Below are 56,661 nucleotides of genomic sequence, written 5' to 3'. Positions count from 1 at the left end.
GTGAGCGAGGCGGGCTTCGACTTCCTGCGCGACCAGATGGTGCTGCGCGCCGAGGACGCCGTCATGCCCGGCCTCTACACCGTGATCATCGACGAGGCGGACTCGATCCTCATCGACGAGGCGCGGGTGCCGCTGGTCCTGGCGGGCAGCCTCGCCGACGCGACCTCCGACGCGAGCGCGGCGGCGACGCTGGTGGCGACGATGCGGCCGGGCCGCGACTACGAGGTCGTCGACGACGGCCGCAACGTGCAGCTCACCGACCACGGCGCGGCGCTGGTCGAGCGCGCCTGGGGCGGCATCCACCTCTACGCGCCGGACAACCTGTCCAAGCTCACCGCCGTGAACCTGGCCCTGCACGCGCGGGCGCTGCTGGCCGTTGACGTGGACTACATCGTCAAGGACGGCCGGATCGCGCTGGTCGACGAGTTCCGGGGCCGGGTCGCGCGCCGCCGCCGCTGGCCCGACGGGCTGCAGGCCGCGGTCGAGGCCAAGGAGGGCCTGGCGGCCACCGACGAGGGCGAGATCCTGGCCTCGATCACCGTGCAGGCGTTCATCGCGCTGTACCCCACGGTCGCGGGCATGACCGGCACCGCGTCCACGATCGGCGACGAGCTGCGCGAGTTCTACCGCCTGGAGGTCGCGGTCATCCCGCCGAACACGCCCAACGTCCGGGTCGACGAGCCCGACCGGGTGTACGCGACGATCGAGGAGAAGGAAGAGGCGCTGATGGCCGAGGTGGCCGCGGCGCACGAGACGGGGCGGCCGGTGCTGGTCGGCACCCTCGACGTGGCCGAGTCGGAGCGGCTGGCCGCGGCCCTGCGCGAGCACGGCATCACCTGCACGGTGCTGAACGCCAAGAACGACGCGCACGAGGCGGCGGTCATCGCCGAGGCCGGCGGGCGGGGCGCGGTCACCGTGTCCACCCAGATGGCCGGCCGCGGCACCGACATCCGGCTCGGCGGCAGCGACGAGCAGGACCGGGCGTCGATCGCCGAGCTGGGCGGCCTGTACGTGGTCGGCGCGGGCCGGCACGACAGCCGCCGCGTCGACGACCAGCTGCGCGGTCGGGCTGGCCGGCAGGGCGACCCGGGCGGCTCGGTGTTCTTCGTCAGCCGCGAGGACGAGCTGATCGTGCGGCACGGCGACGGCATCGGCGGCACGACCGCCGGCGACGGGCGGGTCAGCGGCCCGCACGTGCACTGGGCGGTCGGGCACGCGCAGCGCGTCGCCGAGGGCGTCGACTTCGAGATCCACCGCAACACCTGGCGGTACGGCGTGCTCGTCGAGCGGCAGCGGCAGGTGCTCGCGCTGCGCCGCAAGGCGCTGCTGACCACCGACGCGGCCGCGGAGCTGCTGCGCGGCGACACGACCCGGTTCCCGGCCGACCTCGACGCGGTCGCCGAGGCCGACCTGCCCGCCGGCTACGACGCCGACGACCTGGCCCACGCGGGGCTGGAGCTGGTCACGGTCGCGGACCGCTTCGCCGAGGTCGAGAAGGCGATCGGCAAGGAGGCGGCCGAGGAGGTCGCGCGGCAGATCGCGCTGTACCACCTGGATCGGGGCTGGGCCGACCACCTGGGCATGCTGGCCGACGCCCGCGACGGCGTGCACCTGCGCGCGCTGGGGCGGCAGGACCCGCTGGACGAGTTCCACCGGCTGGCGGTGCCCGCGTTCAACAAGCTGCTGACCGGCGTCGACACCGACACGGCGGACACGTTCATGGCCGCGCGGATCGACAGCCCGGACTGGACGCCCGCCGACGCGGGGCTGGAACGGCCGAGCGCCACGTGGACGTACATGGTGCACGACAACCCGTTCGGGTCGGAGATGGAGCGCATGTTCGCCAACCTGGCCAAGATGGTGCTGGGCCGCCGCTGACGCCACGGCCGTGCTCCCGGTGCGACGACCGCGCCGGGAGCACGGTTCTCGGCTCGTTTCCCAAGGTCGACTTGTTCGTTCCTCCTGGCAGACGTCACCCGCTGGGGTGACGGGCGGCGCGCGTGAGCAGCTCCGCCACCGTTCCGGGAGCGCCGCGGCCGCGGCGGAAGGTGTGGACATGGTCGACCGCAGGCGGGTTCTTCAGGCGACGGCGGCCATCGGCGCCGCCACGGTGCTGTCCCAGCAGGGCGGCTGGGCCTGGGCGGCGAGAGAGGGCCGCGCGGGCACGCTGAATCCGAAGAGGATCCGCAAGTACGTCACGCCGCTCACGGTGCCGCAGGCGATGTCGCCCGCGCGCGACGAGGCGGGCGGCCCGGCCCACTACCGGATCGGCGTACGCCAGTTCCGCCAGCAGATCCTGCCCCAGGGCCTGCCCCGCACGACCGTGTGGGGCTACGGGGACGTGTCGAAGCCACGCGCCTTCCGCAGCCCGTCGGGCACCATCGAGGCGAGTGTGGACCGCCCGGTGCGGGTGACCTGGGTCAACGAGCTCGTCGACGCCGCCGGTGACTTCCGTCCGCACCTGCTGGCGGTGGACCCGACGCTGCACTGGGCCAACCCGCCGGGCGGCCGCTCCGGCCGCGACACCCGGCCCACGTTCGCCTCGACGCCGGGCCCCTACCGGGGGCCGGTGCCGATCGTCACGCACCTGCACGGCGGACGCTCGCTGCAGGACAGCTGCGGCTACCCGGAAGCCTGGTACCTGCCCATGGCGCGGAACATCCCCCGCGGCCACGCCACCGTCGGCACCTACTACGACGAGTTCGGCGCGGAGTTCGCCCAGCGCCACGGTGACACCTGGCAGCCGGGCTCGGCGACGTTCCACTACGGCAACGACCAGCGCGCGGCGACGCTCTGGTATCACGACCACGCCCTCGGCATGACCCGCGTCAACGTGTACGCCGGCCTGTCCGGCTTCTACCTGCTGCGCGGCGGCTCCGCCGACCTGCCGCCGGGCGTGCTTCCGGGGCCCGCGCCCAGGCCGGGCGACCGGCCCGGCACCCGCTACTACGAGATCCCGCTCATGGTGCAGGACCGCTCCTTCGACAAGGACGGCTCCCTGTTCTACCCGGACAGCCGCGCCTTCACCGACGGCGCTGGACCGTACATCCCGGACGGCCCGTTCCCGCCGATCTGGAACCCGGCGTTCCTCGCCGACACCATGACGGTCAACGGCAGCACCTGGCCGGTGCTGGAGGTCGAACCGCGCCGCTACCGGCTGCGCCTGCTCAACGGCTGCAACAGCCGGGTACTGATCATGAAGATCGTCACCGATCCACTGGCGCACCGGCCCGTCTCACCGGCACTGCCCCTCTGGCAGATCGGCAACGACGGCGGTTTCCTGCCCGAGCCGGTGTCGCAGCGGCAACTGCTGCTCGGCCCGGCCGAACGCGCCGACGTCATCGTCGACTTCACGGGGCTTCGCGAGGGCACCGAGCTGTATCTGATCAACGAGGGTCCGGACAAGCTCTGCGGTGACGACTTCGATCCGTCGAACACGGCCACCACCGGCCAGATCATGAAGTTCACGGTCGGGCGGCTGACCGGCAAGGACCGCAGCGTGCCGCCCGAGCAGCTGGACCTGCCCCGGATCAGGCCGCTCGGCCGGGCGTCCAGGACCCGCCGGCTGGCCCTGGACGAGCAGCTGGGGCACGACCACTCGGTCAAGATGATGCTCTGCACCATCGACGAGCACGGGCAGGCGGTCCCGAAGCACTGGCACGACCCGATCACCGAGCAGCCCGCCCTGCACGCCACGGAGGTCTGGGAGCTGCACAACTGGAGCGCCCACGCCCACCCCGTGCACCTGCACGTGGTGCAGTTCGAGGTCCTCGGCCGGGGCAAGGACGGCAACCAGCCGCCGCGGGCGGGCGACCGCGGCCTGAAGGACACCGTGCTCACCTTCCCGGGCGAGATCACCCGTGTGAAGGCGACATTCGACCTCGCCGGCCGTTACGTCTGGCACTGCCACCTGCTCGAACACGAGGACAACGACATGATGCGCCCGTTCCGGGTGGGCTGATCGCCCACCCGGTGGCCATGTCGACCGTCGGCGCGCGCCTGGACGCGGGCGCCGACGGTCGCCGCAGCGTACGTGCCACCTGACCACCGCACACACGGCCGTCAGCCACATAGCAGATAACCACCTACCAGGCATTATTCACTCATGTGACTGCCCTACCTTTGACAGACACATCGGGCCTACGGTGGAGTGACGGAAGGTAATCAGACCTGCCCGTAGCGCTGGAGGTCGTCATGCGTCGCCTGCTCACCACCGCCGCCCTGACCACGGGGCTGGTACTCCTCGCCTCGCCCGCCTACGCGTTCGCCCACAACAGAGTCGTCAACCCGTGGGCGCACACCATCCTGGACGTACTCACCCTGGCCGTCGTGCTGTCACCCATCGCGACCGCGTTCACGTGGGGCACCCAGCACCGCGGCCGGATGCTCGCCCTGATCGCGCTCGTACAGCTGCCGGTCGCGATCATCGCGTTCGTCCCGATCCTCAACCCGGCTCTGCACGCGGCCCTGCTGGTGGCCGCGCTGGCACTGACCGGCACATCACTGTGGCTGGTCCGCCGCCACGCCGCGGCCCCCGCGGTCGCAGCGGCCACGGTCACCGAGTAGCCCGCCGGCTACTCGCCCGCGCTGCTCTCCTTCCCCCGGGCAGCGCCCCGCGGCCCGCCGGCCTTCACGGCCTGCGGGCCGCAGTCGTGTGGTCCGTCCACGACCCGTCGGCGGCCCGCACCCGCAGCCCGACGACCCGGTCGGCGTCGCGTACGAAGTCGACGTCGGGGCAGCCGTCCACGACCGGACCCCAGCCCTCGTCGTCGGCCGACACGGTGTGCGAGCGGCAGTGCTTCTCGTCGACGTAGCCCCAGGCCATCAGCAGGTCCCGGCCCGCCAGCGTGTAGTGGCCGACGCTGGCCAGCCGCCCGTCCGGCAGGCTGCACCGGTAGAAGCGGGCGGCCAGGTCCGGCACGGCGACGCCGTCCAGCTCGGCCTCCTCGGCGGTGCGGTGCAGCCGGTACTGGTCGAGGTCGGGCAGCCGCTGCGCGGCGATCGCCTGCGTGATGGTCATGCCGTGCTCAACGACGCGACCACCCGGACGCTGCGACCCGGGCGGTGTTTCGGCTGTTCGCAGGGGCTATGCGGAGGCGGGTACCGGCTCGGCGCGCTGCTGCGGGCTTTGGCGGGCGCGCCGGCGAAGCACCACCTTGATCAGCTCCTCCACGATGAGCAGGGTCAGCGCGAGCCCGATGCAGACCAGCCACTGGTTGAGGCTGAGCCCGGTGGTGCCGAAGATGCGCTCCAGCGGGTCGAGCAGGGTGACCGCGAGGATCGCCAGCAGGGCGAAGCCGTACCGGCGCAGTTGGGCGATCCCGGGGATCGCGTCCCGGTCGAAGATCGTGCCGACCTGGTCACGCGACAGCAGCCCGCCGACCAGATGGAACAGCGACAACGTGGTCAGCAGCATGGTCGCCCCGAGCACCGATCCGCCATGGGCATCGCCGACCTGGTATGCCGCCAGCGACCCGACGGTCATCACCGCGCCCTGCACGCACAGCCGCACCCAGTTGGCCCTGGACAGCACCGGGGCGCCGACCGGCCGCGGCGCGTGCCGCATCAGGCCCGACCTCGGCTGGTCGAACCCCAGCGCGATCGCGATCGGGACGTCGATGACCATGTTCAGCCACAGGATCTGCAGCGGGTTCAGCGGCTGCCCGGCGGCGATGTTCAGGATGCCCGCACAGAGGAAGATCGCGATGTACGCGACCAGGGTCGACATCTGGAACCGCAGGTACTTGAGCAGGTTGTCGTAGAGGCCACGGCCGTACTCGACGGCCTTGACGATGGTGGCGAAGTTGTCGTCGGTGAGGATCATGACGGCGGCCTCCTTGGAGACCTCCGTGCCGGTGATGCCCATCGCCACGCCGATGTCGGCGGCCTTGAGGGCCGGGGCGTCGTTGACCCCGTCGCCGGTCATCGCCACGATGTTGCCGCTGGTTTTGAGCAGCCGCACCAGCCGCAGCTTGTCCTCCGGCGCGACCCGGGCGATCACCCCGATGTCGGGCAGCTGGGCGAGCAGTTCGTCGTCGCTCAGATTGGCGAACTCGGTGCCGGTGACCGCGCGGCCTTCGATACCCAGTTCCTTGGCGATCGCGGCGGCGGTCGTCGCGTGGTCGCCAGTGATCATCCGGACCCGGATGCCCGCGGCGCGACACTCCGCGATCGCTGCCTTCGCCTCCGCCCGGGGCGGGTCGACGATGCCGACCATCGCCAGCAGCGTCAGGTCCCGGACCTGCTCGATCAGGTTCGCCGACGGGTCGAACCCGGCCGGGTCGAAGTCGCGCTGGGCGACCACCATGACCCGTTCTCCGGCGGCGGCGATGCGGTCGTTGGCGTCGGAGGCCAGCTGCCGGTTGTCGTCGGTGACCGCGACGATCGTGCCGTCGGGCTCACGATACGAGGTCGCCCGGCTGATCAGCACGTCCGGGGCGCCCTTGACGTAGCAGCGGACCACCGGCCTGCCGCCGTCCCCGGTCATCCGGTGGAACGTGGCCATGAACTTGTAGTCGGAGTCGAACGGCACCTCCGCGATTCGCGGGTACGCCGCGCGGGTCTGCGCGATGTCCAGCCCGCCCTTGGCGCCCAGCACGATCAGCGCGCCCTCGGTCGGGTCGCCGATCAGGCTGTCGCCGTCGAGCACCGCGTCGGCGCACAGCACCATCGGCAGCAGGTACGGGTCCAGGTCGAAGCGCTCGCCGCCGACGTGCTTGATCTCGCCGTCGGTGCGGTAGCCCTCGCCGGTGACCGTGAACCGGTTGCGGCCGGGGATCGCCAGCTCGCGGGCCGTCATCTTGTTCAAAGTCAGCGTGCCCGTCTTGTCGGAGCAGATCACCGAGGTCGAGCCGAGGGTCTCCACCGCGGGCAGGCGCTTGACGATGGCGTTGCGCTGGGCGATCTCCCGGGTGCCGATGGACAGCAGCGCCGTGACCACGGCGGGCAGGCCGGTCGGGATCGCCGCCACGGCCAGCGCCACACCGGTGATGAACAGGGTGTTGAACGACTCGCCCCGGGCCAGGCCCAGCAGGACGACCAGCACCAGGGCGATGCCCGCGATCGTCGCGATGATCTTCGAGAGGCTGTCCAGCTGCTTCTGCAGCGGCGTCTTGTCGGCTTCCGTGCCGGCCAGCAGGTGCGCGATGTGGCCGATCTCGGTGCCCATCCCGGTATCGGTCACGATCATCTCGCCGCGGCCGCGGGTCACCGAGGTGTTCATGTACGCGACGCTGACCCGGTCGCCCAGCGGCACGTCGGTCCCGGGGACCGGGTCGGCGGTCTTGGCGACCGGCAGGCTCTCGCCGGTCAGCGCGGCCTCCTCGATCTCCAGCGTCGCCGCGACCGCGATCCGGCCGTCGGCGGGCACCCGGTTGCCGGCCTCCATCAGCACGATGTCACCGGGGACCAGCTGCTCCGCGTCGATCTCGACGGCCTGACCGTCCCGGCGCACCCGGGCCACGGTCTTGAGCATCTGCGCCAGCGCCCGCACGCTCTCCTCGGCCTTGGCCTCCTGGCGCAGGCCGACGACGGCGTTGAACACGGTCAGGCCGACCAGCACCAGGGTGGTGCCCCACTCGCGGGTGACGAGCTGGTTCACCACGGCGGCGGTCAGCAGCACGATCTGCATGAAGTCGCGGTACTGGCGCACGAACGCCGCCAGCGCCGACTCCTTCTTACCGGCGGCGAGCCGGTTCGGGCCGTGTTTCGCGAGCCGCTCGGCGGCCTGCGCGGCGGTCAGCCCGCGTTCGGGCTGCACCTCGAACGCCTGGGCGACGTCGGCGGCGGTGCGGCCGTACCACGGTGTCGTGTTGCCTGGTCCGGCCCCGTCCATGGTCGCTCGCTTCCTAACGACCTGGCCGCACAGGCTCCGCAAGCGCCGGAACACCGCGCTGGGACACCATAGGCGGCCTACTGATGCAAAACACTATATTTCCGGCGTCCACAGCGAGTGCCCGATATGCGAAAACCGCGGCTCGCGGCTCGATCAGGTCGGCGGCTCGTTGCAGTTCGATGACTATCGATGTCATTCTGTACCCCCCCCCCGTCCACAGACCCCGGAGACGCCATGAGAAGCACCTTCCGCCTCGCCGTCGCGGCCGTCGCGCTGCTGGCGGCGACAGCCACTGCCACCCCCGCAGTCGCCGCACCCGGAGCAGGGACCCCGCTCCAGTCGGCCGTGGCACAGACCCCCGGCACCGCCTGGACCGTCGACCCGGTCACCGGGCGGACGACCGTGACGCTCGACGACACGGTCACCGAGCAGCAGGCCACGCGGCTGCGCGACGGCCTGCGCGGCGCGAACGTCGACGTGCGCCGCGAGCCCGGCCGTCTGCGCACCCTGCTGGCCGGCGGCGACGCGATCTACGGCAGCACGTCGCGCTGCTCGCTGGGCGCGAACGCGCGCCGCGGCACCACCTACTACCTGATCACGGCCGGGCACTGCACGAACAGCTCCGCCAACTGGTGGACCAACAGTGCCCGCACCATCGCGATCGGCGTGCGGACGGCGAGCAGCTTCCCGACCAACGACTACGGCCTGGTCCGGTACACGAGCACGCTGAGCCATCCCAGCGCCGTCAACACCTATCCCGGCCTGCTGCAGCTGTACGGGACCGGCAGCGCGTACGTCGGCCAGGCGGTCTGCCGCAGCGGTGCGACCACCGGCGTACGCTGCGGCACGGTGACCGCCCTGAACGCCACGGTCAACTACGCCGAGGGCACCGTGACGGGCCTGATCAGGACGAACATCTGCGCCGAGCCCGGGGACAGCGGCGGCCCGCTCTACACCTCCGGCGGGATCATCCTGGGCATCCTGTCCGGCGGCACCGGCAACTGCACCACCGGCGGCACGACCTACTACCAGCCCATCGGCGAGATCCTCGCGGCATACGGCCTGACCATCCCCTGATCCGGCGCGGAATCCCTGCCCCGGCCGGACGAGCCGGGGCAGGTCCGTTTCGCCGCCCGCGAAAAGGTGCCAGGATCACATCCACAGATTGAAGTATTTCACTCGATGCGCCAAGGTGTGCGCATGAGATCTCACCTCGCGCGGATCGCCGCGGCCACCCTCGCCGCCCTCGCGATCACCGTGTCCAGCCAGCTTCTCGGCAGCTCCGCCGCCACCGCGGCCCCCGCACCCGCCGCCGTACGCGTGCTCTACTACGACGCGAGCCAGGCCGCCGAGTTCGTCAACGTCGTGCACCAGGGCGCGGCCAACTGGAACGCCCGGGTCACCAACGTACGCCTGGAGCGCTGGACCTCCGGCCGCCCGCTCAACATCCGCGTCTACGCCGACAACAACTGGCCGCGCGCCTACGTCAACTCCCTGGGCAACGGCACCGTCTACATGGGCCGCCAGGCCACCGCCGAGGGCCACAACCCCACCCGCATCGCCGCCCATGAACTGGGCCACATCCTCGGCCTGCCCGACCGGCGCACCGGCGTCTGCTCCGAGCTGATGTCCGGCAGCAGCGCCGGCACCTCCTGCACCAGCGCCTTCCCCAACGCGCAGGAGATCACCAAGGTCAACAACCTGTTCGCGAGCGGCGCGCTGGTCACCGCCGGCTGGCGCGAAGACCGCGCCTGACGGAGCATCGCCTTCGGTCGCCGTCAGCGGGGACGACAGAGCTTCGAACGCGCTCCGCCGTCCCCGCGCACGGTTTCGTTCACGGAGCCGCGTGCCGGTCGCGAGCCGGCAGGAGACGGCACAGCAGCGCCGCCACCGCTCCCACCAGCACGCCCACGACCACACCAGTGGCGAGGCTCGACACGGCCGCGGCAGCCCTGAGCAGGACTTCCTGCACGGCCGGAGCGACGTCGGCGAGGTTGCCGCCCAGCGACGGAGCAGCCCCGCCGAACGCGGCGTCCCACAGCAGCTGGTGCCCGGCCGCGAGGAACACTCCGTAGAACGCGCCGATCACCACGACGGTCAGGAACGGGCGCGGCGGGCGCCGCCACAGCACGGCCGCGATCCAGATGGCGAGCGGCCCGAACACGAGCAGCGCGTTCACCGGCGTCCCTTCCTGGATCAGGTCCAGGTCGTGCAGGACGACCCGCGGCGCGGCCAGGGCGGCCAACCCGACCAGCACCGGCCACGGGAACCCGAGCTGGCGCACCCCACCGGTCATCGCGCACCGCCGGCGGCGGTCGGCGGGGCGGTGCGGGCCCAGCGCAGCAGCGCGGTGAACGCGAGCACCGCGGTCACGGCCCCGCCCGCCACGCGTACCCAGTGGCCGGCGACGAATTCCGCGGCGACCTTGCGCAGCTCGTCGGCGCTGTGCGTGCCGAGCGGGTCGACGAACATGATCTCGTTGCGGGGCCAGAAGAACACGGCGGAGAACACGAACTCGCAGAGGAAGAACGTCGCCGCGGCGGCCGCGATCCACCAGCGCAGCCGCGGATTCCTCCAGGTCAGCAGGAGTGCGGCGACACTGCAGACGACCACCCCGGCCCCCAGCGGCGGGAAGTAGTCGCTCGGGCCGCCCGCGATGACGAACTCGCGGGCGCGCTCCAGCGAGGCGGGCGGGTCGACGAAGATGTTCGGGTACAGCATCACCGTCTCGGCGGCGACACCGCCGAACGACAGCATCGACGTCCAGACCAGCGCGATCAGCGCGACCCAGGTCAGCCGGGTCAGGTTCATAGGGGTTTCTCCTCCGGGGTTCACCGCGCCGGCCCGGCGCGGTGGTCAAGGTCGCCGACGACGCTAGGCCGCGCGCCGGGCCGCGTCTGCCGCCTGCGAGCGCGATCCGGGGTCGCTTCCGGCCGTACGCCGCCCCGCGCCCGGCCCACCTGACCAGCGCGTCGGCTCCGGGGGGCGACGCAGGCCCGATCGCTTTCCGGCGTACACCCGTGCCCGCAGGTGTCGCCTCCGGGAGACAGCGCCGGGGCCTGCGGCGATCTAGGCTCGGAAGGTGCCCGGCCACCGACCGACCCGTATCGACACGCTCCTGGCCATCGGCACGTTCGCACTGGTCGCGGCTGCCGTGGCCACCCACGGCGGCACGCCCGCGCAACTGGCCGCGGGCTACCTGGCCGCCGCCGGGTTCGGGGCGCTGCCGCTGCTCGCCCGCCGCCACCCGGTGCCGGTGCTCGCCGCCACGGCGGCCGGGGTCGTCGTCTACTACATGCTCGACCTGGCACCGGTCGGCCTGGCCGTGCACACCGGCGCGGTGCTGTACGTCGCCGCCGACGCCGGACGGGTCCGGGCCGGGTCCGTCATGGCGGCCGCGCTGCTGGCCGCGTCGATCGCGGCGCGGCTGGCCGAGGGCGACGACCCGTCGATCGTGCTCGGCGTCGACCTCGGCTCGCAGGGCGCGCTGATGGCGGCCGTGCTCGCGCTCGGCGACGCGGTGCGCAGCAGGCGGGCGCTGCGCGCCGAACTGGCCCGGCAGGCCGCGGCCGCCGCCGACGAGCGCCACGCCGAGGCGGCCCGGCAGGTGGAGGCCGAACGGCTGCGTATCGCCCGCGAGGTCCACGACACCCTCGGCCACGCCGTCTCCGTGGTGACCCTGCAGTCGGCGGTGGCGCAGGAGGCGCTGGCCGACGACGCGAAGGACGACGCCCTCACGGCCCTGGCCGCGATCCGCGCCGCGGGCGGCAGCGCCATGTCCGAACTGCGCGCCACCCTCGGCACGCTGCGCCGGGACACCGGTCCACGGCACCCCGACCCGGGCGTCGGCGACCTGCCTGCCCTCGTCGACGGCGTCCGCGGCGGCGGCCTGCCCGTGGAGCTGCACGTCGACGGGGACCTGCGGGCCTTGCCCGCGGTGGTCGGCACGACCGCGTACCGGGTGGTCCAGGAGGCGCTGACCAATGTGCTGCGCCACGCGCGAGCCACGAAAGCACAGGTCCGCGTCATCGTGAGCCGTACCGTGCTGTCCGTGGACGTCCTCGACGACGGTCGCGGCCCCGACCCGCACGGCCGCCACGACGAGCACGGCTACGGCCTGCGCGGCATGTCCGAACGCGTCACGCTGCTCGGCGGCACCCTCGACGCCGGCCCGGCGGAGGCGGGCGGTTTCCGGGTCCACGCCGAGCTGCCGCTGCCGGGAGGCCCGCGATGAGCGAACTGCGGGTAGTGCTCGTGGACGACCAGCACCTCATCCGCACCGGGCTGCGGGCCGTGCTGGAACGCGCACCCGACATCACCGTCGTCGGCGAGGCGGGCGACGGCGCCGCGGCGGTGGACGTGGTGCGCGACCGGCAGCCCGACGTGGTGCTCATGGACGTGCGGATGCCCGGCCTCGACGGGATCGAGGCCACCCGCCGCATCCTGGCCGATCCGCGCCTGTCCCGGGTCCACGTCGTCATGCTGACCACGTTCGACGACGACGAGTACCTGTTCGAGGCGATCCGCGCGGGGGCGGCCGGGTTCCTGCTCAAGGACACCACGCCCGACGCGCTGCGGGACGCGGTGCGCACCGTCGCCGGCGGGGACGCGCTACTGTCGCCCGCGGTCACCCGCCGGGTGCTCGACGCCGCCGCACGCACCCCGGTCCAGGACGAGGCCCGGCTGGCCAAGCTCACCGAACGCGAACGCGACGTGCTCGCACAGGTCGGCACCGGCCGCTCGAACGCCGAGATCGGTGCGGCGCTGCACCTGAGCCCCGACACCGCCCGCACCTACGTCAGCCGCCTGCTCGCCAAGCTCGACGCCCGCGACCGGGCGCAGCTCGTCGTCATCGCGTACGAGACCGGCCTGGTCCGCCCCGGCGCGCGCTGAGCCGGTCAGGCCGCGCGGACGGCGTCCACGACCCGGCGCACCTCGTCGGCGTCGGTGGCCTCGCGGCCGTCGCGAACCACAGGTGCGCGCAGGTGCAGTTCCCGCGCCCCGGTCGCGGCGAGCACCTGCCGGACGTTGTGCGAGCGGATGCCGCCCGCGGCGATGACGCGCAGCCGGTCGCCGGCCCGTTCCCGCAGCGCGGCGATGCGCGCGGAGCCCTCGACGGCGGTGGGTGCCGCACCGGAGGTGAGGACCGCGTCGGCGCCGAGTTCGATGATCTCGTCGAGCGCCCTGAGCTGGTCGTCGATCTCGTCGAAGGCCTTGTGCACGGTCACCGGCAGCGGCCCGGCCGCTTCGATCAGGCGACGCAGGACGGGCAGGTCGAGGCCGCCGCCGTCGGTGAGGGCCCCGACGACCACGCCGAGCGCCAGCCCGTGCGGGTTGGGCAGGGCGCGCAGTGCCGCGATGTCGGCGAGCATGACCTGCTCCTCGACCTCGCTCACCCGGAAGTCGCCGCCCCGGGGCCGGACCATGACCCGCAGCCCCGCGTGCCGCAGCGTGCGCAGAGCGATCTCGACAGCGCCCAGGCTCGGGGTGGTGCCGCCCTGGCCGAGATCGGCACACAGTTCCAGCCGGTCCGCTCCGGCGGCCTCCGCCACCAGCGCGGTCGGCACGTCGCTCACGCAGATCTCCACCGTGGTCACGCGGAAGAACCTACCGCCGGTGCCGGAAGCGGGCGGAAGGGTGCCCTTGCCATTTCGACTGCTTTCAGCAGCTATGATCAAAAACCATGTTCCACCCCCTGCGTATCGCCATCGGCGGCATCCACATCGAGTCCAGCACGTTCTCCCCGCACCTGAGCACCGCTGCCGACTTCGAGGTCACCCGCGGCGACGCGCTGCTGGCGCGATACGACTGGCTCGCACAGCCGTGGGCCGCCGACGTCGAGTGGATCCCGCTCGTGCACGCCCGCGCCCTGCCCGGCGGCGCGGTGGAGCCGGCGGCGTACGAGGCCTGGGCTGCCGAGATCGCCGAGCGGCTCACCGCGGCGGGCCCGCTGGACGGCATGCTGCTCGACTTCCACGGCGCGATGAGCGTCGTCGGCCGCGACGACGCCGAAGGCGACCTGATCACCACCATCCGCTCGGTGCTCGGCCCGCAGCCGTACGTGTCGGCGGCGATGGACCTGCACGGCAACGTCTCCCCGGTGCTGTTCGACGGCTGCGACCTGCTCACCTGCTACCGGACCGCCCCGCACGTCGACGTGTGGGAGACCCGCGAGCGCGCCGCGCGCAACCTGGTGCAGGCGCTGCGCAGCGGGCAGCGGCCGCACAAGGCACTGGTGCACGTGCCGATCCTGCTGCCCGGCGAGATGACCAGCACCCGTGAGGAGCCGGCGCGCGGGCTCTACGCGAGGATCCCGGAGATCGAGTCCCGCGACGGCGTCATCGACGCGGCGATCTGGATCGGGTACGCCTGGGCCGACCAGGCCCGCTGCCAGGGCGCGGTCGTGGTCACCGGCACCGACGCCACGGCGGCCGCCGACGCGGCCCGCGAACTCGGCGGGCACTTCTGGGCCGCGCGCGACGACTTCGCGTTCGTCGCCCCGACCGGCACCATGGACGAGTGCCTCGACGTCGGGCTGGCCGCCGGCCCGGCCCGGCGGCCGTTCTTCATCAGCGACTCCGGCGACAACCCGGGGGCCGGTGGCGCGGACGACGTGACCTTCGCGCTGGAGCGGATGCTGGCCCGGCCGGAGATCCGCGACGGCGCACGCCGGGCCGTGTTCGCGTCGCTGGTGGATCCGCGGGCTGTCGCGCAGGTCGCGGACCTGCCGGTCGGCTCGGCGGTGCGGGTGACGGCCGGCGGGCGCATCGATGCCCGCGAGCCGGGTCCGCTCCTGCTGGACGGGGTCCTGGAGGCGGTCGCCGACGATCCCGACGGCGGGCGGTGCGTCAGCGTGCGCGTGGGCGGGCTCAGCGTCTTCGTCACGTCGCGGCGGATGCAGTACCGGTTGCTGGAGTCGTACGCCCGGCTGGGGGTCGCGGTCGACGCCGTGGACGTGGTCGTCGTGAAGATCGGCTATCTGGAGCCCGAGCTGTTCGACGCGGCGGGCGACTGGCTGCTCGCGCTGACCCCGGGCGGCGTGGACCAGGATCTCGCCCGGCTGCCGTACCGCAATGTGGTCCGGCCGATGTTCCCCCTGGACCGCGACTTCACCGCCGACCTCACCGTCGTGACCGGCTGACCTGCCCGGCGAGGCGTCACACTTGCTGGTCGATTACCGCCGCGACCAGGACCGACGGGGTGGCGAAGGCCTTCAGCTGGTCCTCGGCCAGGTGGAATCGCTCGGCGACGAACCCGGGTTCCTGCCAGGAGACCACCGACCCCGCGCCGCCGTCGGACCGCACCAGGATCCGCAGCGGCAGGTCGATGGCCAGGTCCGGAACCGCGAGCATGAGCGGTGTTCCGGCTTTCGGGCTCCCCAGGATCACGACCTGGGTGTCCGGCATCTCCAGGCCCGCCTGTCGGGCGGCTTCGGCATGGTCGACGACGGCGAACACGGTCGCGCCGCGCGATTCGGCCTCCTGGCGAATGGCCGCGACGGTCCGCTCAACCCCCTCGGCACTGCGTCGGGACGTCAGGCCCGTGGTCATGCGGCTCCCCCGTTCAGCTGGGCTTTCCGCAGTCTACGTGTCCTATCGATTCTGAAATGGCAGCAATGTCCGTTCGTTGCTGCCGCCGGCTTGACCTGTACCCGTAGGTACAGGTTTACCGTCGTGACGTGCGAGTCGGTGAACTGGCGCACCGCACCGGGACCACGGTCCGGGCGCTGCGCTACTACGAAGCGGCGGGGCTGGTCGTGCCCCGGCGGCTGGGCAACGGCTACCGGGAGTACGACCCGATCTCCGTGCGCCTGGTCGAGCAGATCCGGACGCTGACCGCGCTCGGCTTCAGCGTCGAGGAGACCAGGCCGTTCGTCGAGTCGCTGAGCGACGGCGACGGGGCCCACCCGGCGGCCCTGGGCACGTACCGGCGGGCGATAGCCGGGCTGGAGCAGCGGATCGAGCGGTTGACCGGCCAGCGTGACGCGCTGCTGTCGCTGGTCGACGCCGCCGGGCACGGGGTGCCGCGGCTGACCGGCCGGGCCCTCGCGGCCGGTGACGACCCGTCGGGCCTGGTCGGCGCGCCGCTGCCCGAGCTGACGTTCCGGGCCACCGACGGCACCGCGGTCGGGCCGGCCGCGTTCGGCGGTCGCCGGGTCGTGCTGTTCGTGTACACGCTGACCAGCAGGCCGGGCGTCGCGATGCCGGACGGCTGGGACGACGTGCCCGGCGCTCGCGGCTGCACCGTGCAGGCCTGCGGATTCCGGGACGTGCATGCCGAGCTGCTGGCCGCCGGCTGCGACCAGGTCTACGGACTGTCGGCGCAGCCGACCGGATACCAGCGGGAGTTGGCCCACCGGCTCCGGCTGCCGTACCCGCTGCTGGCCGATCCGCGGCTGAGCCTGGCCGCGGCGCTGCGGCTGCCCACCTTCGAGGCCGCCGGCGCCGGCTACTACCGGCGGCTGACGCTCATCGTGAACGACGGCGTGGTCGAGCACGTGTTCCATCCGGTGACCGAACCGGCCCTGCACGCCGAGCAGGTGCTGCGCTGGCTCGCCGACCATCCCGACCCGAGGAGTCACATGACCGCCATCGACACCGTGCACGCCAGGGAGATCCTCGACAGCCGCGGCAACCCGACCGTCGAGGTCGACGTGCTGCTCGACGACGGCTCGCTGGGCCGGGCGGCCGTCCCGTCCGGGGCCTCGACCGGCACCGCCGAGGCCGTCGAGCTGCGCGACGGCGACGCCGGCCGCTACCACGGCAAGGGCGTACGCCGCGCCGTCGCGGCGGTGCTCGGGGAGATCGCCGACGCGGTCGCCGGGCTCGACGGCCGCGACCAGGCAGCCGTGGATCGGACGCTGATCGAGCTGGACGGCACCGGCAACAAGTCCCGGCTGGGCGCGAACGCGACACTCGGCGTCTCGCTGGCCGTCGTGAAGGCCGCGGCGGCGTCGGCCGGGCAGCCGCTGTACCGCTACCTCGGCGGGCCCGACGCGGTCGTGCTGCCGCTGCCGCTGATGAACATCGTCAACGGCGGCGCGCACGCCGACAACCCGCTCGACTTCCAGGAGTTCATGATCGCCCCGATCGGCGCGGCGACGTTCGCCGACGCGGTCCGGATGGGCTCGGAGGTGTTCCACACCCTGCGCGCCGCGCTGCAGGCCGCGGGTCACCACACCGCCGTCGGCGACGAGGGCGGCTTCGCCCCGCCGCTGCACACCGCACCCGAGGCCCTGGCGTTCATCCGCACCGCGATCACCGACAGCGGCTACACCCCCGGCGTCGACATCGCGATCGCGCTGGACCCGGCCGCGTCGGAGTTCTACCGCGACGGCGCCTACCACTACCGGGGCGAGGGGCGGGTGCGCACCGTCGCCGAGCACGTCGACCACCTCGCCGAGCTGGTCGAGCAGTTCCCGATCGTGTCGATCGAGGACGGTGTCGCCCAGGACGACTTCGAGGGCTGGAAGCTGCTCACCGAACGGCTCGGCGGGCGCTGCCAGCTGGTCGGCGACGACGTCTTCTGCACCAACGTCGAGCTGCTGCGCGACGGCATCAACCGGGGCGTCGCGAACTCGGTCCTGGTGAAGGTCAACCAGGTCGGCACCCTGACGGAGATGCTGGCCACCGTCGCGGCCGCCCGGCAGGCCGGTTACAGCGTGGTGATGTCGCACCGGTCCGGGGAGACCGAGGACACCACCATCGCCGACCTGGCCGTGGCGACCGGCTGCGGGCAGATCAAGACCGGTTCGCTGTCGCGCAGCGACCGCACCGCCAAGTACAACCAGCTCATCAGGATCGAGGAGGAGCTGGGCGAACGCGCCGTCTACGCCGGTGCCCGCAGCCTCGCGGGCGCCCGGCCGGCCTGACGCGCACGGGGGACGCGGGTGGCCGGCGGCCACCCGCGTCGTGCGGCGTCAGAGCGTACGGGACAACCGGTCCGCCAGGCGGCGGGTGAACCCGGCCGGGTCGTCGAGTTCGCCGCCCTCGGCGAGCACCGCCATCGCGTGCAGCAGGTCGACGGTCTCGGCGAGCGTGTCGTCGTCACCGCGCTCGCCGTGTGCGGCGCGCAACTTCTCCACCAGCGGGTGCTGCGGGTTCAGCTCCAGGATGCGCTTGGCTTTCGGCAGGTCCTGGCCCATCGCCCGGTAGAGCTTCTCCAGTGCCGGGGACGCGTCGAACGCGTCCGACACCAGGCAGGCCGCCGAGGTGGTCAGGCGGGTGCTCAGCCGCACCTGCTTGACCTTGTCCGCGAGCCGGGCGCCCATCCAGGACAGCAGCCCGGCGTAGTCCTCGGCCGCGGGGGCCTGGTCGGTCTCGGTCTTCAGGTCGACCTCGCCGCGGCTGGCCGAGGCGAACGTCTTGCCGTCGTAGTCGCCGACCATGTCGACCCACATCGCGTCGACCGGGTCGTGCAGCAGCAGCACCTCGATGCCGTTGGCGGTGAACGCCTCCAGGTGCGGCGAGTTCTCCAGGGTGGCGCGCTGCTCGCCGACGAGGTAGAAGATCTCCGTCTGGTCGGGCTTCATCCGCTCGACGTACTCGCGCAGCGTGCTCGGCCGGGCCGGGTCGTGGGTGGAGGCGAGCTGCACCAGGTCGAGGATCGCCGCCTGGTTGTCGGGGTCGTTGACCAGGCCTTCCTTGACGGCCTGGCCGAACTCGCGCCAGAAGCCGGTGTAGCGCTCGGGGTCCTTGGCGAGCATGTCCTTGAGGGTGCCGAGGACCTTCTTGACCAGGCGGCGGCGGATCGTCTGGATCTGCCGGTCCTGCTGCAGGATCTCCCGCGACACGTTGAGCGACAGGTCGGCGGAGTCGACGACGCCCTTGACGAAGCGCAGGTACTCGGGCAGCAGCGCCTCGCAGTCGTCCATGATGAACACGCGCTTGATGTAGAGCTGCACGCCGCGCCGGGCGCTGCGGGCGAACAGGTCGTGCGGGGCGTGCGCGGGCAGGAACAGCAGCGCGTCGAACTCCAGGGCGCCCTCGGCGCGCAGGTGGATCGTCTCGACCGGGTCGGTCCAGTCGTGGCTGACGTGCCGGTAGAACTCGGTGTACTCCTCCGGCTTGATGTCGGCGGCGGACCGCGACCACAGGGCCTTCATCGAGTTGAGGGTCTCGGCCGCCTCCGCCTCGGGCTCGCGCATCCGGATCGGCCAGGCGATGAAGTCGGAGTAGCGCTTGACGATCCGCCGCAGCACCGCCGGGTCGGCGTAGTCGTGCAGGTGGTCGTCCTCGTCGGCCGGCTTGAGGTGCAGGGTGACGGACGTGCCCACCGCGGCGTCGGCGACGGTGGAGATCTCGTACGTGTCGGCGCCGGTGGACTCCCAGCGGGTGCCCTCGGCCTCGCCCGCGCGGCGGGTCACCAGCACGACCCGGTCGGCGACCATGAACCCGGAGTAGAACCCGATGCCGAACTTGCCGATGAGCTCGGCGTTGCCGTCCTGCTTGGCCTGCTGCCAGCGGCTGACGAACTCCGCCGTCCCGGACCGGGCGATCGTGCCGATCAGCTCGATGACCTGGGCGCGGGTCATGCCGATGCCGTTGTCGCGCACCGTCAGGGTGCGCTGGTCGCGGTCGGCGGCGAGTTCGATGTGCAGGTCGCTGGTGTCGGCGTCGAGCTCCTTGTCGACCAGCGACTCCAGGCGCAGCTTGTCCAGGGCGTCGGAGGCGTTGGAAACCAGTTCCCGCAGGAACACGTCCTTGTTCGAGTAGATGGAGTGGATCACCAGCTGGAGTAGCTGCTGGGCCTCCGCCTGGAACTCGAACGTCTCGACCTGACCCACCGACATCCCCCATCCGCGTTGGCACTCTCCCTGTCGGAGCGCCAACGCAGATTTAGCATCAAGGCGACGGGCGGGGCAACTCGGCGGGCCGACATGGGCCACCGCCTTCGGTCAGCGGGCCGGCATGCGGCCGGTGCTCTGGCGTACGACGAGCTCGGCCGGAAACAGCTCGCGGTGGCCGGGCGGGACGTCGCCGGACAGCAGCAGCCGCACCGCGGCGGCGGCCATCTCCTCCACGGGCAGGCGCATCGTGGTCAGCGGCGGGTTCGTGCAGATCGCGGCGACGCTGTCGTCGAAGCCGATGACGCTGACGTCCTCGGGCACCCGCCGGCCGGCGGCGGTGAGCGCCTGGACCACGCCCGCGGCCATCAGGTCGCAGGCCACGAACACGGCGTCGAGGTCCGGGTGCTGCTCCAGCAGCCGCTGCGCGGCGTGGTAGCCGCCCTCGCGGGTGAAGGTGGTGTCGGCGCTGATCTCGACCAGCCCCAGTTGCTGGGCTGCCCGCAGGTGCCCGATGCGCCGGTCGGCGGCACAGGTGCTGATCAGCGGGCCGTGGATCGCGGCGATCCGGCGGCGCCCGAGGCGGTGCAGGTGGGTGACCGCCGCGTACGCCCCACCGATGTTGTCGGCGACCATCGCCGGGACCGTGGCCGCGGTCGGCACCAGCGAGACCACCCGGCGGCACCGGCGGTGGAACCGCGCGGCCAGCGTCGGCGTGATGTCGGACAGCACCGCGCCGAGCGTGACGTTGGCGGCGAGCTCGTCCAGGGCCTCGGCGGCCGACTCGTGGGTCAGCGCGTGCACCCGCAGTTGTGCGCCCACGCCCTCCAGCAGCGGCATCATGCCCGCCAGGACCCGGCCGTAGTACGGGTTCGAGCCCAGCCAGCCGCCGGGCAGGTTGCAGCTGACGGCGATCACGTCGACGACCCGTGGGCGGCCGGAGGCCAGGGCACGGGCCGCCTCGTTGGGCCGGTAGCCGAGCCGGGCCACCGCCTCCTGCACCCGCACCCGCAGCGGCCCGGACGCGCCGGGCGCGTTGTTGATCACACGTGACGCCGTGGCCCGGGACACGCCCGCCACCCTCGCGACGTCATCGATCGTCGGCTTCGACCTGCTCATGTGGCCACCTGCACTCTCCGCCGCGTCACTGCGGTATTCCGACGATACGGGCGAGAGCGCTCTCACGGGAAGCTTCGTTCCGCGCCATCCGTAGAATCCCGACGGTGAACGACGGCCCGCTGGCCGATGTCGACGCCATCGCGTGGCATCGGCTCCACCACGCGTACGGCCCGGCAACGGACGTGCCGGACCAGCTTCGCGCGCTGCGCAGCCGCGACGAGGACCGGCGGGCCGATGCGCTGGCGTGCCTATCCGGCAACGTCTACCACCAGGGCACCAGGTGGCAGGCCAGCCACGCGGTCGTGCCGTTCCTGGTCGCGCTGGTCGACGACCCCGAGACGCCGGACCGGGCCGCGGTCGTCGGGCTGCTGCGCAGGATCGCCGTCGGCGACCGGCGCGACGACGCGCTGCCGTTCGATCCGCGGCAGGCGTTCGCGGCGGGGGACACGTTCGACGGCCCTGAGCACGACGAGCTCATCCAGCGGTTCTACGCCGAGGAGGAGCTGGCCGACGACGAGATCCCGGTGCTGGACGCGGCGGCGGTGCGCTGGGCTGCGGACAGCTACTTCGCCGCCGCGGCCCGGCTGTCCGCGATCACCCGCTGGGTGTCGGACCCCGACGACCAGGTGGCGGCCCAGGCCGCTGCCCTGATCGCCTGGTTCGAGCCCACCGACGCCCTGATGGCGGCGCTGATCGCGGTGCCCGAGCACCGAGCGCGGCCGAGGGCGAGCGCGAACCTGGCCCTGGCTCATGCGCCGGCTTCGGACGTTCGCATCGACCGGAGGCTGCGCGAGCTGACGCTCTCCGGCACCGCGACGGTCGCCGTCACCGCCGCCGTAGCCTCGGCCTACCGGGACGGCAAGGCGCTGGCGGAGCAGGCGCTGTCGATCCTGGTCGAGGCGTCCGACCGGGACGACCTCGAAGGAGTCCCGGGCTGGGACCGGGCCCCGCGCGGCTTCGTGATGCTCGCACTACAGCGCCTCGACCTCGGCTGACCACCTCGGCGTGGCTGCCGCAGGCCTACCTGGCGGCCGCGACGTCGTCCGCGCTCCACCCCACGAACTGGGCGATGTCCTCGTCCGTCGTCTTCAGCAGGTCCACCCAGTCACGCAGCGCCTCGGCGAGGCTGTGCGGGATACCCGGGTTGTCGGGATTCACCGGATGCCGCACGACGTTGTCGATGTGGAGGAACATGCCGTCGGGGTCCAGCTGCTCGAACACCTCGTCGTCAGGGTCGTCGTCGCCGCTGGCGATGACCTCGCCGGTGAGCCAGTCGGTGTACATCCAGCTGCTCTGGCCGGTCTGCCCGCCGTCGATGATCCGGTGGCCGACCGCTTCCAACTTGCCGATCTCGTCCGCGAGCCTGCGCTCCGCCTCGCGCTGCGAGACGAGATAGCGACGGACGTACTCCTGCGCCAGGTCCATGAACCCCATCCTCCGTGGAACGGCGTCGACGCTGCCCCGCCGAACACGGGCTATAGACTGCCCGGTCGCCCGCCCTTCGCCAAGCAAACACGCCGTCTGCACCCGGTCCTGCCGAGCAGCCGACCGCAGCGGGGCAGCGCTCCGAGGCCGCGCTGAATTACGCGATCAGCGAAGGGTCGGCGCCGACCGGCGATACGCTGACGCTGTGCGATCAGACGGCTACAAAACGATGCCAGTGGACCGTCATCGACGCACCGGAGAAGCCGCCATGTGGTCGGTGGCGTCATGACCGCCGTCGACACGGCCGCCGCCGCACCGCCCGTCACCGGTGCGGTCTCGCCGTTCCCGCCGATCGCCGAGTACGCGTTCCTGTCGGACTGTCACACCGGCGCGCTCGTGGCCGCCGACGGCTCGGTCGACTGGCTGTGCGTGCCCAGCTTCGACTCCCCCAGCGTGTTCGGCGCCCTGCTGGACCGGGAGGCGGGCACGTTTCGGTTCGCGCCGTACGGCATCGCCCACCCGACCGCCCGCTACTACCGTCCCGGCACCAACGTGCTGGAGACGACGTGGCGCACCCCGTCGGGCTGGCTGCTGGTGACCGACGCCCTGATCGTCACCGGGCGCACCGGCGCCTGCGAGGTCACCCCGCACACCCGCCCGCCCTCCGACTACGACGCGGCCCACCTGCTGGTCCGCACCGCGCGATGCCTCAAGGGCGAGGTCCAGCTGGAGGTGATCTGCGAGCCGGTGTTCGACTACGGCCGGACCCCGGCGACCTGGTCGCTGGCCGACGGCGACTGCTCCGCCGCCGTGGCCGAGGGCGCCGGGCGGTCCCTGCGGATGCACTCGGACCTGGCCCTGGGCATCGAGGGCGGCCGGGTCCGCGGCCAGCACGTGCTGCGCGCGGGCGAGAGCGCGTACTGCCTGCTGTCGTGGGGCGCCTCCGGCAACATCCCGCCCGACGCCGAACGGGCCCACGCGCTGGTCGAGGAGACCACCGACTACTGGCGCACCTGGCTGGCCGGGGCGCGGGTGCCCGACCACCGCTGGCGGGACCCGCTGCAGCGCTCCGCGCTGGTCATCAAGGGACTGACCTACATGCCCACCGGCGCGACCGTCGCCGCGCTGACCACCTCGCTGCCGGAGACCCCGGGCGGCGAGCGCAACTGGGACTACCGGTACACCTGGATGCGCGACACCACCTTCACCCTCAAGGCGCTGCACTGGCTCAACCTCAACTGGGAGGCCGACGAGTTCATGCAGTTCGTCGCCGACGTCGAACCGACCGAGGACGGCTCGCTGCAGATCATGTACGGCATCGACGGCCGTCGCGATCTGCCGGAGAGCACCCGGGACGACCTGTCGGGCTACGACGGCGCGCGGCCGGTGCGTGTCGGCAACGGCGCCTTCGACCAGCGGCAGAACGACGTGTACGGGGCGGTGCTGGCCTCGATCCTGCTGCACACCCGGCACAGCCGCCGGCTGCCCCGGCGGCTGTGGCCGATCGTGCAGTCGCAGGCCGAATGCGCCGCGAAGGTGTGGCAGCAGCCGGACCAGGGCATCTGGGAGGCCCGCGGCGAGCCGCAGCACTACGTGTCGTCGAAGCTCATGTGCTGGGTGGCCCTGGACCGGGCGGCGACGCTGGCGGAGATCCGCGGCGACGGCGCCCAGGCGGCCGCCTGGCGGGACACGGCCGAGCAGATCCGCGCCGACATCCTCGCCCACGGCGTCAGCGAGCGCGGGGTGCTGCGCCAGCACTACGCCACCGACTCCCTCGACGCGTCCACGCTGCTCGCCGTGCTGTTCGGGTTCCTGCCCATGGACGACGAGCGGTTGCGCAAGACCGTCGACGCGATCGCCGAGGAGCTGACCGACAACGGGTTCGTGCTGCGCTACCGCACCGACGAGACCGACGACGGCATGAGCGGCAAAGAGGGCACGTTCCTGATCTGCTCGTTCTGGCTGGTGTCGGCGCTGGCCGCGGTCGGGCGGACGCAGCACGCCCGCGATCTGATGGAGCGGCTGCTGGCGGTCGCGTCGCCGCTGGGGCTGTACGCGGAGGAGTTCGACACCGCCAACGGCCGGCATCTGGGCAACTTCCCGCAGGCGTTCTCGCACCTGGCGCTGATCGAGGCCGCCGGCCGGATCATCCTGGCCGAGCTGATGCAGGAGATCTGACCGGTCAGGACGCCGGGGCCAGGCCGGTGGAGCGGGCGAACAGGTCGAGGCGCTGGACGAGGTTGGTCTTGAGCGGCGGGCACGGCGGCTTGCCCTCGCCCCACAGCTTCGGGCAGGCGCCGCCGCACACCGGCAGCAGGCGGCAGCTGCCGCAGCCGGTGCGGTCGGCGTCGATGGTGTCGTACCAGTCGTCGAACGCCCCTGCCGGGCGCGGCGCGGCCGGGTCGAGTTCGGTGAGCGCACCGACGTGCTGCTCGGTGAACCCGGGCACCAGCGGCTGCTCGGTGCAGCTGTAGACACGGCCGTCCGGGGCGACGACCTCGCTGTGCGCGGTGACCGCGGTGCACACCACGGGACGGGTGGCGGCGGGCAGCAGCGCGCAGGTCAGCCCCGCTCCGACGTAGGCGGTGTACCAGTCGAGCTCGACGCGCGCCTGCTCGGCGCGGTCCAGCGCGACGTCACTGACGTCGTTGCCCCAGGAGTGGATCGGCGCGGGGTAGAAGCTGACCCGCGAGTGGGCCAGCCCGGCCGCGGCCATGCCCGCCGCGAACTCCCGCGCCAGGCCCGCGTTGTGCACCCCGACGTTGGTACGGATGCTGAAGGTCAGGCCGGCCAGGTCGGGGTCGGACAGGGCGCCGGCGATGGCGGCGACGATCCGGGGGTACGACTGCTGCCCGCTCTTGAGCGGGCGGGAGGCCTCGTGCTGGTCGGGCGGCCCGTCGATGGTGACCTCGATCTGCGTGACGCGGCAGTCCAGGTGCAGCGCGCGCAGTTTGCGGGCGTCGAGCAGCGCGCCGTTGGTGACCAGTTTCGCCGAGTACGGCACACCGTGGCGTGCCGCGTCGGCGATGAACCGGGCCGACAGCGCCCGCAGCACCGCGTACCCCATCAGCGGCTCGCCGCCGAACCAGCGCACGTGGACGGCGTCGTAGCGGCCGCCGGCCATGGCCCGCTCGACCCGCTCGACCAGCGCGTCGCGGTGTCGCCCGGGTTCTACTCCCGCGCCGCGCCGGTGCTCCTGCCCGCAGTAGTCGCAGCCCATGTTGCAGTAGGCCGTCGGCATCACCACGAACTGGCGCTGCCGCGCGTCGCGCACCGCGGCCCGGGACGCGGCGATGACCGCGCCGGCCTCGTCGGTCCCGGCGGGCACCAGCAGGCCCAGTTGCGCGAGCCGGCCCAGCGCCGCGGGGTCCAGGCGCTCCTGCGGTGCGTCGCCGCTGAGCACGTCCACGATGGACGATTCGAGCAGCAGGGCTCGGGCGGAGGCGGTGTGGTAGACCGCGCGCACCGGTCGTCCGATGCGGTGCTGGTAGGTGCTGTCGCCGAAGGCGAGGTAGCGGCTGGGAACGAGCGTGACCATGGCGGGGGCCTTCCGTCAGCGGTTCGGGACCTGTCGAGGCTGTCGTCGCGGTGCGGGGTCTGGCAGACGGCGACGGGCGGGTGCTGCGGCACCCGCCCGTCTGCGAAGTTCTGTGGCCCGGTTCGGCGTCAGCACACGCCGCAGCCGAAGTTCGGGCCCGGCACCTCCGGCAGGTCACCGAGCGCGAGGACCTCGATGATCGCGGTGCTGTGCTCCTGCGGGACGGCCTGGTCGGCGTCGGGGGCCGCGGCGGCGATGCCGGGCGAGGCGACGACCGCGAGGGCGGCTGCGGCAAGCACGGTCGAGAGGCGGTTCCTGGGCATGGTGATCCCTCCAGCTGAGGTTCCGGCTTGTATTTAAAGATTGCGATGCGCTAATCTTGACGTTCAAAATAATCTGAGCAACAAAACTCTGTCAAGCGTTGGTGTATAGTCGAACCGTTGGTATGAGTTGAACGGGAGGTTCTGGCCGTGACTGAGTTAGTGCCGCGGCGGGTCATCGATGATGTGGCGACGCTGAAGGCGCTCGCCGATCCGATCCGCATGGCGATATTGGAGCTGGCGATGGCCGAGCCGGCGCGCACGTGGACGGCCAAGGAGTTCGCCGGGATCGTCGGCATCTCCCCCACCAAGATCTACTACCACCTCAACCTGCTGGAGCAGCACGGTCTCGTCCAGATCAGAGACACCCGTGTGGTCAACGGCATCATCGAGAAGCAGTACGGCGCGGGCCAGCTCGACCTGCGGTTCAGTCGGCGCACCGAGAACGACGGCGAGAGCCTGCGCGCCGCCGTGGGCACCCAGTTCGACATCACCCGCGACGAGATCGACCTCGGCCTGGCCGCGTCCACCATGTCCATCGACGCCGACGCCGCCGAGACCGAACGGCTGCTGGTCAGCCGCTCGGTCGCCAGCATCGAGGAGAGCCAGATCGCGGAGTTCCGCGCCGAACTGCTCAACCTGATCCGCAAGTTCGAGAAGAGCGCCGGTTCGGGCCGCCACCCGTTCGGCATGCTGATCGCGCTGCACCCGGCCCGGAGCGAGTGACCGCTCCCCCGTGAGCCCGCCGGCATCCGGCGACCCGCACAGTGCCGTTGCCCCGCCCCTGACCGGCGGGGTTTTCGGCGTCTTACACCCCGGGGTCGCCCGCGGCCGGGAAGTCCCAGCGCAGCGCGGCATACCGGGCCTGGTACTGCCGCTCGCGGCGGTTCTGCGCGGTGCGGCGCACCACCACCCCCACCAGGTTCTCGGTACGCAGGATCTTGAGGTGGTAGTGCATCAACGTCACCGACACACCGGTGCGTTCGGCCAGCTCACGCACGGAGAAGCTGTCCTGTGGATGGTCGAACAGGATGGTCAGCACGGCCAGGCGCACCGTGTCGCTGACCGCGCGCAGCTCGCTCACACCGGCGATCCTGCGCAGCCGCGGCGCGGGGTCGGACATGAGGTGTGCCTCCCGTCATAGGTGCGGCGCGCGCTCGGATGTGCCACACTGTCTGCAAGCGATGCCCCCGGTCCTCCCTGACGGTCGGGGGCTTCATCGCGTCCGGGGCTTGTTACCGCGGGCCCGGCGGGGCCGGACCCGCGGGTCTCAGCCGTCCGGCGAGCGCCGCTGCCGCCCGATCGGCAGCAGGTAGACCGCCACGTTGTCGATGCCGTCGAGCCCGAACACCTCGTGCGCGACGTCGTCGTAGAAGCCGCCGATCATGCCCAGCGACAGCCCGGTCGCCGCGGCGACCAGCGACAGGTTCTGCGCCAGGTGCCCGGCCTCGGCCGTGCCGAACCGCAGCGCGCGCATGCCGTAGCGCGGCCGCAGCCGCCCTAGTTCGACGTAGAGGGCGAGCATCGCCGGCATCGCCGAGATGTCGATCCCCTCGTACGCCGAGGCGTGGTCGGGCTGGAACCACATCGACGTCGCCAGCAGGTCCACGTCGGACGGCACGCCGCCCATCCACCACAGCGTCCGGTCGACCGGGTCGACGTGGTAGCAGCCGGGTTCGACCCCGGCCACGTCGCGGACGACCAGGCGCAACTTGGCGACGTAACGCGCACCCGCGCTGGGGTACGGCCGGTGCCCGAACCGGTAGGGCGTGCCGTCGGGCAGGGTGATCTGCTCGTGGTGCGAGATCGCGTGCGCGCTCCACAGCAGCGTGCCCAGCTCCTCGGCCTGCAGCGGGCCGGTCAGCGCGCCCCGGGCGGAGCGGCGGGTGCGCAGCACGTCGGCCAGCGGCAGCCGCGGCGCCTCGTGCGAGGGCAGCGGCACCGGCGGCCGCATGGCGCGCATCCGGAACGCGGGCGGGCCCTCCACCTCGCGCGGCGAGTGGTCGCTCGCGCCGCCCAGCAGGAACTTGCTGGCCTCGTGGTAGCGCCGGTCGGGGGCCTGCGCGCCGTCGTCGAAGAACGGGGCCAGCCCTTCGGGGGCCAGCGCCGTGCCCGCGACCAGCCAGCACACGGAGCGCTCCTCGTCGGGGGTGATGCCCAGCCGGTTGAAAAGCATGTGCAGCTGCGACGCCCATACGCCCAGCCAGCGCCCGGGGGTCGCGCCGGGCTCCAGCTCGGCCAGCCGCGCGTTGGCCTCGCGAACCACCCCGGCCCAGGCGGTGACCGGCGAACGCCGGCCCTCGGGGTCGGCGGTGATGGCCGCGGCGGTGCGAGCCCAGCGCTGGTTGAGGGTGGCCGCCTGGGTCGCCAGCACCTTCGACGTGCGCTCCTGCATGAGCGCGGTCGGCAGCATCGCGACCTCGGTGTTGAAGCGCCACGCTCCGGCGTGGATGCGCAGCCAGCGGGCGGTGCCGAGCCGGTCCAGGCCGAGCGCCATCGCGGTGGCGATGGTGAGTTCGGTGGCCGCGGCCAGCCGCGCCCGCGGGTCGGCGGTGGCGGCGACGACGCGGGTGGCGACCTCGGTGCTGCGGCAGAACACGTCCTCGGCGATCGGCAGGGCGGCGGCGCCGCCGTAGCGGGGCGTCTCGGCGACGTAGGCGATCTCGCGTACCTCGCCGTGCTCGTGCCAGCCGGCCTTCGACTGCGCGGCGGGCCCACCCAGCGCCTGGTAGTAGGTGCTGCCGTCGAGCGCCGCCGGGGTGAACGGGGCCTCGGCCAGCAGCCGGCCGAGTTCCTCGCGCAGCCACTCGCCGGTGGACTCGTCCGCCCCGCGCAGGCGCAGCCGCAGGTGCGGACCGCCCTCCCAGTAGCGGATGTAGAACCAGTCGGCGATGCGCTGCTCGCGGCGCAGGCGGTCCAGCAGCGGGGTGACCGTGCGGCACAGGAAGTCGTCGAGGTCGCCCGAGGGCCAGTAGGCGAAGCAGTGCAGGCTGCGCCACACACGGGCGTCGCTGTGCCGGTCAAGGGTGGCGGCGGTCATGACAGCACCTCCGGCGGGGTCAGGTCGTAGGCGAAGTCGCGGGGGCGCGACCGGCCGATGAGCAGCAGGTAGAGGAAGTCTTCGGCGGCGGGGGCGGCGACGGCCGCCTCCAGGTGCGCCTCGTGCACGCTGCGGGCAGGGCGGCAGAACAGCCCGGCGGCCGCCGCGGCCGAGCCGACGTGCTGGCCGATCGCGCCGGAGGCCAGCAGCAGCCGCCGGTACGCGGCCAGGCCGCCGGCGCGGACGGCGGCCGCGACGTCGGCGGTGATCACCCAGCCGACGTTCATGCCCGCGATGTCCATCTTGTCGCGCGGGTAGCTGAAGGCCTGCTGGACCGCCTCCATGGTGGCGTCGGCGTCGACGAGCTGTGCCGTGCCGCCGGCCAGGGTGTGCAGGCCGCCGGTCAGGCCGGTGACCCGGGAGGCGACGGCCCGGTGGCGCAGCCCCGGCCAATCCGCCGGGGAACCGGCCGGGTGCCGGAACGCCGCCTGGGACAGCATCGTGAGGGTGCCGGCGGGCAGCGGGCCCGGGTCGGCGCTCAGCCCGCGCGGTCCCAGCCCGGAGCTGCGCCGCGCGGCCGGCCGAGCCGGTGACGTGCCGCCACGCTCCGCGCCCGCGACGCCGTCGCCGGGGCGCAGCGTCACGGTCAGGTCGCTGTCGTCGTCCAGGTCCGCGGTCGCGGTCCAGCCGTGCGCCTGGGCGCTCTCGGCCAGGGCCGCGGCCACGTGTCCGGCTTCCAGCCAGGTCAGCACCTCGGCCAGGGCCGCGTACCCGGCGGGCAGCCGTTCGGGGTGCACGGTCAGCTCCAGCGTCACGGTCGTGCCCGAGCCGGCCGGGGCGTCCGTGCGGCCGGCGAGCCGGTCCCGGACGGGGTCGACCAGCCAGCGGCGGTGGCCCTCCACGACGGACACGTCGACCAGCCAGGCGGCGCGCGGCGACGGGTAGTCGCGGTGCTCGTTGAAGGAGTTCCACGGCTCCCAGCGCCGGGGCGTCATGGCCTCGCGCAGGATCGCGGCGGGCAGCGCGTACCGCTCGGGCAGCTCGGCCAGGGCGATGCCGTCGCCGGCGGGCGGGGTGCGCCGGGGCATGGCGCCGGAGCGTACGACCTTGCCGTGCGTCTGGTCCCACACGCGGGACAGGGTGGCGTCCATGGCGGTCCTCACGGGAACGGGTGGGGGTGGCGGGCAAGGTCGTCGTAGCGCAGGGGCGCCGCGGCCCGGCCGAGCCGGAACGGCACCTCCAGCAGCCGGGGCAGATCCCGGGTGCGGTGGTTGAGATGGCCGAACGTCATCGGCAGGCTGCCCGGCACGATCACCTTCGCCGAGTGCAGGCCGAGCCGGTCGCGCAGCCGCGGGTCGGTCTGGTCAACGGCGACGACCTCCAGGCCGGCCCGGTCGAGCCGGGCGAGGGTGTCGGCCAGCAGCCCGGTCAGGTCACCGGCCGGCGCGGGCGCGCCCGGCCAGACCTCGCGCCAGTCGTCGCCGCCGTCGGGGTCGTCGTCACCGAGCAGGAAGTCGTAGCGTGCCCGCGCCTCCGGCAGGGTGTTCAGGGCGACGTGGTCGTCGAGGGTGAGCACGAGCGACGGGTCGCCGAGCATCGGCAGCAGCCGGGCCCGGTCCAGGTAGTGCGGCTTGGCGCGGACCACGTCGGGGGTGACGATCGCGTCGACGACGGCCTCGGCCGCAGCCGAGCGCATCGCCGCCCGCGGGTCGGGGTGCGCCCCGGCCGCGAACAGCGCCTGCGGCGCTCCGGAGGCCGGGTCGTGGTGCAGCACCAGGGCCAGCACCGTCGGCACGCCGAAGTCGTTGGTCGCGTCGAAGAACATCAGCCGGTAGCCGGCCTGCTCCAGGCGGTCGGTCAGGTGCGGCAGCACCGGGTCGTCGGCGGGCACCGCGACCCGCCGCAGCGGGGTGCGGGCGTACCAGGCCATCAGGAACGCGTCGCGCTCGGCGACCTCGTACAGCCCGTACAGGACCGCCTCGGTGAGGCTGTTGCCCAGGCCGCAGCCGTTGGAGCTCTCGTAGAGGAAACGCGGCCCGGCACTGGCGTGCAGGCCCCAGTAGGCGACGTGCTCGGGCACGGTGGCGAGCCGGTCGCGGGTCAGCGACCAGCCGTGCACCCAGCCGGTACGCAGCTGCGGCGTGTACGGCTTGAGCTTGAACTCGGGGTGGTCGTAGTACGCGGGGTCCTGCAGCCCGAGCCGCACGGGGTCGATCGTGGTCGCCGGGTCGAGCTCGGCATAGGCCGCCGTGATCGCGGTACGCCGCCCGTGCGGGCGCATGCCGGTGTAACGCTCCGCGGCCTCGAACAACCCGACGCGCTCGGCGTCGGCGAACGTGCGGGCCCGGCCGTAACCGGACTCCCGGATCATGCTATCGCCGGACAGCTCCGCGGTGACCAGCGGCAGCGGCATGTTCTCGGTACGCCGCAGATGTGCCACGGGCCCGTGCCGCCAGTCGAACAGCTCGGCGCGCAGCCCTTCACGGGTGGTGCGCTCGTTGCCGGCGCGGAACGCGTACGGGTCCGCGGCCGGGCTCGGCGCGAGCGTGATCCGGGCCGTCTGCGGGGTGTCGTCGGGCAGCGGCGAGCAGACGGCGCAGCCCTGCCGGGCCGGGCGCACCCGGTGCGTCGACACGGTGAGCCGGTCGGCGCGCAGCGCCAGCACGGTCCCCTCGTAGGCGGCCGGGTCGGCCAGCGCCCCGGCCAGCAGCGCGGCCAGCGGGGCGAGCAGGGTCGGCGGCAGCAGCCCGCCGAAGGCCAGGCCGGGCGTGCGCTGCGGCACCGTCGGCCCGAAGACGCTGAGCCGGGCCCCTTCGGCGCAGCCCAGGCAGACCGGGGCGGCCCGGTGCAGCAGCGGTCCGATCAGCACCAGCCCGCCGTCCAGCCGCACCGGCAGCGCCGGCCGCTCCCCCGCGTACGCGGCCTGGCTGAGCTGCTCGGCCTGCGCCCGGGTCCAGTCCTGCAGCACGACGACCGCCGGCCGCTGTGCCGCGTCCGCCGGGGCGGGGCCGCTGTGCGGTGGCGCGCCGCCGGTCGCGCGGACGTGGAGGTCGCCGAGGACCGGCAGGTCGATGACGACGGTGCCGTCCGGGCAGCCGCCAGCGGTCGCGCCGAACTGGTCGGCATCGAGGACCGGCAGGTCAAGCCCGCGCAGGGTGGTGGCGAGGGTGCTCATGACGCCCACCGCACGACCGTGAAGCCGACCGCCGACAGTTCCCGGCGCAGCTGCGCGGCCTGCTCGGTCATGCCGTCCTCGGCACTGCTCAGCTCGCCGAGTCGCCACACGGTGGCCCGCGCGATCGGCGCGAGCGCGCGCAGCGCCGCCTGCAACCGGTCCTCGCCCGCGTCGACCCCGGCGGGCCAGTGCCAGCCGGCCGACCACGGGGTGACGTCCTCACCGGCGGGCCGGGAGGCGGGCGCGGCACCGGACAGCGTCACCGGCCCTGCGGGCACGTCCAGGCCCGCCTCGCGCGCCTGGGCGGCGCCGACCGCGGCCAGCGCCGCGAACGCGACCGCGTCGGCCGTCTGCGCCTCGACGGCCCAGGCGACGACCTCGCCGCCGCAAGCGATCTGCGCGTGCACGGCGTCGGGCGCAAGCCGTCGTACGTGGACCCACGCGGGCTGGCCGAAACGCAGCGTCAGCGCCTTCCACCAGCGGCGGGCCGCCGGGAAGCCGATCCACTCGTCGTCGGCGACCGGGGTCGTGTCGAGCTGCTCGACGGCGGCGTCGGCCAGGCGGCGCAGCGCCGTGCCCTGGGCGTGCCGGTCGTGCACGCCGACCGCGAAGTGCCCGGCGTCGCCGCCGGCCAGCACCGCCTCGGCCTGGCGCAGCACCGCGTCGAGGCGGGCGGCGTCGGTGCTCGCGCCCATACCGACCACGCCACCGGCGTCGGCCAGGGCGGCCGGGACCTGCGGCAGGCTGCCGGCGGCCGGTTCGGTCAGCGGGCCCAGCTCGGCGTCGACGAGCGCCTCGATGCGGCGCAGTGCCTCGTCGACGGTGTCGGCGGCCGGCGCGGCGGGCGCGGCGGGCAGGAACGGGTGGTACGTCAGCGACAGCGGGTCCAGCCGTGCGACCAGCACCGACGGGTGCTCCAGCCGGGCCGGGGCCGGCTGCTGGTCGTCGTCGTGCAGCTCGGCGGCCTCGATCGCGGGGTCGGCCAGTCCGGCGACCGCGCACACCAGCCGGTGCGCCGCGGCGGAGCCGACCAGCGCCGTCAGCGCGTACGGCGCGCCGCTCGGGTCGGCCGCACCGGCCAGCCGGCGGGTGACCTCGCGGGCCGACCACAGCACGGAGTCGACTTCGGACACCGGCACGACCATGCCGACCTCGCCGCGGCAGCGCGCGGCCACCGCGATCCCGGCGTCGGTGGACAGCACCAGGTCGGTGACGCCGTCGGCCGCGGCGGGAAGCGCGCCGGGCAGGACGTCGACGCCGATGCCCGCCAGCGCGCGGGCCGCGGCCTCGGCGACGGGTCCGTCACCGGTCAGCCGCACCGGGGTGGTACGCAGTCGCCGCCACGCGTCGGCCGGGTCGGCCGCCACGGAGCTGAGCCAGGCGCACACGTCGGCGGGCGGTGCCGCCGGGTCGGTGCCGTCGACCCAGCCCGCGGGCAGGTCGACGAGCATGTCGTGTTCGCGCAGCTGCTCCAGCAGCAGGGTCACCGCGCGGACCACCTCGGGCCGACCGGTGGGAGCGACGACCTGCTCGGCGGGCAGGCCCTCGATCAGCCGGGCCGACAGGATCTGCCACAGCTTCCACAGGCCGCTGCCGCCCTTGACGGTGAAGCTCGACGACCAGCCGCGGACGTGCACGCCCTGCGCGGTCGGCGTCGCGTGCACGATCGGGCGCAGCCGGACCAGCGTGCGCGGGGCTTGCGCCCGCTGGTCCGGCGACACCCGTGCGGTGCGCTGGGTGGGCACGCTGCGCGTGGCGAGCGTGGTCATGACGCCACCTCGCTCAGCATCCGCTGCGCCCCGACGCCCGCCGGCTGCTGCAGGTCAGTTCCCTGCTCCTGACCCGTCCGCTGCGCGGCGAGACCGGGCTCCTGACCTGTCCGCTGCGCGGCCAGGTAGCGGTCAAGCCGCTCCCGCCAGGTGATGCCCGTGATCCGCTCGGCGGCCTGGCTGACCAGGTACGCGGCCAGGTAGCGCTCGGCCGGCTCCACGTCGCAGACGCTGAGCAGCTGGTAGAGGATGTTGGTGGCGAAGCGGTACACCACGAACTCCCGGGCGAACGGCACCTTCTCGAAGTCCACCTTGCGCAGCTGCTCGTGGTACGCGCTGAACTCGGTGCGCTGCGTCGGGTCCCACTGGCGCAGGGTGCGCTCGTCGCCGACCTGGCGGGCCCGGTCGGTGTACGCCGCGCCCGGCACCAGCGGCAGCTCGCCGCGGTCGAAGGCGGGTTCGGCGGCGGCGCGGGCGGCCACCGTCCAGTCCAGCCACGCCGACTCGACCGGCGACTGCGCGCGGCCGTCGGCGACCCTGGTGACCAGGTCGGTGACGGCGGAGGCGTGCCGGTCCCAATGCCGGGCGTAGGTCTGGCGCAGCGTGCCGTCCGGGTCGTGGAAGAGCAGGAAGTCCTCCAGGTGCGACAGGAACGACTGGTGCCCTGCGCCCAGGCCGAGCGGGTAGCGCCCGGCGTGCGCGGCCATCGACACCAGCAGCAGCCACACCCGGGCCCCGGCGACGTCGCCGCGCTGGCCCAGGTGCGAAAGCGACGCCGACACCGCGGGCATGCCCAGGCGCAGCAGCTCGTTGCGGCATTCGACCGCGGCGGGCCCGCCCAGCAGCGACTCCAGCGCCGTGGTCTGCGGCAGCACGATGCTGACCGTGTTGTCCGGCCAGATCGGCGTGTACGGCGGCGGGACCAGCTCGACCCGGCCGGCTATCGCGGCCCGGTGCAGCAGTTCGGCGTCGCTGGTCACGGCCTTGGAGCCGCGCGTGACCAGGTGCGTGCGCAGCCGGTCGGCGACCAGCGCGGCCGCGTCGGCCACGGCGGCGGGCTCGCCGCGCAGGCAGACCCGCACGTGCGGGCCGTGCAACCAGTGCCGTTCCAGGTGCGTCGCGACGCCGGTGGTCTCCGCCAGCGCGGGCAGCACCGCGTCGCGCAGCAGCGGCGCCTTGACCGCGTCGTAGTAGTGGCAGATGACGTCCAGGCCATCGTGCGTGGTCATCGTGTGCTTCCCTTCCGGTAGACCTCGGTGACGAGCTCGACGACCCGCCCGTCGGGGTTGCCCGCGCCGGGCACGGGCAACGCCTCCTCGACGCGGACGCCGCGGTCATGCCGCACCAGCAGTTTCGGCAGGTTGCGCAGGTGCAGCGCGTTGCCGAAGTCGACGTACTGCGGCTTGTGCTGGCCCATGTAGCGCTGGAAGTCGTCGGCGCTCTTCATCTCGCCGCCCTCCGGGCCGACGAACAGCTCGGCCGGCAGCCCGTGCCGGGCCAGCCAGGCGGCGGCGGCCTCGGCGGGCACGTCGCCCTCGGCGGCCATCGCGGCCTTGAACGCCTCGACGTCGTCGGCGGGCACCCGCCACGACCGGCGCGCCAGGACGATGTCGCGGTGGCGCAGCCGCGGCCGGACCAGCAGGTCGCCGACCTTGCGGCTGGGCGCCAGGTGGTTCAGCGACGCCAGGCCGCTGGACAGGTCGAGATACAGCGGCACGAACCGGTCCGGCAGCAGGAACGGCACCAGGAAGCCCAGGTAGAGCACGTCGAGCGTGTCGCCGCTGGGCGTGTGGCGCAGGCGCACCTGGTCGGTGGCCGGGTCGTGCCAGATCTCCAGCTGGTCCACCGCGATCGAGCACCAGGCCGGGTCCTCGGCGATCTCGTCGTCGACGACCAGCGGGTGCAGGTTGGCGTTGAAGCCGCTGACGGGCCGCCACTGGGCCACCCGCGCCCCGGGTCCGAAACCGCGGCGCACCTGGGCGGCGACCTTGGCCCGCGCCTGCGGCGCGATCAGGTCGAGGAACCGGCTGGTGAACCTGCCCCAGCCGCCGTAGATGTGGTTGAGCACCAGCTCGGTGCGCCCGTTCGCGGCGACCGGCTGCACGAAGAAGCTGTATGACGCCGGCCGCGCCCGCACCCACTCGGGCATCGCCTCGGCGGCCAGCCGCACGGCCTGCTCGCTGAGGACACGCTCGGCCGGGTCGCCGGCGTTGTCGGCGTCGATGACGCCCATGACCGCGGCTCGCGCCTGCCCCAGCTCGATCAGCTCCGGGGTGACGAGCCCGGCGAAACGCGGCTGCTCACTGATCTTGCCACCGAGCGAGACCAGCCCGCCGGCCTGCCAGATCAGGCCCATCTCGTGGGCGAACCCGGCCAGGTCGGTGCAGCGCCCGCCCGGCCCGTACAGCTGCACGAACCGGTCCCGGCTGAGCCGGCGGAAGACGAGGTACTGGTCGAACAGCTCGACGACCGGCCCGACCCCGGCCAGTCCCGCCGCCGCGTCACGGCCGTGCGCCGCACCCAGCCGCAGCGTGGTACGCAGGTTGACGTCCTCGCTGAGGACCGGCGACTCCAGCCACTCGGCGCCGGAGAGCGCATACGCCGCGAGCCACGTCTCGCGCAGCGATGCCAGCGCCCCGACCCGCTCCTCGACCGGCAGCGCCGGGAACCCGGCGGTGCGCTCGTCGATGTCGCGCAGCAGCGCGGCGAGTTCGGTCTGGCCGTACCCGTCGAGCCAGGCCGCGGTGGTGGCCAGCGCGTCGATGTCCTGCGGGTCGGCCGGGTGGATCGGGACGAGCAGCCCACCGTCGGTGATCTGGCCCAGGTAGCGGCGGGCCACCTCGGCGGCGCGGGCGCGGTCGCCCGGCAGCCGCTCGGCGATCGCCGCGACCAGCTCGGCGGGCGCCACCCCGGCCGGGCCCGCCGCGCGGACCAGGCTGAGCACCAGCGCGACCGGCGCGCTGTAGGCGAGGCTGACGTCCTCCTCCCGAGCGGCGACGATGCGGTCGCCGTAGCCGAGCGGGGTGTCCCGCCGGTAGTTGACCTTCCCGTCCACCACCCGGATGCTGGGCGCGAGCCGGTAGGGCACCCGGTCCCGGAGCTGGTTCAGCGCCGCGGCGGCGACCCGGACCAGCAGCGTGCGGTTGGCGCGAGCGACGGCGACCGGCTCGCCGGCCAGCTGCTCGGGCTCGCCGGGGCCGGCCCACTCGCCCCAGGCCACGTAGGTGAACCAGGACAGCGGGCTGGTCTTGGAGTTGGCGCGCAGCGCGTACCGCAGGGCGTTGTGCTCGCCCTTGCGGGCCCGCGAGTCGGGGTTGGCGCCGCCCGCTGCCGCGCGGTCGATGCCGCGCAGCAGGTCGGCGCCGGTGAGGGTGACCGCCCTGCGCAGCGGGTCCGCCGCGCAGGTGGCCGCCAGCGCGGCCCGCTCGGCGGCCAGCGCCGAGGGGGCCGCGGCGGACAGGGCCGCGCGGATCGCGGTCACCTCCGCCATCGCGTCCAGCCACTCCCGCAGCAGCGGGACCCGGTCCGGCAGGTCGCCGAGCACGTCGAGGATCGCCGGCCGGGGCAGGCGTCCGTTGTGCACGTCGCGCCGCAGCGGCAGCACGACCTTGCGGTGGAACTCCGCGTCGTGCCCCTCGGCGCTGGCGTAGAGCGCGTCGGCGAGGTCACCGGCCGTCTCGGTCAGCCGGACACGTAGCCGCACGAGCCGGGCCAGGCAGTCGCGGAACTCCGCACCGCCCTCGGGCACGGCGGGGTACGGCAGCGCGGCCAGCCGCACGAGGGCGTACGGCGCCAGCTCGACGGCCTTCCGGTCGTCGGGCCGCCCGGTGCGGGCGGCGGCGTCGGCGATGGCGAGCTCGGTCATCCGTACCGCACCCCCTCGTCGCGCCGAAACGCCATGCGGGCGAGCCACGCGAACAGGACGGTCCATGCGGCGAGCACGCCGATGGTCCAGACGGGGGCGTCGATCCGGTCGGCGCGGCCGATGATGGACAGCACCAGGTGCTGGTACTCGTGGGTGGGCAGGAAGACCACGAACTCGCGGATCGCCGCGGGCAGCTGCTTGACCGGCACGAACAGCCCGCCGAGGAAGGCCAGCAGCATGAACAGGATGTTGGCGACCGTCATCGCGCCCTGGGGTGGGAAGCGGTAGCCGATGGCCATGCCGAGCAGGCCGAACGGGATCGCGCCGAGCAGCACGCCGCCCAGCCAGATCGGCCACTGCGACAGCGGCAGCTGCAGGTCGGTGGTGAACACCGCCAGCGCCAGCAGCGGGACCCAGCTGACCAGGTTGAACCCGAGCACGTAGAGCAGCCGCCCGGCGAAGCGGGACAGCGCCGGCAGCGGCAGCACCCGTAGGCGCTGCTCCCACGGGTTCTCCCGGTCGGCGGCGACGCCGGCCGAGAGGCTGACGATGGTCACGTTGAGGGTGGTGAACAGCAGGAACGGGGTGATGACGTACTCGCTGCCCAGACCGATCTTGGCCAGGCTGGCGGCGTTGGTGTAGCCGAACAGCCCGAAGAAGACCAGCGGGAACAGCAGCGCGGGCACCCAGTAGACGGGCATCCGGCTGGTGTCGCGCAGGTGCGCGCGGGCGTGCAGGAGGACGTGGCGCATGTCAGGACACCCTCTCGGCGAGCGACGGAACCGCGGGGCTGACCGGCACGACGGAGTCGCCGTCGCCGGCGGTGATCGCCCGGATCGCCTCCTCCAGGCCGACGCGCTCGACGCGGATGCCGCGGAACGGCACCCGGTCCAGCACGAGGGCGCGCACGGTCGCGTCGGGATCGGCGGTGTAGATCTTCGTGCGGTTGCCGAGCTGTTCGACGCGCTCGGCGGGGATGGTGGTGAAGGTCAGCGGCGACGTCCCCTCGGGGACCTCCAGCTCGACCAGGTGCAGGCCGACCTCGACGATGACGTCGTCGAGGGAGCCGTCGCGGGCGACCTGCCCGTCGGCGATGACGACGATGCGGGTGGCCAGGTGCTCGGCCTCGGCCATGTCGTGGGTGGTGAGCAGGACGGCGCGGCCGCCGGCCGACACCTCGGCGATGGCGGCCCACAGCTTGTCGCGGCTGTCGGCGTCGAGCCCGCTGGTCGGCTCGTCGAGGAAGAGCAGCTCCGGGTTGCCGATGAGGGCGGCGCCCAGGGCGACCCGGCGGCGCTGTCCACCGGACAGGGTGCCGTTGCGCTTCTTGAGGAACTCTCCCAGCCCGAGCCGCTGCACGACCTCGTCGCGGGTCAGCGGGTTCGGGTAGTGCGCGGCGAGCAGGTCGAGGGTCTCGGCGACGGTGAGCCGCCAGGGCAGCGCGGTGCGCTGCGGGGTGATGCCGATGCGGGCCTTCACGGCGAGGTCGCCCGGGTCGCCCCCGAGCACCTCGACGCGGCCGCCGGTGGGGCGGCGCAGGCCGGACAGTAGTTCGATCATGGTGGACTTGCCTGCCCCGTTGGGGCCGAGGACGGCGGTCACTCCGCGCGAGACCGTGAGCGACACGGCGTTGAGGGCGACCACCTTGCCGTACGTCTTGGTGACGTGTTCAAGGCGAGCTATGACTTCCACGGGTTCTCCCGGAGATGAAAGAGGGGGCACGATGACTCGTGCCCCCTCGGATCGGTGCTGCGGGGTGGTTCAGGCCCCGGTTCGTCCGGAGTGCCGGCAGTCCCTGACGCTGCCGTTCCGGTTCCACTGGCGCTGGTTCAGACGGCCTCGATCGGCGCGTCCGAGCAGGACGAGCAGCACGAGGAGCTGCCGCAGCACGACGACGCGGAGCTGCTGGAGCTGCCCGAGGAGGCACCGGTCTCCGGCAGAGCGGCCGAGTCGCGGATCGAGGTCACGGACAGGTCGTCCAGCTCGAGCTCGTCGACGTTGAAGTCTTCGTTCGACATTTCAATTCACCTCATTTCGTTGGTCGGTCGGTCGTGGATCCCCCGCCGCTGAAGAGGAGGAGGCGGCGGGAAGCTCAGATCACGTGACGTAGCAGCAGGAGCAGGACGCGTTGCCGCTCGTGTTGATCCACGAGGCCCCGGTCTCCGGGAGCGCCATGGAGTCCCGCATCGCCGTGACCGTCAGCGGCCCCAGGTCCAGGTCATCCAGGTCGAACGCGATGTCGTACTCGGGAATCAGGTCCCAGGTGGTCGATGTCTCGGCCATGGTGTTGCACCTCCTTCGGCACTTCACCCGGACCGTGGCGGTCCGGCTAGTCGCTGTAGCTGTGTTTCACGTTCATGTTCTTAACTACGCTTGAGATTATTCAAACGTCCCCGGGAAGTCAAGCGGTCCTGCCGTCGTTTTTGGAGAAGATCGCGCGCACCCCCTGTCCTGGCCCATCTTTCGGCCCCTGACCTGCGAATCACCGTCCGGAGTAGACGGCCCGGGTCAACCGGATGCTGATACCGTGCATGGATGATCAAGGGGCGGACGGTGCTGGGCGCCTACTTCCACGCGGCCGACGAGAACACGCGACCGATCGACACGCTGCCCGCCGGGGTGCTGACCCACCTCTTCTACGCCTTCGCCACCTGCGAGAACGGACGCTGGCAACTGCCACCGTGGGCGGCGGCGCATCGCGCGGCCTTAGCCGCGCGCCGGCAGGACGACCCCGACCTGCGGATCGTGCTGTCGATCGGCGGCTGGGGCGCCGACGGGTTCTCCGACGCGGCGCTCACGCCGCGGTCCCGGGCCGACTTCGTCGAGCAGACCCTGGAACTGGCCGACGGGTTCGACGGCCTGGACCTGGACTGGGAGTTCCCCGTCTCGGGCGGCCCGGCCGAGGTGACCCACCGGCCCGAGGACCGGCACCACGCCACCCTGCTCGCCCGGCAACTCCGCGACGGCCTCGACCCGTCCCGGCTGCTGGTCGCCGCGCTGCCCGCCGGGCGGCTGCAGTCGGCCGGCCCGTACGACCCAGCGGACAGCTACGAGCTGGCGGCCTTCGCCGAGCAGCTCGACTTCGTGAACCTGATGACCTACGACTTCGGCACGGGCTTCTCCCCCGTCGCCACGTTCAACGCGCCGCTGGCCGAGGTGGTCCAGGACCCGCTCGAAGCCGAGCTGCGCCGGTGGAACAACGTCACCGGAGCCGTCGACTACTACGAGCGCCACGGCGTGCCGCGGGACAAGGTCGTGCTGGGTGTGCCGTTCTACGGCCGCGGCTTCCGGGTGGCCTCCGCCGGCGAGAGCGCCGGGCTGTACCAGCCCCAGACCGGCACCGTCCGGGTCGGCGACTGGCGCGACATCAAACGTGACCTGCTGCCCGATCCGGCCTGGCAGCGCCACCGCCATCCGGTGGCCCGCTCGCCGTGGCTGCACCACCCCGGCACCTCGACGTTCGCCAGCTACGAGGATGCGCAGTCCGTCGAGGAGCGGGCCGCGTTCGCCGCACGGCACGGCCTGCGGGGCGCGTTCACCTGGCATCTCGGCGGGGACGACGACGAGCACAGCCTGCTCACGGCGATGGCCCACCCGTTCCGGCCGGCGGCCTGACGCCGCCGCCGAGTGCGGCGTTCGGGTCCGAGCGCTCCTGAACGTTTCGGATCGTTTGGTGGCGTCAGTGCTCGATTGCCTTTCCGATGTAACACAGACGACATCCGGCTGCGCCATCACGTCGTCACCAGGACATCGGAGCCAAGGAATGGACTGCCAATGACACGGATCATGTCGTCCGACGGTCGTGCACCGGAACCGTCACCGAGCGGCCGGCCGGTGCGCCGGTGGCTGATCGCCTTCGGAGTGACCGCGCTCGCCGCGGTGGCCGGCCTCGTCGTGACCGCAGCACCGGCCAGTGCCGCCACCAGCCAGTTCCGCGGCATGAACTGGGCGGTGCTGGGTGACAACTTCAGCACCGGCACGCTCGTCGTGCAGGGCCTGAGCCAGTCCGACAGCAACGCGACCGTACGGGCCAAGGCCAACGCCCTCTACGACGACATGGCCGCCACCATGGGCGTCAACACCGTCCGGCTGCCCATCAACACCCACACCGTGGCCAACACGACCTGGTGGAACGCCTACCGCGGCGCCATCGACGCCGCCACCGCCCGCGGCTTCAAGGTCATCCTGGCGTACTGGGAGGACGGCGCGGCCTCCGGCGGCAGGATCACCAACCTCGCCGCGTGGAACACGATGTGGTCGAGCGTGACCAATGCCTACGGCTCGAACGGCAACGTCTACTTCGAGCCGATGAACGAGCCGCACGGCTACACGTCGGCGGAGTGGCGCGACGTCGCGGCGAACTGGCTCAGCTACCACCACTCGGCGGTGCCCGGCCGGGTGCTCATCGGCGGCACCGGCTACAGCCAGGACCTGCGCGACGTCTGCAACGACAGCCGCTTCAACGCCACACTGCTGTCCTTCCACCACTACGCCTTCTTCTACAGCGCGATGACCTATGACGCGTTCCGCAGCCACATCCAGACGCGGCTGGGCAACTGCGCCTCCCGCGCGGTGGCCACAGAATTCGGCGGACCGATGTCCACCGGCCTCAACTACGGCGACGCCGGCAGCACCGACAACTTCGTCCGCCACATCCGCGCCATGGCCCAGGTCATGCGCGACAACCAGATGGGCGGCACCTACTGGCCCGCCCTCGGCGGCAAACCCGGCACCATCGGCTACGACTGGTACTCGATGTTCGCCCTGAGCGGCAGCGGCACCGACCTCAACCTGACCATCCGCAACATCTCCGGCGCCAACCGGATCCGGTACGGCTGGGGCGACACGGTGGTCGACCCGACGCCCGCGCCGACGACCTACTACCGGATCGACGTACGCCACAGCGGCAAGGCCATGGACGTCCAGCCGCCGAACACCGACAACGGTGCGCGCGTCGCCCAGTACACCTACAACGGCAGCGCCTGGCAGCAGTGGCAGTTCTCCGACGCCGGCAGCGGCTACTGGCGCATCGTCAGCCGCCACAGCGGAAAGTGCCTCGACGTGGTGAGCGGCTCGACCGCCGACGGCGCCGAACTCATCCAGTACACCTGCGGAACCGGCAACAACCAGCAGTTCCAGATGGTCGTCAACGGCAGCTGGTTCCAGCTGCGGGCGCGCCACAGCGGCAAGTGCGTGGACGTGCCCGCCGCCTCGACCGCGGATGGCGCGGTCCTCAAGCAGTACACATGCAACACCGGCGCCAACCAGCAGTGGTCGCGTACGGCCGTCTGACGGTCCTCGTTCCACCCGGGTGGCTCGCGGGCAGCAGGTCCGCGAGCCGCCCGGTTCCCGTCAGGGCAGGGCCACCGTGCGACGCGCCCCGTTACGCAATCGGCCATGAGCAGGTGCTCGGTTGATACCCTGATCGGATCGTATCCGTGGGAGGTGCCATGAACGACCACGACGACCCGACCGTGCACGTTCGATACCTCGTCGACGACGTGCAGGCCGCGGTCGACTTCTACACGACCCACCTCGGCTTCACGCTCGGCACGAACTTCCCGCCCGCGTTCGCCGACGTCCGGCGCGGCAACCTGCGCCTGCTGCTGTCCGGGCCGCAGAGTTCGGCCGGGAGGCCCATGCCCGACGGGCGCACTCCGCAACCCGGCGGCTGGAACCGCATCCACCTCGTCGTCGACGACATCGAGGCCGAATCGGCCCGGCTGCGCGCCGCCGGTGTGACGTTCCGCAACGAGGTCATCACCGGCCCCGGCGGCCGCCAAACCGTGTTCGACGACCCCGCCGGGAACCCCGTCGAACTGTTCCAGCCGGCCCGACCCTGAACCCCGGCGGCTGAGAGACGCCCCTGCGGCGACGTCGCTACTCGGACTCGGGCCCCTGTGGCACGTCGGCGGCGGCCCGCACGGCGGACTGGTGCACCGCCTGACGTTCGTGGCGGGCACGCCGGTGCCAGGCGTCCCACATGCCGTGCGCGACGGCGGCGCGGATCACCCAGTACAGCGCGAACAGCGCGACAAGTCCCAGCAGCAGGGTGCTCAATCCATCCGGCATGACGGCAACGGTATTCGCCCCCGTCAACCTCCCGCCACGAATTGACGGCCGGCGGGTCGCGGCGGATCATCATCGCGCACGAGACTTGGGGGCCGATGTGGACCGTGTGGAGCGTCTCCTGACGCCGGTGTTCGACGGGTACGACCGGGGGCGCGACCGGGCCCAGCGCTGGATCGACGAGACGGCGGGCAAACCGATCCGGTCATGGATCGTTCCGATCCTGCTCGCGTTCGCGGTCACCGCCGCGTTCGTCGGCCTGTTCCGGCTGCTGCTGGCCGCGGCGGTCGGGTTCGGCTCGTTCGGCCGCTGGACGGTCGTCGCGTTCCTCGGCACGGTGGCCGTCGTCGTGCTGGCCGTCGTCACCCGCAACGTGGTCGTCTCGCTGGCCGACCCGAGCCAGCGCCGCCTGCTGCTGATCGCGCTCATCACCTCGGGCGCGGGCATCCTGACCAGCGTCCAAGCCGTCGTCGCCCTGACGATCGCGCTGTCGGACAACCCGCCGCCGCTGTGGACCATCGAGCGGTTCTACCTGTGGCGGCTGCTCGACTCCGTACCGCTGCTGGACATCCCGGCGCGGCTGGACTGGGCCGAGCCGCCGGTCCTGCCGGGGTTGCCGGGACACGTGCTCGAACTGGCGTTCGCCCTCGTCGTCATCCCGCCGTTGGTCCGCGTCGGCATCGCCCTGTACGGCCACGCCGAGGACCGCGCCCGCGAGCGCAACTACACCGAGGCGCTGGCCCACCGGTTCCGGGCCCGCAGGCCGTGGAGCAGCCTCGCGGACCCGCGGTTGACCACGGTCGCCACGGCCGCGGGGGCCGGGTGGATCCTCGTGGGTCTCTATCGCCACACCCCGACCCGGGTCGTGTCGCTGACGACGCTGGCGGGTGCCGTCGCGGCGGCGGCCCTGGCCGTTCTCGCCACGGTCACCGTGCGCTGGCTGTACGACTTCCTGAGCGAGCAGGCCGCTCTCATCACCCTGGCCTGCGCGGCCCTGCTCGTCTGGTTCGACAGTCCGGTCCGGCAGGTGCTGCTGCCCTCGGCCGCCCCGCTCGGGACATGGGCGAAGATCGGCGTGACGCTGGCCGTGTGGCTGGTGCTGCTGCTGGTCGTGCTGGTCTTCCTGTGGTCGGACCCGGAGTTCCTGGAGGCTCTGGTCGCGCTCACGCTGGTGATCGGCTTCCTGGGCACCGACGCCCCGGCCGCCGGGTGGCTGGGTGAGCACGTCACGTGGCGGCCGTGGGAGCTGCCGCTGGACCGGGTGCTCGCCACCGCGGCCGCCTGGTTCACCGTCGCGTTCCTGGTGCACCTGCTCTGGGCGGTGGCCCGGCGGCAGCAGATCCTGGGCCGTGCCGACTACGGCGACACCGCGAGCGGGCTGCGCCAGGACCTGCGGGCGTACGTGCTGCGGGCCGTGCACGTCGTGATCGCGGCGGGTGCGGCGCTGACCCTGCTGCGGTCCGCGCACACGTCCGCCACGACGGCAGGCCCGTGGACGGAGGCGTCGCAGTCGCTGACCGCAGCCGCCTGGCACGTCGTGGACTCGCTGCCCGGCCCCGGCGTCACGGAGATCCTTGACTGGCGGCTGACCGCCGACGTCACCGGCCGCTGGACAGGGCTGGTGGTCATCCTGGCCATCGGCGCGACCGTGCTGCTGGTGGCGGTGCCGCTGGTCCGCACCGTCGCGCTGTGGGCGCGGCTGACGGCAGGCCGGCCGCGCAGCGGTGACGCGCTGGCCTCGGTCCCCGGCGCCGTCGCCGACGACCTCGCCGCCGTCGTCGCCTTCCTGGAAGAGGCGGCCGCTCATGGTGAACCTGGCTTCACCCTGGTGCCCCGCGCCAGGCGGATGCCGTTCGGCAGTCGCGTCCGGCTGGTCATCCCGACCGAGACAGCGGGGCGGCGGCTGGTGCAGGCCGAGCTGAACATGGCCGCGCTGGTGCGGCTCTTCGGCCACGAGTCCCCGTGGTATCAGGCGGCGGACCGGGCGTTCGCAGCGACCGCCCGCGCGTTCGGAGCCCACGGCGGGCCGACGGAGGCCCGCTTCGACGCGGCCCGCACCCAGGACACCCTCGCCGCCGCCCGGGCGAGCGTCGACGAGTACACCGCGCTGATCGCGCAGTGGCGGGCCACGTGGCAGGCAGGCTCGCCAGGCGCGGAACCGGCGGCCGCCGCGACCGTCGAATGAGGTTCTGCCGACGCCGAACCCGCTGGTCGAGCCACCGCCGTCGGCCCTGGCCCCTATCCTCGGGGACATGACGATTCAGCGGATGGACAACGTCGGCATCGTCGTCGACGACCTCGACGCCACCGTCGCGTTCTTCACCGAACTCGGCATGGAGCTGGAAGGCAGGTCGCTGATCGAAGGAAGCTGGGCGGAGCAGGTCGTCGGATTGGGCGGCCTGCGCAGCGAGGTCGCGATGATGCGGGTCCCGGACGGGCCCGGACGGCTCGAACTGGTGACGTACCACAGCCCGAAGGCGGTCACCCCCGAGCCGGCATTCACCCCGCCGAACACGCTGGGCCTGCACCGGGTGATGTTCGCCGTCGACGACCTCGAGGACACGCTCGCCCGGCTGCGCCCGCACGGCGCCGAACTCATCGGCGAGGTGTCCCGCTTCGAGGACAGGTACCTGATGTGCTACCTGCGCGGACCGAGCGGCATCATCCTCGCCCTGGCCGAGCAGCTGAGCTGAGCACTTCACCAGCGGTCCAGGGCCTCGGCCTGCCCACCGCGGGGAGCGCCGAGAAGGGGGCAGCGCAGTTCGCCGGAAATGGCTTAGCGTGGGCGTCGTGGGCTATCTGGTGCATCCTTCAGGTCGGCTGAACCTCCCGGAGTCACAGGACTCCGCCGCCGTGGCGGCCGTCAAAGCCGCGTGGCGCGATCGGCGCGGCTGGTACGACCCGCAGTCAGAGCATGCGTACTCGCCGAGCGGCACGCTCGCGGACATCGCGGAGTTCGCCGCGGCCTCGATCACCCGCAACGGGGACTGGATCGAGTTCGAGTACGACGACGGCAACGACCCCAAGTGGTCGGACCAGGCCACGGCCTTCTATGTCGCGATCGCGCCGTTCGTACGCTCCGGTGTCGTCTCCCTGGAAGGCGAGGACGGCGGAACCTGGTCCTACACCTACGCCGACGGGCAGATCACCCAGCAGGGCTGGAACGGCTGGGACGGGACGATCGAACCGTTCGGCGAGCAAGTCGACTATCCCGCCGCGTGACCGTTGTAGTGTCTGGGCCCGTGCTCACCGGGCGATCGGCCGGCTGGCCTGGTCAGGTTAAGATCCTGCCTCCATGCGAGGACCAGGGAGAACGTCATGACGGAGTCGCCACCAGCGGGGTGGTATCCCGGTGCCGACGGCTACCAGCGCTACTGGACCGGCACACGCTGGTCGGAGCACATGACCCGGGCGGACCGGGTGCTGCCGTCCCCGGATCCCTCGGCGCGGGTGGCCTCCGGAACACCCCGGTCCGTCGTCGTCCGGGTCCTGCTCACCGCTGCGGCGATCGGGACGCTGCTGATCCTCGCCAATCGGGCCGCCGAGTTCGTGCTCGCCGTGCTGTCGTTGCCGACCCGCGGCTACCTGCGCGACTGGGGCGCGCTCGGCGTGGTCGCACTCACGGTGTGCCTGCCCGCGACTCGGGTCGGCTACCGCAAACGGGACTTCCTGCTGCTGATGATCCCGTTCTACAACTACTTCCTGATCTGCCGGATCGTCTGGCGGATCACGTACCTGCCCTTCGCGGACTGGCTGCCACGTGACGAGGACGCCGCGAACTGGCGGCAGGCGCCGCATCCCACGCTGCCGGGCGAGCTGCTGTATGCCCGCGTCCGGCGCTGATCGCCACGTAAGTTGTCCATCCGCCGCTACGACAGGGCGTCGGACACCTCCGGGCGGTGTGCGGTCCACCAGCGCAGCGTGCGCTCGTTGGCGACGAACTGGTGGTCACAGGACGTGTCGCCGTCGTCGTAGCGCAGGTTCAGCGGCCAGAAGTCGGTGAACCACTGCCACCAGGCCCGACGGACGAGGTCGGCGGCGAGCCCGCCGTCGCCCGGCCTGACCGTGCGGTAGCCACGCACGACGGCGGCGATCCGGGCCAGGTCGAGCCGGCCGTCCGCGTCCGCGAAATGCAGCAGGCAGGCACGGATCAGCTCCGCGCCCGGCGGCTGTCGGCGTACGCGGTCCCAGTCCAGCAGGGCGACCACGACGCCGTCGCGCCAGACGAGGTTGAACTGGTGGAAGTCGCCATGTGTCCAGCCCTGCTCCGGCTGCTCACCCACGGGCCGGACCTCGGTCGCCAGCAGCTCCCGTTGCCAGCGCAGGTCATCGGCGGCGACGCGGTCGACCAGGTCCGGAAGCGGCCGGGCTGCGATCGCGGCGAGGTAGTGCTCGATACGCTCGCCGGCCGCCGCGCGGCTCAGCGGGTCCGCAGGCGCCGCGACGGGAAGGTTCGGGCCGATCGCGGCCAGCGCCGCATGCGCCCGCCCGAGCAGTCGGCCCAGCCGGTCGCATGCCGCGGCGTCCAGCCGCGCTCCGGGCAGGTGTTCGCCGTCGACCCAGGGCGTCACGGTGAATGCGACGCCGGCCAGCCGGACCACTGTCTCGCCCGCGGCGTCGGCGACCGGTGCGACCACCGGGATGCCATGCCCCGCGAGCCGTCGCAGCAACGCGTGCTGTGACCGGACCTGATCGGGCTGCGCGTCGCGCAGCTCCTTGACGGCGTACTCGCGGTCGTCGCCGGTGGTCATGCGCCAGTTGCGGTTCATCATCCCGTGCGCGAGCCGCATCGAGGAACGTGGCGCAGGCAGGCCGAACACCCGGCAGAGCTCGGCCAGCGGCGGATCGCTCGTCACGGCGGCACCCTACCGGAACCGAAGGCCGGCACCCGGCCGGCGGCGAAAGCGATCGACGATCGGACAGTGATGCCCGACAATGCATTCGTGCGCGAGAATGTGGCCGCAGGGCCCGATCCCGTCGACGCGGCCGGGTTCCTGGTGCTGATCGTGGTCTGCCTGCTGTTCGCCGTCAGCGTGGGCTACGCCTACGGCAAGGTCTGGCTGCGGCGGCTGCGCGGGGTCACCGGTTGGGCGACGGTCGTCGGCCGCAGCGACCGCTACGAGGACGACCTCGTCATCCACCACGCCGAGGTGCGCATCGACGGCGGCCCGACCGTGCATCTGCGGCTCGCCGACCGCCGGGAGGTCCCCGCCGTCGGCGATCGCATCATGGTCCGGTACGACCGGCGCCGTCCGGCCAACATCGACGAGGTTCGCCGTACGCCGGGCGCGTATGTCACGGCGGTCGCCGCCGAGGTGATCATGCTTTTCTTCACCGTCGGCTCGCTCGGCACCGTGGTGTTCCTGATCGTCGCGATGCTCGACCGATGACCGGGCCGATCCGCCCGAGCGGGGCACGAATGTGTCCACTCAAGACCCGCCGTCGCCGTTCGCGCTGATGCACGAGGATTTAACCATCCCAGAAACCGATTTCGGGGTTCCATGGTTGTCGCAACATCGATAGTGTCGCGGATCGTGGGCGTAGCGCCCTCCCCTACTCCCGGCAGGCGGCCGGCCTGCCGTGGCGCGCACATCGTTCGTGAAAGGACGACATCCTCGTGTCCGAAACCCCTCTGTGGCTGCAGGGCCGCACCGCCGTCATCGACGCCGCCGACCAGTCGGCGTGGCGTGACGGCAAGACCCCCGACTACCACCTGTCCCACGAAGTCATGCCGGGCCAGCGCAGCACCCAGCATGCGCCCGACTCGCTCGAGGCGATCGTGGAGAGCATCGTCCAGGTCTTCGAGATGGAGGTCTCGTACAAGAAGGACCCGGCGACCTGGGTCTCCATGGTGACCGAGCACTTCCGGACCAACGTCAACGGCGGAGCGTGGGCCAGCGCCCAGGACATCGCCGACATCGGCAGCTACAACATCCTCATCGGCGACAGCCCGTTCTACCGCAGCGGCCAGGAGTCGTTCGACTCCTCGCACCACATCTTCCACAAGGCCTTCCCGGGCGGGTTCTACTGGGAGGTCCTGGAGGTCATCAGCCCGCCGCCGGTCGTCACGTTCAAGTGGCGGCACTGGGGCGCGTTCGAGGGCGAGTACCACGGCCACCAGCCGAACGGGCAGACGATCGAGATGTTCGGGATCAGCGTCGCCAAGGTCAGCGACGACCTGAAGCTCGTCGAGGTCGAGCACTACTACGACCCGAACCAGTTCCTGGGCAAGCTCACCAACGGCTGCCCGGTCGCGCACTGACGAACTCCACGGCGGGCCATTTGACTTCGGTCGGGTGGCCCGCCGTCGCGTTTCCTCCGACGGCCGTTCCGTCACCGCTCCGGCGCCGTCCGGTGTCGTCCGGTGTCGTCCGGACCCTCGGCTGTTCGGCACCATGCGACCAGGGTCGATGCGGGGTCCTTCCGGAGTTTGCCGAGCGCGGGCCACCGACCCGCAGTGACCGGGTTCATTGGGTGGCAGCAGACGACAGCAACGGGAAGGAATCGTCATGCGCCTGAGAGCACCCGAAATCGAGGACGAACGCCACACGGAGCCCGGCTCGACACCGCAGGTGACGAGAGTTCGACATGTCGGCATGTGGCGCAACACCCTGCGTGGCCTGCTGGTCGCCATGCTGGTGACCACGGGGGCCACGCTCACCACCGCCACGCCCGCCGCGGCCGCCGGCGGCTGCAACGGCAAGTACCCCATTTCCGCCTGCGTCGACTGGGGTTCCTACGGCAACCGCGTACGGGCCGACTTCTACATGAACGCCGACCCGAGCGACGAATACCACTCGTTCAAGGTCTGGCTCAACGTCAACGGGAGCTGGTACCTCATGGGATCCGGACGCCTCGACCACAAGGGCAACTACTGCTGCTGGTACCGGAACACCGACAGCCTGCCCAACATCTGGTACACGGTGTACACCGAGATCGACGTCTACAACAGCTCGGGCAGTTACCGCCTCAGCTCGACAAGTCCGTCGGTCCGCTACGTGAACTGATGGGCGCGGCCCTGGTGCGGGATTCCCTCCCCCGCCAGGGCCGTACGACGCCACCCGCCGCGAGCGTGTCCGGCGCCGTCCGGCGCGCCGGCAATCCGCACCCTGAGGACCAGCGACGACGCCTCCGGAATCCGGAAACTGTCGGAGTTCGCTGATCCGCGCCACACGAACCGATCTGCTGGGGCATCCGACGACGGGAGCCACGCATGACCGGATCGCAAGCCCGCGTGGTGGCGCGATGAACGCCCAAGGCTTGATCCTGCTCATCGCACCGCCGGCGATGGGTGCCGCCATCGGCTACCTGTGCGGTGGCCGCCTCGCCGGCCTGCGCGACCTCAGGCTGTCGGCCCTGTGGCTGCTGTGGCTGGCCGCCGCCGTGCAAGCGGCGCAGTACTACGTGACGCCCCTGCGGCACCCCGCCCTGCTGATCCTCGTATTCGGCCTGGTCCTGTGGTGGCTGGCCCTGAACCTCAACGCCTGGACGCTCGCGATCCGTGTCGCCGGCGTCGCCATCACGATCGGCGCGCTCGCCAACGGGCTGGCCATCGCCCTGAACGGGCGTATGCCGTACGAGCCGACCGCAGCCGAGGCGGTCGGCCTGCGACCCGGACTCACCACGCCCAAGAACGAGCCCTCCGACGACACGACCCGGCTCGCGTTCCTGGGCGACACGGTCCCCGTCCCGCCCCTGAGCAAGGTCGTCAGTCCCGGCGACCTGCTCATCGGCGCCGGGACCGTCGCGCTGACGGCGCTCGCGATGCGCCTCCGCCGCGACCGACCCGATCCGCAAGCCCAGACCATCAAGGGAGGTGAATCATGACCCTGACCATCAACTGGAACCGGGCCGCCTACGCGCTGCTCACTCTCGCATCGCTGGCCCTGCTGCTGTACACGATCGGCGCGCCGATGACGGAAGGGAGCTAGGAGCAGACATGCGAATCCGCATCATCGTGACACTGGCCGCGCTGGCCACCCTGCTCTACACGGTCGGCGCGCCACACGAACACGGAGGCTGAGCATGCGCATCCGCGTCACGCCGACCCTCGCGTCGCTGGCGACGCTGCTCTACACGATCGGCGCCCCGTTCAACCACGGCGGCTGATCCCGCTCGGTGCGGGCGGCGTCACCGCCGCCCGCACCGTCTTGGTTCTGCCCGGCCGGCCCTTGCCGGGGCGGGGCGTCTCGTGATCGAGTGCCCGGATGGCCGACGACATGGACGAGCGGTTCGGCTGGGCCTGGGACCTGATCAGCGCGGACCCCGCCCGGCGCGACGCCGCGCACCTGCGGCTCGACGGGCTCCGCATGGCCAGGGCGGCCGCCGTCACCCGGCAGGAGTATGAGGAGGCGAGCCGCCGACTGCTGCCCGACGGGCTGTGGACCGGGTCCTGGCCGGGCCTGGCGCGGGTGCCGCGCGCCGTGCGCTACCGCCTGCTCTACCTGGACTGGGAGATGCGGTTCCCACACGAATGGGCCTGGCACGCGAAGTCCTGGCGTACGAAGACCAGCCTGCTGCGCACCTTCCACCAGCACGTGGACGAGCTGTCGGGCTGGATCCGGACGGTGCTGACCGACCTGGTGCTGCTGGCGGTGGACCGGCCGCACCGGCTCGGCGACGAGCGTTATGCCCGGCTGGCGCGGGTGCTGGCCGACGACGCGCTGCGCGACCGGCTGCGGGAGCTGGGCGAGCACGCCGACGAGGGGGTACGCCTGCGGGCCGGTTACCTGACCTGGGTGGTCGGCACACGTGGTCTGCCCGAACCCAAACCGAGCCAGTGGCGCGAATACCTGATGCGGCAAGGGCTGACCGAGCAGCCGGCGGAGCGGCACCTGCCGATCCTGTCCCAGGTCGACGGAGGGCGCGTGCCGATCCTGGTGCGCTGTCCCCGGTGCGCCGGCCAGGCCGAGGTCGCGTGCGCCACGCCGCCCGGGCCGGACCGGGCGGCGTGGCGGGTGCCCTGCTCCCACTGTCCGCACACCGCGACGCGTAGGCCGGAGTTCAAGCAGGGCAACCGCTGGGACGGCAGCGCCGTGTACGACCCGGTGTTCCGCCTGCCGCTGTGGTTGCAGCAGCCCTGCGCCGGCCGGCGGCTGTGGGCGTACGGGACAGGCCATCTGGAAGCGATCGAGCAGCACCTGCGCGCCCGGGTGCGCCTGGCCGACGGCGGCGCCTACCTGCCCGCGTACCAGGTGGAGCTGCCGGACTGGATGATGCCGCTCGAGCGGCGCGACGAGCTGCTGGCCGGCATCGCCGCGCTGCGCGCCACCGTCCCCGCGACGGCCTGACCGGAACACGTCCGCCGGGATGCGCCCGGACAACGTCGACACCCAGGTGCGCCTGGACGGGGGCAGCGGCAGCGGCCAGATCACCCTGGACTCGCTCGACTTCCACGTCACCACCACCCGGCTGCTGCCCTGCCCGCACTGACCTGCCCGGCTCAGGCAAGCGCCAGGACAGCGTGGTCCGTCACGACGTACAGCACGCCGTCGGCGAGGGTGAGCGGAGGCTGCGGCTCGTCGTACTCGCCGGGAACCGCCGCGGACCAGCTGGTCGGCTCGTCCAAGGTCACGTCCCAGCGGGGTACGCCGGTGGCGGCGTCGACCGCATGCAGCCTCCCGCCCTCGCTGGCGAGGTGGAGGGTCTGGTCGGCCAGCAGCGGTGTGTCCACCACCGGGGCCGGGAATCGACGGCTCCACCGCACCCGTCCGGAGCCTGGTTCCAGGGCGTGGATCGCGTCTGCGCTGGTGCAGTAGATCAGATCTGCCCCGAACACCGGAGCCGAGCCGAAGCAGCCATCGATTCCGGCTTCGGCCGGCTCTTTGAGCGCGACCCGCTCCGCACCGGTTGCCGGATCGAATCCGACCAGCGACAGCGCCGCCGTACCGGCGCCGTCGCACCACCTTTCGCGGACCACCCATACCAGGCCCCTCGCATAAACCGGACGGTTCGGCGCGACCTGCAGCTGATCACCTTCGCAGTCGTCGTGTCCACACGTGACGAAGTCCTCGTGAAAGCCCCACAGCAGCGCGCCGCTGTCCACATCGAAGGAATGCAGGCCGCCGTGAGTGCGATTGCCCTCGAATCCTTCGGTCAGGAACATCCGGCCATCGGCCGTCGCGGGAAACGTCGCCAGCAGGCCGAACCCGTAGTGGTCGGCGACGCCGCTGACCGTGTCCACGCTGCTCCACCGCCTGCCACCGGCGGGCAGCTGGTAGGCGGCGACGGCGGCCAGGTCGTGCAGCACGACGACGGCGTCGCCGAACAGGACCGCGTGATGGCTGCTGATCTCCGGCATCGACCACCGCACCTGTCCGGTGCGCCGGTCGTGCGCGAAGACCTGTTCGCCCGCTTCGGCCAGCACCAGCTCCGCCGACACCGCCGGCAGCGCCGCCACCGAGGACAGAGCCGGCGTGCCGTCCCGATGGCGCAGGTCGTGCCGGCTCTGCCAGAGGATGCCACCGTCGGCGACGTCGATGGCGCACACGTGCCCGTCGGCGTCACCGAAGTAGGCCACCCCGCCGTCGACTGTCGGCAGCGCCGGTCCGTCGCCCGGCGTGGTCAGCCGCCTGCGCACCCGCGGCTGATCCACGACACCGGGGCCTCGGCAGACCCCGGTTCGCGCCACATCCCCCGACGGCAGATTCGCCATCGCAGTCCACCACCTGTCCCGGCTTTCACCGGACCGCATCGGTCCGCACGACCGACGCACAGTACCGAGCGCGAGCGCGGCGGTGGGGCCGGGACGCTGAAAGCCCACCGTCGGGCCTGATCCGCCCAATGCGTGTCGTACCGCGCATTCATCGACACGTGGGGCAGCACCGCGCGGCGGGAAATACGCTGTACCGAGGATGACGGTTCCGGTCCACCGATCGCGGCCCTCGCCGCCACCGGCTCGGCCACCGAGACAGCTCGAATATATCGAGTCCGGCCGACCGGGAACGAGGAGTCCGCAGATGTACCGAACACGCTGCCTGACGCTGGTCGCGGCGATGATCGCCGGGGCATTCACGCCCGCGGTCGCCGCGTCCGCGTCGAACGAGCCGGCGCCGTCCTATGCGGCAGCGCCGTGCCCGAAGCCGAACATCCCGGAGCTCGGTCCCAGCGCCGACCTCCCGTCGGGGATCACCTGCGGGTATCTGACCGTGCCCGAGGACCGCAGCCGCCCGGACAGCCGGATGATCCGCGTCGCGGTGGCCCACGCCAAGGCGGTCTCGGCGACGCCGAAGCCTGACCCGATCGTCTTCCTGACGCACGGTCCGGGTGGCGTCGCGTTCCTCGACGCGGTGCGCGAGGTCGGCGCGGGCATGAACGCCGACCGGGACGTCTACTTCGTCGCCCAGCGCGGCAACTACCACTCCGACCCGCAGCTCACCTGCCCCGACTACGATCGCTTCGCCGACGGCACCGCGCTGGGCCTGAAGTTCGCCGCCCCGTCCACCGGCGCGCAGAACCTGGCCGCGGTCAAGGCCTGCCGTGACAAGCTCGCGGCCACCGGCGCGCACCTGGCGTCGTACAACACGGTGGAGAACGCGGCGGACATCGCCGACCTGCGCACAGCGCTGGGCATCGAGCAGTGGAACGTCTACTCGGTGTCCTACGGCACGAACGTGGCCCAGGTGCTGCTGCGCGACCATCCGGAAGGCATCCGCAGCATGGTGCTCGACTCGGTGTCGCCGATCGATCAGAACCTGCTCACTCACGGGTGGCCGGCCGCGGCGGGCATGTATCAGGCGATCTTCGACGCCTGCGCGAGCCAGCCGAAGTGCGCCGCCGCCTATCCCGATCTGAAGGCCGAGTTCACCGCCGCCGTCAACCGGCTCAACCGGACACCGCTCCAGGTGACCGTGAACGATGCCGCGGGCAGGCCGGTGCAGGTGGTCATCGACGGGTACACCCTCGCCTGGCTGGTGACGGGCCAGAGCTACACGGGCCCGAGCGGGTTCGCGACGATCCCCAGCATGATCCATACGGCGGCCCAGGGAGACGGGCGCGAGGCCGCGGCGGCCCGGCTGGCCCGGGTCGCTCCGCCGGGGCTGGCCGGCTACGGGCTGGGTTTCGGGGCGTACTGCCGCGAGATGGCGTCGTGGAGTTCCACCGAGGACGTCGCCGCGGCGGGCAAGGCGGCGCTGCCGGGCTTCCCCGACGACGTCCTGCGGCTGATCATGGTGCCCGGCCGGCTGTTCGCCGAGTGTGCGGCCTGGGATGTCGGCAGTGCCACGGCGGCCGAACGCGCCCCGATCGTCAGCGACGTGCCGTCGCTGCTCATGGGCGGCGCGATGGACGGGGTCACGCCGGCCGCGTGGACGGAGGTCGTGGCCAAGGGCCTGCGCAATTCCGAGACGATCGCGATCCCGGGGGCCGGCCACGACGTGATCGCGCAGTCGCCGTGTGCGCGATCGATGATGGACGCTTTCTTCGACGATCCGACCCGGCCCGTCGACCGTGCCTGCCTCAACGAGATCACCATTGCGCCCTTCAAGACGCCCTGACGCGCGGGAACGACCCCCGGCGGGCCGTTCGCCGTGCCACAGTGGTGCGGTAGCGCCGTACGCAGCGCATACGGCTGCCGGCGGCGGATCCCGCGGGTGACGCGTTCAGGAGGCTCGACCATGGCCGACAAACCGCCGCTGCCGCCGTTCGACCATGCTGCGGCGCTGACGAATGTCCGTGGCCATGGAAGTGTCACCGCTGGTGGCCAGTGAAAGTCCCCACCTCGC

General features: G+C 72.4%; 51 protein-coding genes and 1 pseudogene (1 of these 52 only partly in view). 27 read left to right on the top strand and 25 right to left on the bottom strand.

What is annotated here, in order from left to right:
• The 3 genes from secA2 to ACFQO7_RS21490 all read left to right on the top strand — a co-directional run.
• Positions 1-1,878, top strand: the 3' portion of a protein-coding gene (gene secA2 / locus ACFQO7_RS21500; RefSeq protein ID WP_376808020.1) for an accessory Sec system translocase SecA2. The gene continues 591 nt to the left of window position 1, outside the view; 1,878 of the gene's 2,469 nt are visible here — the last part of the coding sequence; its start codon lies beyond the left edge, outside the window; the stop codon is at positions 1,876-1,878.
• Positions 1,879-2,056: 178 nt separating this feature from the next.
• Entirely contained in the window at positions 2,057-3,961 is a 1,905-nt protein-coding gene (locus tag ACFQO7_RS21495; RefSeq protein WP_376808019.1) for a multicopper oxidase family protein, read from the top strand.
• Positions 3,962-4,194: 233 nt separating this feature from the next.
• On the top strand, positions 4,195-4,566 hold the full coding sequence (locus ACFQO7_RS21490; RefSeq protein ID WP_376808018.1) for a hypothetical protein: 372 nt from the start codon (positions 4,195-4,197) through the stop codon (positions 4,564-4,566).
• Positions 4,567-4,630: 64 nt separating this feature from the next.
• On the opposite strand, the gene ACFQO7_RS21485 is transcribed toward ACFQO7_RS21490, so the two are convergent.
• Both ACFQO7_RS21485 and ACFQO7_RS21480 read right to left on the bottom strand, forming a co-directional pair.
• Complete coding sequence (locus tag ACFQO7_RS21485; RefSeq protein ID WP_376808017.1) at positions 4,631-5,020, bottom strand: hypothetical protein; 390 nt, start codon at positions 5,018-5,020, stop codon at positions 4,631-4,633.
• Positions 5,021-5,086: 66 nt separating this feature from the next.
• A complete protein-coding gene (locus tag ACFQO7_RS21480; RefSeq protein WP_376808016.1) occupies positions 5,087-7,834 on the bottom strand; it encodes a cation-translocating P-type ATPase in 2,748 nt (915 codons plus the stop codon).
• A gap of 234 nt (positions 7,835-8,068) precedes the next feature.
• Between ACFQO7_RS21480 and ACFQO7_RS21475 the strand changes: the two genes are divergently transcribed.
• Positions 8,069-8,911, top strand: a complete 843-nt coding sequence (locus ACFQO7_RS21475; protein WP_376808015.1) for a S1 family peptidase — start codon at positions 8,069-8,071, stop codon at positions 8,909-8,911.
• A 123-nt stretch (positions 8,912-9,034) separates the two neighbouring features.
• The gene (locus ACFQO7_RS21470; protein WP_376808014.1) at positions 9,035-9,589 is read left to right on the top strand and encodes a snapalysin family zinc-dependent metalloprotease; all 555 of its coding nucleotides are present in this window, start codon (positions 9,035-9,037) and stop codon (positions 9,587-9,589) included.
• Between the two features lie 79 nt (positions 9,590-9,668).
• Here the strand turns inward: ACFQO7_RS21470 and ACFQO7_RS21465 are convergent, their stop codons facing one another.
• Both ACFQO7_RS21465 and ACFQO7_RS21460 read right to left on the bottom strand, forming a co-directional pair.
• The gene (locus ACFQO7_RS21465; protein WP_376808013.1) at positions 9,669-10,130 is read right to left on the bottom strand and encodes a hypothetical protein; all 462 of its coding nucleotides are present in this window, start codon (positions 10,128-10,130) and stop codon (positions 9,669-9,671) included.
• Positions 10,127-10,645: an anthrone oxygenase family protein gene (locus ACFQO7_RS21460; RefSeq protein WP_376808012.1), complete on the bottom strand. Its 519-nt coding sequence runs from the start codon at positions 10,643-10,645 to the stop codon at positions 10,127-10,129. The genes ACFQO7_RS21465 and ACFQO7_RS21460 overlap by 4 nt, the downstream gene beginning before the upstream one ends.
• 271 nt (positions 10,646-10,916) lie before the next feature.
• On the opposite strand from ACFQO7_RS21460, the gene ACFQO7_RS21455 reads away from it, so the two are divergent.
• Together ACFQO7_RS21455 and ACFQO7_RS21450 are read left to right on the top strand one after the other, a co-directional pair.
• Positions 10,917-12,068, top strand: a complete 1,152-nt coding sequence (locus ACFQO7_RS21455; RefSeq protein WP_376808011.1) for a sensor histidine kinase — start codon at positions 10,917-10,919, stop codon at positions 12,066-12,068.
• Positions 12,065-12,727, top strand: coding sequence for a response regulator transcription factor (locus ACFQO7_RS21450; protein WP_376808010.1), 663 nt, complete (start codon positions 12,065-12,067; stop codon positions 12,725-12,727). The genes ACFQO7_RS21455 and ACFQO7_RS21450 overlap by 4 nt, the downstream gene beginning before the upstream one ends.
• Before the next feature lie 5 nt (positions 12,728-12,732).
• Here the strand turns inward: ACFQO7_RS21450 and ACFQO7_RS21445 are convergent, their stop codons facing one another.
• On the bottom strand, positions 12,733-13,431 hold the full coding sequence (locus ACFQO7_RS21445; RefSeq protein WP_376808009.1) for a copper homeostasis protein CutC: 699 nt from the start codon (positions 13,429-13,431) through the stop codon (positions 12,733-12,735).
• An 86-nt stretch (positions 13,432-13,517) separates the two neighbouring features.
• Between ACFQO7_RS21445 and ACFQO7_RS21440 the strand changes: the two genes are divergently transcribed.
• Positions 13,518-14,975 carry a M81 family metallopeptidase gene (locus tag ACFQO7_RS21440; protein ID WP_376808008.1) on the top strand — a complete coding sequence of 486 codons (1,458 nt, stop codon included), beginning with the start codon at positions 13,518-13,520 and terminating at the stop codon, positions 14,973-14,975.
• A 16-nt stretch (positions 14,976-14,991) separates the two neighbouring features.
• Here ACFQO7_RS21440 and ACFQO7_RS21435 read toward each other — a convergent pair whose 3' ends face one another.
• Complete coding sequence (locus tag ACFQO7_RS21435) at positions 14,992-15,384, bottom strand: DUF302 domain-containing protein (RefSeq protein WP_376808007.1); 393 nt, start codon at positions 15,382-15,384, stop codon at positions 14,992-14,994.
• A gap of 128 nt (positions 15,385-15,512) precedes the next feature.
• Here ACFQO7_RS21435 and ACFQO7_RS21430 point away from each other — a divergent pair.
• Together ACFQO7_RS21430 and eno are read left to right on the top strand one after the other, a co-directional pair.
• Positions 15,513-16,340, top strand: a pseudogene (locus ACFQO7_RS21430) (MerR family transcriptional regulator); the annotation flags it as partial.
• A gap of 75 nt (positions 16,341-16,415) precedes the next feature.
• Entirely contained in the window at positions 16,416-17,705 is a 1,290-nt protein-coding gene (gene eno, locus ACFQO7_RS21425) for a phosphopyruvate hydratase (protein WP_376808075.1), read from the top strand.
• A 48-nt stretch (positions 17,706-17,753) separates the two neighbouring features.
• Here eno and htpG read toward each other — a convergent pair whose 3' ends face one another.
• Both htpG and ACFQO7_RS21415 read right to left on the bottom strand, forming a co-directional pair.
• Entirely contained in the window at positions 17,754-19,625 is a 1,872-nt protein-coding gene (htpG, locus tag ACFQO7_RS21420; protein WP_376808006.1) for a molecular chaperone HtpG, read from the bottom strand.
• 105 nt (positions 19,626-19,730) lie between these two features.
• Positions 19,731-20,738: a LacI family DNA-binding transcriptional regulator gene (locus ACFQO7_RS21415; protein WP_376808005.1), complete on the bottom strand. Its 1,008-nt coding sequence runs from the start codon at positions 20,736-20,738 to the stop codon at positions 19,731-19,733.
• Positions 20,739-20,842: 104 nt separating this feature from the next.
• On the opposite strand from ACFQO7_RS21415, the gene ACFQO7_RS21410 reads away from it, so the two are divergent.
• On the top strand, positions 20,843-21,733 hold the full coding sequence (locus ACFQO7_RS21410; RefSeq protein WP_376808004.1) for a hypothetical protein: 891 nt from the start codon (positions 20,843-20,845) through the stop codon (positions 21,731-21,733).
• A gap of 25 nt (positions 21,734-21,758) precedes the next feature.
• Here the strand turns inward: ACFQO7_RS21410 and ACFQO7_RS21405 are convergent, their stop codons facing one another.
• A complete protein-coding gene (locus ACFQO7_RS21405; protein WP_376808003.1) occupies positions 21,759-22,163 on the bottom strand; it encodes a hypothetical protein in 405 nt (134 codons plus the stop codon).
• 285 nt (positions 22,164-22,448) lie between these two features.
• On the opposite strand from ACFQO7_RS21405, the gene ACFQO7_RS21400 reads away from it, so the two are divergent.
• The gene (locus tag ACFQO7_RS21400) at positions 22,449-24,341 is read left to right on the top strand and encodes a glycoside hydrolase family 15 protein (protein WP_376808002.1); all 1,893 of its coding nucleotides are present in this window, start codon (positions 22,449-22,451) and stop codon (positions 24,339-24,341) included.
• Positions 24,342-24,345: 4 nt separating this feature from the next.
• On the opposite strand, the gene ACFQO7_RS21395 is transcribed toward ACFQO7_RS21400, so the two are convergent.
• Complete coding sequence (locus ACFQO7_RS21395; protein WP_376808001.1) at positions 24,346-25,701, bottom strand: radical SAM protein; 1,356 nt, start codon at positions 25,699-25,701, stop codon at positions 24,346-24,348.
• Between the two features lie 128 nt (positions 25,702-25,829).
• On the bottom strand, positions 25,830-26,024 hold the full coding sequence (locus tag ACFQO7_RS21390; RefSeq protein WP_376808000.1) for a hypothetical protein: 195 nt from the start codon (positions 26,022-26,024) through the stop codon (positions 25,830-25,832).
• A 147-nt stretch (positions 26,025-26,171) separates the two neighbouring features.
• On the opposite strand from ACFQO7_RS21390, the gene ACFQO7_RS21385 reads away from it, so the two are divergent.
• Positions 26,172-26,747 (top strand): ArsR/SmtB family transcription factor, encoded by a 576-nt coding sequence (locus ACFQO7_RS21385; RefSeq protein WP_360526872.1) that lies wholly within the window; start codon positions 26,172-26,174, stop codon positions 26,745-26,747.
• A gap of 82 nt (positions 26,748-26,829) precedes the next feature.
• Here the strand turns inward: ACFQO7_RS21385 and ACFQO7_RS21380 are convergent, their stop codons facing one another.
• The 11 genes from ACFQO7_RS21380 to ACFQO7_RS21330 all read right to left on the bottom strand — a co-directional run bounded on the left by ACFQO7_RS21380 (position 26,830) and on the right by ACFQO7_RS21330 (position 40,153).
• Complete coding sequence (locus ACFQO7_RS21380; RefSeq protein ID WP_376807999.1) at positions 26,830-27,144, bottom strand: helix-turn-helix domain-containing protein; 315 nt, start codon at positions 27,142-27,144, stop codon at positions 26,830-26,832.
• Positions 27,145-27,291: 147 nt separating this feature from the next.
• Complete coding sequence (locus ACFQO7_RS21375) at positions 27,292-29,061, bottom strand: thiopeptide-type bacteriocin biosynthesis protein (RefSeq protein ID WP_376807998.1); 1,770 nt, start codon at positions 29,059-29,061, stop codon at positions 27,292-27,294.
• Positions 29,058-30,212, bottom strand: a complete 1,155-nt coding sequence (locus tag ACFQO7_RS21370; protein WP_376807997.1) for a hypothetical protein — start codon at positions 30,210-30,212, stop codon at positions 29,058-29,060. Before ACFQO7_RS21370 ends, ACFQO7_RS21375 begins: the two co-directional genes overlap by 4 nt.
• Positions 30,213-30,220: 8 nt before the next feature.
• Positions 30,221-32,236: a TOMM precursor leader peptide-binding protein gene (locus ACFQO7_RS21365; protein ID WP_376807996.1), complete on the bottom strand. Its 2,016-nt coding sequence runs from the start codon at positions 32,234-32,236 to the stop codon at positions 30,221-30,223.
• Positions 32,233-34,005 (bottom strand): hypothetical protein, encoded by a 1,773-nt coding sequence (locus ACFQO7_RS21360; RefSeq protein ID WP_376807995.1) that lies wholly within the window; start codon positions 34,003-34,005, stop codon positions 32,233-32,235. The genes ACFQO7_RS21365 and ACFQO7_RS21360 overlap by 4 nt, the downstream gene beginning before the upstream one ends.
• Positions 34,002-35,234, bottom strand: coding sequence for a hypothetical protein (locus tag ACFQO7_RS21355; protein ID WP_376807994.1), 1,233 nt, complete (start codon positions 35,232-35,234; stop codon positions 34,002-34,004). Before ACFQO7_RS21355 ends, ACFQO7_RS21360 begins: the two co-directional genes overlap by 4 nt.
• On the bottom strand, positions 35,231-37,870 hold the full coding sequence (locus tag ACFQO7_RS21350; RefSeq protein ID WP_376807993.1) for a lantibiotic dehydratase: 2,640 nt from the start codon (positions 37,868-37,870) through the stop codon (positions 35,231-35,233). The genes ACFQO7_RS21355 and ACFQO7_RS21350 overlap by 4 nt, the downstream gene beginning before the upstream one ends.
• Positions 37,867-38,622: an ABC transporter permease gene (locus ACFQO7_RS21345; protein ID WP_376807992.1), complete on the bottom strand. Its 756-nt coding sequence runs from the start codon at positions 38,620-38,622 to the stop codon at positions 37,867-37,869. Before ACFQO7_RS21345 ends, ACFQO7_RS21350 begins: the two co-directional genes overlap by 4 nt.
• A 1-nt stretch (position 38,623) precedes the next feature.
• Positions 38,624-39,562 (bottom strand): ABC transporter ATP-binding protein, encoded by a 939-nt coding sequence (locus tag ACFQO7_RS21340; RefSeq protein ID WP_376807991.1) that lies wholly within the window; start codon positions 39,560-39,562, stop codon positions 38,624-38,626.
• A 137-nt stretch (positions 39,563-39,699) separates the two neighbouring features.
• Positions 39,700-39,888 (bottom strand): thiazolylpeptide-type bacteriocin, encoded by a 189-nt coding sequence (locus tag ACFQO7_RS21335; protein WP_376807990.1) that lies wholly within the window; start codon positions 39,886-39,888, stop codon positions 39,700-39,702.
• A gap of 79 nt (positions 39,889-39,967) precedes the next feature.
• Positions 39,968-40,153 carry a thiazolylpeptide-type bacteriocin gene (locus ACFQO7_RS21330; RefSeq protein ID WP_203699306.1) on the bottom strand — a complete coding sequence of 62 codons (186 nt, stop codon included), beginning with the start codon at positions 40,151-40,153 and terminating at the stop codon, positions 39,968-39,970.
• A 252-nt stretch (positions 40,154-40,405) separates the two neighbouring features.
• Between ACFQO7_RS21330 and ACFQO7_RS21325 the strand changes: the two genes are divergently transcribed.
• From ACFQO7_RS21325 to ACFQO7_RS21315, 3 genes are all read left to right on the top strand, one after another.
• Entirely contained in the window at positions 40,406-41,485 is a 1,080-nt protein-coding gene (locus tag ACFQO7_RS21325) for a glycoside hydrolase family 18 protein (protein ID WP_376807989.1), read from the top strand.
• Positions 41,486-41,704: 219 nt separating this feature from the next.
• Complete coding sequence (locus ACFQO7_RS21320; RefSeq protein ID WP_376807988.1) at positions 41,705-43,162, top strand: RICIN domain-containing protein; 1,458 nt, start codon at positions 41,705-41,707, stop codon at positions 43,160-43,162.
• A gap of 158 nt (positions 43,163-43,320) precedes the next feature.
• Positions 43,321-43,713: a VOC family protein gene (locus ACFQO7_RS21315; protein ID WP_376807987.1), complete on the top strand. Its 393-nt coding sequence runs from the start codon at positions 43,321-43,323 to the stop codon at positions 43,711-43,713.
• Positions 43,714-43,750: 37 nt separating this feature from the next.
• Here ACFQO7_RS21315 and ACFQO7_RS21310 read toward each other — a convergent pair whose 3' ends face one another.
• The gene (locus ACFQO7_RS21310) at positions 43,751-43,942 is read right to left on the bottom strand and encodes a hypothetical protein (RefSeq protein WP_376807986.1); all 192 of its coding nucleotides are present in this window, start codon (positions 43,940-43,942) and stop codon (positions 43,751-43,753) included.
• 106 nt (positions 43,943-44,048) lie between these two features.
• On the opposite strand from ACFQO7_RS21310, the gene ACFQO7_RS21305 reads away from it, so the two are divergent.
• From ACFQO7_RS21305 to ACFQO7_RS21290, 4 genes are all read left to right on the top strand, one after another.
• Positions 44,049-46,124: a hypothetical protein gene (locus ACFQO7_RS21305; RefSeq protein ID WP_376807985.1), complete on the top strand. Its 2,076-nt coding sequence runs from the start codon at positions 44,049-44,051 to the stop codon at positions 46,122-46,124.
• Positions 46,125-46,191: 67 nt separating this feature from the next.
• Entirely contained in the window at positions 46,192-46,632 is a 441-nt protein-coding gene (locus tag ACFQO7_RS21300) for a VOC family protein (protein ID WP_376807984.1), read from the top strand.
• A 97-nt stretch (positions 46,633-46,729) separates the two neighbouring features.
• On the top strand, positions 46,730-47,161 hold the full coding sequence (locus tag ACFQO7_RS21295) for a hypothetical protein (protein WP_376807983.1): 432 nt from the start codon (positions 46,730-46,732) through the stop codon (positions 47,159-47,161).
• Positions 47,162-47,257: 96 nt separating this feature from the next.
• Positions 47,258-47,782, top strand: a complete 525-nt coding sequence (locus ACFQO7_RS21290; RefSeq protein ID WP_376807982.1) for a DUF2510 domain-containing protein — start codon at positions 47,258-47,260, stop codon at positions 47,780-47,782.
• Between the two features lie 26 nt (positions 47,783-47,808).
• On the opposite strand, the gene ACFQO7_RS21285 is transcribed toward ACFQO7_RS21290, so the two are convergent.
• Positions 47,809-48,795: a phosphotransferase gene (locus ACFQO7_RS21285; RefSeq protein ID WP_376807981.1), complete on the bottom strand. Its 987-nt coding sequence runs from the start codon at positions 48,793-48,795 to the stop codon at positions 47,809-47,811.
• Between the two features lie 87 nt (positions 48,796-48,882).
• Here ACFQO7_RS21285 and ACFQO7_RS21280 point away from each other — a divergent pair, with 87 nt between their 5' ends.
• The 6 genes from ACFQO7_RS21280 to ACFQO7_RS21255 all read left to right on the top strand — a co-directional run bounded on the left by ACFQO7_RS21280 (position 48,883) and on the right by ACFQO7_RS21255 (position 53,371).
• Positions 48,883-49,329, top strand: coding sequence for a hypothetical protein (locus tag ACFQO7_RS21280; RefSeq protein ID WP_376807980.1), 447 nt, complete (start codon positions 48,883-48,885; stop codon positions 49,327-49,329).
• Between the two features lie 227 nt (positions 49,330-49,556).
• Positions 49,557-50,201 (top strand): SnoaL-like polyketide cyclase, encoded by a 645-nt coding sequence (locus ACFQO7_RS21275; RefSeq protein WP_376807979.1) that lies wholly within the window; start codon positions 49,557-49,559, stop codon positions 50,199-50,201.
• A gap of 247 nt (positions 50,202-50,448) precedes the next feature.
• The gene (locus ACFQO7_RS21270; RefSeq protein WP_376807978.1) at positions 50,449-50,946 is read left to right on the top strand and encodes a hypothetical protein; all 498 of its coding nucleotides are present in this window, start codon (positions 50,449-50,451) and stop codon (positions 50,944-50,946) included.
• A 238-nt stretch (positions 50,947-51,184) separates the two neighbouring features.
• Complete coding sequence (locus ACFQO7_RS21265) at positions 51,185-51,766, top strand: DUF5317 family protein (protein ID WP_376807977.1); 582 nt, start codon at positions 51,185-51,187, stop codon at positions 51,764-51,766.
• A 380-nt stretch (positions 51,767-52,146) separates the two neighbouring features.
• Complete coding sequence (locus tag ACFQO7_RS21260; protein WP_376807976.1) at positions 52,147-53,229, top strand: hypothetical protein; 1,083 nt, start codon at positions 52,147-52,149, stop codon at positions 53,227-53,229.
• Between the two features lie 19 nt (positions 53,230-53,248).
• Positions 53,249-53,371, top strand: a complete 123-nt coding sequence (locus tag ACFQO7_RS21255; RefSeq protein WP_376807975.1) for a hypothetical protein — start codon at positions 53,249-53,251, stop codon at positions 53,369-53,371.
• Positions 53,372-53,381: 10 nt separating this feature from the next.
• On the opposite strand, the gene ACFQO7_RS21250 is transcribed toward ACFQO7_RS21255, so the two are convergent.
• On the bottom strand, positions 53,382-54,533 hold the full coding sequence (locus ACFQO7_RS21250; RefSeq protein ID WP_376807974.1) for an outer membrane protein assembly factor BamB family protein: 1,152 nt from the start codon (positions 54,531-54,533) through the stop codon (positions 53,382-53,384).
• Positions 54,534-54,897: 364 nt separating this feature from the next.
• Between ACFQO7_RS21250 and ACFQO7_RS21245 the strand changes: the two genes are divergently transcribed.
• On the top strand, positions 54,898-56,433 hold the full coding sequence (locus ACFQO7_RS21245; RefSeq protein WP_376807973.1) for an alpha/beta hydrolase: 1,536 nt from the start codon (positions 54,898-54,900) through the stop codon (positions 56,431-56,433).
• Positions 56,434-56,661: the final 228 nt, after the last annotated feature.

Origin of the sequence: Catellatospora aurea, from assembly GCF_042663325.1 — a bacterium.
Classification (GTDB): Bacteria; Actinomycetota; Actinomycetes; order Mycobacteriales; family Micromonosporaceae; genus Catellatospora; species Catellatospora aurea.
The sequence above is the reverse complement of the archived record's forward strand: the minus strand, read 5'-3'. Positions and strand labels throughout refer to the sequence as shown.

Coding starts and splice junctions, on each gene's coding strand:
- ACFQO7_RS21355 (WP_376807994.1), bottom strand. CDS start 35,234: ATGACCACGCACGATGGCCTGGACGTCATCTGCCACTACTACGACGCG.
- ACFQO7_RS21415 (WP_376808005.1), bottom strand. CDS start 20,738: ATGAGCAGGTCGAAGCCGACGATCGATGACGTCGCGAGGGTGGCGGGC.
- ACFQO7_RS21475 (WP_376808015.1), top strand. CDS start 8,069: ATGAGAAGCACCTTCCGCCTCGCCGTCGCGGCCGTCGCGCTGCTGGCG.
- ACFQO7_RS21270 (WP_376807978.1), top strand. CDS start 50,449: ATGCGCCTGAGAGCACCCGAAATCGAGGACGAACGCCACACGGAGCCC.
- ACFQO7_RS21315 (WP_376807987.1), top strand. CDS start 43,321: ATGAACGACCACGACGACCCGACCGTGCACGTTCGATACCTCGTCGAC.
- ACFQO7_RS21260 (WP_376807976.1), top strand. CDS start 52,147: ATGGCCGACGACATGGACGAGCGGTTCGGCTGGGCCTGGGACCTGATC.
- ACFQO7_RS21265 (WP_376807977.1), top strand. CDS start 51,185: ATGAACGCCCAAGGCTTGATCCTGCTCATCGCACCGCCGGCGATGGGT.
- ACFQO7_RS21330 (WP_203699306.1), bottom strand. CDS start 40,153: ATGGCCGAGACATCGACCACCTGGGACCTGATTCCCGAGTACGACATC.
- ACFQO7_RS21310 (WP_376807986.1), bottom strand. CDS start 43,942: ATGCCGGATGGATTGAGCACCCTGCTGCTGGGACTTGTCGCGCTGTTC.
- ACFQO7_RS21335 (WP_376807990.1), bottom strand. CDS start 39,888: ATGTCGAACGAAGACTTCAACGTCGACGAGCTCGAGCTGGACGACCTG.
- ACFQO7_RS21245 (WP_376807973.1), top strand. CDS start 54,898: ATGTACCGAACACGCTGCCTGACGCTGGTCGCGGCGATGATCGCCGGG.
- ACFQO7_RS21325 (WP_376807989.1), top strand. CDS start 40,406: ATGATCAAGGGGCGGACGGTGCTGGGCGCCTACTTCCACGCGGCCGAC.
- ACFQO7_RS21365 (WP_376807996.1), bottom strand. CDS start 32,236: ATGAGCACCCTCGCCACCACCCTGCGCGGGCTTGACCTGCCGGTCCTC.
- ACFQO7_RS21255 (WP_376807975.1), top strand. CDS start 53,249: ATGCGCCCGGACAACGTCGACACCCAGGTGCGCCTGGACGGGGGCAGC.
- ACFQO7_RS21495 (WP_376808019.1), top strand. CDS start 2,057: ATGGTCGACCGCAGGCGGGTTCTTCAGGCGACGGCGGCCATCGGCGCC.
- ACFQO7_RS21400 (WP_376808002.1), top strand. CDS start 22,449: ATGACCGCCGTCGACACGGCCGCCGCCGCACCGCCCGTCACCGGTGCG.
- ACFQO7_RS21460 (WP_376808012.1), bottom strand. CDS start 10,645: ATGAACCTGACCCGGCTGACCTGGGTCGCGCTGATCGCGCTGGTCTGG.
- ACFQO7_RS21435 (WP_376808007.1), bottom strand. CDS start 15,384: ATGACCACGGGCCTGACGTCCCGACGCAGTGCCGAGGGGGTTGAGCGG.
- ACFQO7_RS21470 (WP_376808014.1), top strand. CDS start 9,035: ATGAGATCTCACCTCGCGCGGATCGCCGCGGCCACCCTCGCCGCCCTC.
- htpG (WP_376808006.1), bottom strand. CDS start 19,625: ATGTCGGTGGGTCAGGTCGAGACGTTCGAGTTCCAGGCGGAGGCCCAG.
- eno (WP_376808075.1), top strand. CDS start 16,416: ATGACCGCCATCGACACCGTGCACGCCAGGGAGATCCTCGACAGCCGC.
- ACFQO7_RS21490 (WP_376808018.1), top strand. CDS start 4,195: ATGCGTCGCCTGCTCACCACCGCCGCCCTGACCACGGGGCTGGTACTC.
- ACFQO7_RS21360 (WP_376807995.1), bottom strand. CDS start 34,005: ATGACCACGCTCGCCACGCGCAGCGTGCCCACCCAGCGCACCGCACGG.
- ACFQO7_RS21350 (WP_376807993.1), bottom strand. CDS start 37,870: ATGACCGAGCTCGCCATCGCCGACGCCGCCGCCCGCACCGGGCGGCCC.
- ACFQO7_RS21375 (WP_376807998.1), bottom strand. CDS start 29,061: ATGACCGCCGCCACCCTTGACCGGCACAGCGACGCCCGTGTGTGGCGC.
- ACFQO7_RS21405 (WP_376808003.1), bottom strand. CDS start 22,163: ATGGACCTGGCGCAGGAGTACGTCCGTCGCTATCTCGTCTCGCAGCGC.
- ACFQO7_RS21485 (WP_376808017.1), bottom strand. CDS start 5,020: ATGACCATCACGCAGGCGATCGCCGCGCAGCGGCTGCCCGACCTCGAC.
- ACFQO7_RS21465 (WP_376808013.1), bottom strand. CDS start 10,130: ATGACCGGTGGGGTGCGCCAGCTCGGGTTCCCGTGGCCGGTGCTGGTC.
- ACFQO7_RS21345 (WP_376807992.1), bottom strand. CDS start 38,622: ATGCGCCACGTCCTCCTGCACGCCCGCGCGCACCTGCGCGACACCAGC.
- ACFQO7_RS21380 (WP_376807999.1), bottom strand. CDS start 27,144: ATGTCCGACCCCGCGCCGCGGCTGCGCAGGATCGCCGGTGTGAGCGAG.
- ACFQO7_RS21395 (WP_376808001.1), bottom strand. CDS start 25,701: ATGGTCACGCTCGTTCCCAGCCGCTACCTCGCCTTCGGCGACAGCACC.
- ACFQO7_RS21300 (WP_376807984.1), top strand. CDS start 46,192: ATGACGATTCAGCGGATGGACAACGTCGGCATCGTCGTCGACGACCTC.
- ACFQO7_RS21370 (WP_376807997.1), bottom strand. CDS start 30,212: ATGGACGCCACCCTGTCCCGCGTGTGGGACCAGACGCACGGCAAGGTC.
- ACFQO7_RS21450 (WP_376808010.1), top strand. CDS start 12,065: ATGAGCGAACTGCGGGTAGTGCTCGTGGACGACCAGCACCTCATCCGC.
- ACFQO7_RS21440 (WP_376808008.1), top strand. CDS start 13,518: ATGTTCCACCCCCTGCGTATCGCCATCGGCGGCATCCACATCGAGTCC.
- ACFQO7_RS21390 (WP_376808000.1), bottom strand. CDS start 26,024: ATGCCCAGGAACCGCCTCTCGACCGTGCTTGCCGCAGCCGCCCTCGCG.
- ACFQO7_RS21480 (WP_376808016.1), bottom strand. CDS start 7,834: ATGGACGGGGCCGGACCAGGCAACACGACACCGTGGTACGGCCGCACC.
- ACFQO7_RS21290 (WP_376807982.1), top strand. CDS start 47,258: ATGACGGAGTCGCCACCAGCGGGGTGGTATCCCGGTGCCGACGGCTAC.